The organism is Dyadobacter sp. 676 (assembly GCF_040448675.1).
Taxonomy (GTDB): Bacteria; Bacteroidota; Bacteroidia; order Cytophagales; family Spirosomataceae; genus Dyadobacter.
This window is the reverse complement of record NZ_CP159289.1, coordinates 1,669,359-1,727,029: the sequence shown is the minus strand read 5'-3', so window position 1 is coordinate 1,727,029 and position 57,671 is coordinate 1,669,359. Positions and strand designations below refer to the sequence as shown.

General features: G+C 50.2%; 52 protein-coding genes (2 of these 52 cut by a window edge). 29 read left to right on the top strand and 23 right to left on the bottom strand.

Annotated features, from left to right (window positions below; translation table 11 throughout):
• The 5 genes from ABV298_RS07880 to ABV298_RS07860 all read left to right on the top strand — a co-directional run.
• Positions 1-543 carry the 3' portion of an SMP-30/gluconolactonase/LRE family protein gene (locus ABV298_RS07880; RefSeq protein ID WP_353721606.1) on the top strand. 369 nt of this gene lie to the left of the window's left edge, so only the last 543 of its 912 coding nucleotides appear in the window; the start codon falls outside the window, past its left edge; its stop codon occupies positions 541-543.
• 91 nt (positions 544-634) lie between these two features.
• On the top strand, positions 635-1,315 hold the full coding sequence (locus ABV298_RS07875) for a DUF1361 domain-containing protein (RefSeq protein ID WP_353721605.1): 681 nt from the start codon (positions 635-637) through the stop codon (positions 1,313-1,315).
• Entirely contained in the window at positions 1,290-1,682 is a 393-nt protein-coding gene (locus ABV298_RS07870; protein ID WP_353721604.1) for a diacylglycerol kinase family protein, read from the top strand. The genes ABV298_RS07875 and ABV298_RS07870 overlap by 26 nt, the downstream gene beginning before the upstream one ends.
• Before the next feature lie 83 nt (positions 1,683-1,765).
• Positions 1,766-2,878, top strand: a complete 1,113-nt coding sequence (locus tag ABV298_RS07865; RefSeq protein WP_353721603.1) for a hypothetical protein — start codon at positions 1,766-1,768, stop codon at positions 2,876-2,878.
• Between the two features lie 56 nt (positions 2,879-2,934).
• Entirely contained in the window at positions 2,935-3,231 is a 297-nt protein-coding gene (locus ABV298_RS07860) for a transcriptional regulator (RefSeq protein ID WP_353721602.1), read from the top strand.
• Positions 3,232-3,319: 88 nt separating this feature from the next.
• Here ABV298_RS07860 and ABV298_RS07855 read toward each other — a convergent pair whose 3' ends face one another.
• A complete protein-coding gene (locus ABV298_RS07855; RefSeq protein ID WP_353721601.1) occupies positions 3,320-3,787 on the bottom strand; it encodes a DUF2911 domain-containing protein in 468 nt (155 codons plus the stop codon).
• Between the two features lie 232 nt (positions 3,788-4,019).
• Here ABV298_RS07855 and recG point away from each other — a divergent pair, with 232 nt between their 5' ends.
• Positions 4,020-6,140 (top strand): ATP-dependent DNA helicase RecG, encoded by a 2,121-nt coding sequence (recG, locus tag ABV298_RS07850; RefSeq protein WP_353721600.1) that lies wholly within the window; start codon positions 4,020-4,022, stop codon positions 6,138-6,140.
• A 3-nt stretch (positions 6,141-6,143) separates the two neighbouring features.
• Here the strand turns inward: recG and ABV298_RS07845 are convergent, their stop codons facing one another.
• From ABV298_RS07845 to ABV298_RS07805, 9 genes are all read right to left on the bottom strand, one after another.
• A complete protein-coding gene (locus ABV298_RS07845; RefSeq protein WP_353721599.1) occupies positions 6,144-7,487 on the bottom strand; it encodes an FGGY family carbohydrate kinase in 1,344 nt (447 codons plus the stop codon).
• Positions 7,488-7,615: 128 nt separating this feature from the next.
• Positions 7,616-8,311 carry a GDSL-type esterase/lipase family protein gene (locus ABV298_RS07840; RefSeq protein ID WP_353721598.1) on the bottom strand — a complete coding sequence of 232 codons (696 nt, stop codon included), beginning with the start codon at positions 8,309-8,311 and terminating at the stop codon, positions 7,616-7,618.
• An 85-nt stretch (positions 8,312-8,396) separates the two neighbouring features.
• The gene (locus tag ABV298_RS07835) at positions 8,397-9,077 is read right to left on the bottom strand and encodes a hypothetical protein (RefSeq protein WP_353721597.1); all 681 of its coding nucleotides are present in this window, start codon (positions 9,075-9,077) and stop codon (positions 8,397-8,399) included.
• A 7-nt stretch (positions 9,078-9,084) separates the two neighbouring features.
• Entirely contained in the window at positions 9,085-9,738 is a 654-nt protein-coding gene (locus tag ABV298_RS07830; RefSeq protein ID WP_353721596.1) for a hypothetical protein, read from the bottom strand.
• A 257-nt stretch (positions 9,739-9,995) separates the two neighbouring features.
• Positions 9,996-11,309, bottom strand: a complete 1,314-nt coding sequence (locus ABV298_RS07825; protein WP_353721595.1) for a TolC family protein — start codon at positions 11,307-11,309, stop codon at positions 9,996-9,998.
• A 20-nt stretch (positions 11,310-11,329) separates the two neighbouring features.
• The gene (locus ABV298_RS07820; protein WP_353721594.1) at positions 11,330-11,992 is read right to left on the bottom strand and encodes an ABC transporter ATP-binding protein; all 663 of its coding nucleotides are present in this window, start codon (positions 11,990-11,992) and stop codon (positions 11,330-11,332) included.
• Positions 11,993-12,226: 234 nt separating this feature from the next.
• Positions 12,227-14,635, bottom strand: coding sequence for an FtsX-like permease family protein (locus ABV298_RS07815; protein WP_353721593.1), 2,409 nt, complete (start codon positions 14,633-14,635; stop codon positions 12,227-12,229).
• A 5-nt stretch (positions 14,636-14,640) separates the two neighbouring features.
• The gene (locus ABV298_RS07810) at positions 14,641-15,516 is read right to left on the bottom strand and encodes a winged helix-turn-helix domain-containing protein (protein WP_353721592.1); all 876 of its coding nucleotides are present in this window, start codon (positions 15,514-15,516) and stop codon (positions 14,641-14,643) included.
• A gap of 28 nt (positions 15,517-15,544) precedes the next feature.
• Positions 15,545-16,003: a hypothetical protein gene (locus ABV298_RS07805; RefSeq protein WP_353721591.1), complete on the bottom strand. Its 459-nt coding sequence runs from the start codon at positions 16,001-16,003 to the stop codon at positions 15,545-15,547.
• 231 nt (positions 16,004-16,234) lie between these two features.
• On the opposite strand from ABV298_RS07805, the gene ABV298_RS07800 reads away from it, so the two are divergent.
• The 3 genes from ABV298_RS07800 (at position 16,235) to ABV298_RS07790 (ending at position 18,110) form a co-directional block, all read left to right on the top strand.
• Complete coding sequence (locus ABV298_RS07800) at positions 16,235-17,479, top strand: MFS transporter (RefSeq protein ID WP_353721590.1); 1,245 nt, start codon at positions 16,235-16,237, stop codon at positions 17,477-17,479.
• A gap of 62 nt (positions 17,480-17,541) precedes the next feature.
• Positions 17,542-17,772, top strand: coding sequence for a DUF433 domain-containing protein (locus tag ABV298_RS07795; protein WP_353721589.1), 231 nt, complete (start codon positions 17,542-17,544; stop codon positions 17,770-17,772).
• Complete coding sequence (locus ABV298_RS07790; protein ID WP_353721588.1) at positions 17,769-18,110, top strand: DUF5615 family PIN-like protein; 342 nt, start codon at positions 17,769-17,771, stop codon at positions 18,108-18,110. The genes ABV298_RS07795 and ABV298_RS07790 overlap by 4 nt, the downstream gene beginning before the upstream one ends.
• On the opposite strand, the gene ABV298_RS07785 is transcribed toward ABV298_RS07790, so the two are convergent.
• From ABV298_RS07785 to ABV298_RS07775, 3 genes are all read right to left on the bottom strand, one after another.
• Positions 18,111-20,513, bottom strand: a complete 2,403-nt coding sequence (locus ABV298_RS07785) for an ABC transporter permease (RefSeq protein WP_353721587.1) — start codon at positions 20,511-20,513, stop codon at positions 18,111-18,113.
• Between the two features lie 108 nt (positions 20,514-20,621).
• On the bottom strand, positions 20,622-22,697 hold the full coding sequence (locus ABV298_RS07780; protein ID WP_353721586.1) for an FtsX-like permease family protein: 2,076 nt from the start codon (positions 22,695-22,697) through the stop codon (positions 20,622-20,624).
• Complete coding sequence (locus ABV298_RS07775; protein ID WP_353721585.1) at positions 22,672-23,019, bottom strand: ABC transporter permease; 348 nt, start codon at positions 23,017-23,019, stop codon at positions 22,672-22,674. Before ABV298_RS07775 ends, ABV298_RS07780 begins: the two co-directional genes overlap by 26 nt.
• A gap of 276 nt (positions 23,020-23,295) precedes the next feature.
• On the opposite strand from ABV298_RS07775, the gene ABV298_RS07770 reads away from it, so the two are divergent.
• The 3 genes from ABV298_RS07770 (at position 23,296) to ABV298_RS07760 (ending at position 26,718) form a co-directional block, all read left to right on the top strand.
• Entirely contained in the window at positions 23,296-24,780 is a 1,485-nt protein-coding gene (locus tag ABV298_RS07770; protein WP_353721584.1) for a glycine--tRNA ligase, read from the top strand.
• A gap of 221 nt (positions 24,781-25,001) precedes the next feature.
• Positions 25,002-26,471: a nicotinate phosphoribosyltransferase gene (locus tag ABV298_RS07765; protein ID WP_353721583.1), complete on the top strand. Its 1,470-nt coding sequence runs from the start codon at positions 25,002-25,004 to the stop codon at positions 26,469-26,471.
• Between the two features lie 13 nt (positions 26,472-26,484).
• Complete coding sequence (locus ABV298_RS07760; RefSeq protein WP_353721582.1) at positions 26,485-26,718, top strand: DUF3820 family protein; 234 nt, start codon at positions 26,485-26,487, stop codon at positions 26,716-26,718.
• Between the two features lie 53 nt (positions 26,719-26,771).
• Here ABV298_RS07760 and ABV298_RS07755 read toward each other — a convergent pair whose 3' ends face one another.
• The 3 genes from ABV298_RS07755 to ABV298_RS07745 form a co-directional block, all read right to left on the bottom strand.
• Positions 26,772-29,576: an insulinase family protein gene (locus ABV298_RS07755; protein WP_353721581.1), complete on the bottom strand. Its 2,805-nt coding sequence runs from the start codon at positions 29,574-29,576 to the stop codon at positions 26,772-26,774.
• A 157-nt stretch (positions 29,577-29,733) separates the two neighbouring features.
• Entirely contained in the window at positions 29,734-30,357 is a 624-nt protein-coding gene (locus ABV298_RS07750; RefSeq protein ID WP_353721580.1) for a GyrI-like domain-containing protein, read from the bottom strand.
• Positions 30,358-30,432: 75 nt separating this feature from the next.
• Positions 30,433-30,921, bottom strand: coding sequence for a hypothetical protein (locus ABV298_RS07745; RefSeq protein WP_353721579.1), 489 nt, complete (start codon positions 30,919-30,921; stop codon positions 30,433-30,435).
• A gap of 154 nt (positions 30,922-31,075) precedes the next feature.
• Here ABV298_RS07745 and ABV298_RS07740 point away from each other — a divergent pair, with 154 nt between their 5' ends.
• Entirely contained in the window at positions 31,076-32,326 is a 1,251-nt protein-coding gene (locus ABV298_RS07740; RefSeq protein ID WP_353721578.1) for a hypothetical protein, read from the top strand.
• On the opposite strand, the gene dnaE is transcribed toward ABV298_RS07740, so the two are convergent.
• The gene (gene dnaE / locus ABV298_RS07735; RefSeq protein WP_353721577.1) at positions 32,323-35,292 is read right to left on the bottom strand and encodes a DNA polymerase III subunit alpha; all 2,970 of its coding nucleotides are present in this window, start codon (positions 35,290-35,292) and stop codon (positions 32,323-32,325) included. The genes ABV298_RS07740 and dnaE overlap by 4 nt on opposite strands.
• A 57-nt stretch (positions 35,293-35,349) precedes the next feature.
• On the opposite strand from dnaE, the gene ABV298_RS07730 reads away from it, so the two are divergent.
• A complete protein-coding gene (locus ABV298_RS07730) occupies positions 35,350-35,631 on the top strand; it encodes a type II toxin-antitoxin system RelE/ParE family toxin (protein WP_353723153.1) in 282 nt (93 codons plus the stop codon).
• A 5-nt stretch (positions 35,632-35,636) separates the two neighbouring features.
• Positions 35,637-35,936: a HigA family addiction module antitoxin gene (locus tag ABV298_RS07725; protein ID WP_353721576.1), complete on the top strand. Its 300-nt coding sequence runs from the start codon at positions 35,637-35,639 to the stop codon at positions 35,934-35,936.
• 6 nt (positions 35,937-35,942) lie between these two features.
• Here ABV298_RS07725 and dinB read toward each other — a convergent pair whose 3' ends face one another.
• Positions 35,943-37,172, bottom strand: a complete 1,230-nt coding sequence (gene dinB / locus ABV298_RS07720; RefSeq protein WP_353721575.1) for a DNA polymerase IV — start codon at positions 37,170-37,172, stop codon at positions 35,943-35,945.
• Positions 37,173-37,308: 136 nt separating this feature from the next.
• Between dinB and ABV298_RS07715 the strand changes: the two genes are divergently transcribed.
• On the top strand, positions 37,309-38,070 hold the full coding sequence (locus ABV298_RS07715) for a LexA family transcriptional regulator (RefSeq protein WP_353721574.1): 762 nt from the start codon (positions 37,309-37,311) through the stop codon (positions 38,068-38,070).
• Between the two features lie 9 nt (positions 38,071-38,079).
• Here the strand turns inward: ABV298_RS07715 and ABV298_RS07710 are convergent, their stop codons facing one another.
• Together ABV298_RS07710 and ABV298_RS07705 are read right to left on the bottom strand one after the other, a co-directional pair.
• Complete coding sequence (locus ABV298_RS07710; protein ID WP_353721573.1) at positions 38,080-38,475, bottom strand: type II toxin-antitoxin system VapC family toxin; 396 nt, start codon at positions 38,473-38,475, stop codon at positions 38,080-38,082.
• A 270-nt stretch (positions 38,476-38,745) separates the two neighbouring features.
• Positions 38,746-40,527, bottom strand: a complete 1,782-nt coding sequence (locus ABV298_RS07705) for an ABC transporter ATP-binding protein (RefSeq protein ID WP_353721572.1) — start codon at positions 40,525-40,527, stop codon at positions 38,746-38,748.
• Positions 40,528-40,759: 232 nt separating this feature from the next.
• Between ABV298_RS07705 and nusB the strand changes: the two genes are divergently transcribed.
• The 6 genes from nusB (at position 40,760) to coaE (ending at position 44,529) form a co-directional block, all read left to right on the top strand.
• Complete coding sequence (gene nusB / locus ABV298_RS07700; protein WP_353721571.1) at positions 40,760-41,926, top strand: transcription antitermination factor NusB; 1,167 nt, start codon at positions 40,760-40,762, stop codon at positions 41,924-41,926.
• Positions 41,927-42,028: 102 nt separating this feature from the next.
• Positions 42,029-42,331, top strand: coding sequence for a YtxH domain-containing protein (locus ABV298_RS07695; protein ID WP_353721570.1), 303 nt, complete (start codon positions 42,029-42,031; stop codon positions 42,329-42,331).
• A gap of 8 nt (positions 42,332-42,339) precedes the next feature.
• The gene (locus ABV298_RS07690) at positions 42,340-42,810 is read left to right on the top strand and encodes a DUF1573 domain-containing protein (protein ID WP_353721569.1); all 471 of its coding nucleotides are present in this window, start codon (positions 42,340-42,342) and stop codon (positions 42,808-42,810) included.
• A gap of 43 nt (positions 42,811-42,853) precedes the next feature.
• Positions 42,854-43,156, top strand: coding sequence for a preprotein translocase subunit YajC (yajC, locus tag ABV298_RS07685; protein WP_353721568.1), 303 nt, complete (start codon positions 42,854-42,856; stop codon positions 43,154-43,156).
• A gap of 130 nt (positions 43,157-43,286) precedes the next feature.
• Positions 43,287-43,904, top strand: coding sequence for a hypothetical protein (locus ABV298_RS07680; RefSeq protein WP_353721567.1), 618 nt, complete (start codon positions 43,287-43,289; stop codon positions 43,902-43,904).
• 16 nt (positions 43,905-43,920) lie between these two features.
• Complete coding sequence (coaE, locus tag ABV298_RS07675; RefSeq protein ID WP_353721566.1) at positions 43,921-44,529, top strand: dephospho-CoA kinase; 609 nt, start codon at positions 43,921-43,923, stop codon at positions 44,527-44,529.
• On the opposite strand, the gene ABV298_RS07670 is transcribed toward coaE, so the two are convergent.
• Positions 44,526-46,325, bottom strand: coding sequence for a DNA polymerase III subunit gamma/tau (locus ABV298_RS07670; RefSeq protein WP_353721565.1), 1,800 nt, complete (start codon positions 46,323-46,325; stop codon positions 44,526-44,528). The two genes, coaE and ABV298_RS07670, sit on opposite strands and share 4 nt — an antisense overlap.
• 38 nt (positions 46,326-46,363) lie before the next feature.
• Positions 46,364-47,227, bottom strand: coding sequence for a glycoside hydrolase family 16 protein (locus tag ABV298_RS07665; protein ID WP_353721564.1), 864 nt, complete (start codon positions 47,225-47,227; stop codon positions 46,364-46,366).
• Between the two features lie 495 nt (positions 47,228-47,722).
• Here ABV298_RS07665 and ABV298_RS07660 point away from each other — a divergent pair, with 495 nt between their 5' ends.
• From ABV298_RS07660 to ABV298_RS07635, 6 genes are all read left to right on the top strand, one after another.
• Positions 47,723-48,724: a GSCFA domain-containing protein gene (locus tag ABV298_RS07660; protein WP_353721563.1), complete on the top strand. Its 1,002-nt coding sequence runs from the start codon at positions 47,723-47,725 to the stop codon at positions 48,722-48,724.
• Between the two features lie 59 nt (positions 48,725-48,783).
• Positions 48,784-49,890, top strand: coding sequence for an iron-sulfur cluster carrier protein ApbC (gene apbC, locus ABV298_RS07655; RefSeq protein ID WP_353721562.1), 1,107 nt, complete (start codon positions 48,784-48,786; stop codon positions 49,888-49,890).
• Between the two features lie 68 nt (positions 49,891-49,958).
• On the top strand, positions 49,959-50,216 hold the full coding sequence (locus ABV298_RS07650; protein ID WP_353721561.1) for a NifU family protein: 258 nt from the start codon (positions 49,959-49,961) through the stop codon (positions 50,214-50,216).
• Positions 50,217-50,349: 133 nt separating this feature from the next.
• On the top strand, positions 50,350-52,086 hold the full coding sequence (locus tag ABV298_RS07645; protein WP_353721560.1) for a D-alanine--D-alanine ligase: 1,737 nt from the start codon (positions 50,350-50,352) through the stop codon (positions 52,084-52,086).
• Positions 52,087-52,272: 186 nt separating this feature from the next.
• Positions 52,273-54,963: a glucosidase gene (locus tag ABV298_RS07640; RefSeq protein ID WP_353721559.1), complete on the top strand. Its 2,691-nt coding sequence runs from the start codon at positions 52,273-52,275 to the stop codon at positions 54,961-54,963.
• Between the two features lie 54 nt (positions 54,964-55,017).
• Complete coding sequence (locus tag ABV298_RS07635; RefSeq protein ID WP_353721558.1) at positions 55,018-56,781, top strand: phospho-sugar mutase; 1,764 nt, start codon at positions 55,018-55,020, stop codon at positions 56,779-56,781.
• Positions 56,782-56,881: 100 nt separating this feature from the next.
• Here the strand turns inward: ABV298_RS07635 and ABV298_RS07630 are convergent, their stop codons facing one another.
• Positions 56,882-57,223: a hypothetical protein gene (locus ABV298_RS07630; protein WP_353721557.1), complete on the bottom strand. Its 342-nt coding sequence runs from the start codon at positions 57,221-57,223 to the stop codon at positions 56,882-56,884.
• Positions 57,224-57,597: 374 nt separating this feature from the next.
• On the opposite strand from ABV298_RS07630, the gene ABV298_RS07625 reads away from it, so the two are divergent.
• Positions 57,598-57,671 carry the 5' portion of a SusC/RagA family TonB-linked outer membrane protein gene (locus ABV298_RS07625; RefSeq protein ID WP_353721556.1) on the top strand. The gene runs 3,043 nt beyond the window's last position, so 74 of the gene's 3,117 nt are visible here — the first part of the coding sequence; it begins with the start codon at positions 57,598-57,600; its stop codon lies off the right edge, out of view.

Genomic DNA, 57,671 nt, shown 5'->3' with positions numbered 1-57,671 from the left:
CCGAACGATCTGGCGGTAACCGCCACCGGCCACGTTTTCGCGTCCGACCCCAACTGGAAAGACGGTACGGGGCAAATATGGCACGTCACGCCCGAAGGAAAAGTAAACCTCGCTTTTGGAAATATGGGAACAACGAATGGTATCGACGTTAGTCCCGACGAAAAGAAGCTGTATGTAAATGAAAGCGTTCAGCGGAATGTCTGGGTATTCGACCTTGCACCGGACGGTACATTATCGAACAAAAAACTGCTCCACCATTTTGAAGACGGCGGTATGGACGGCATGCGGTGCGATGCGCACGGTAACCTTTATATTACCCGTCATGGCAAGGGCGAAGTGGCCGTTCTGTCACCCGAAGGAAAGGTGATTCACACCATTCAGACAATCGGCAAGAAGGTTTCCAATATCTGCTTTGGAGGCAAAAACGGCCGAACGTGCTACATTACCTTGCAGGACCGCGGTTGCCTGGAAACATTCAAGGCCAAAGCTGCCGGGCGTGAATGGGCTATGATGAAAGCTTTTACCGAAAACAACAAAAAGTAACCATCTTTTATCGATATACATTTCCCGCTATTGCGGTTTCAAATTGTTTTATTGTAACTTTGCATTTCAAAGTACTTTAAAAACTTAAACGATGCTGAAAAACCTGGTCAACTATTTGGAGGGCAATTTGAAAGTAGCGCTCCTAGCTTTCGTATCTGCCGCTGCTATGGCATTACTGTCGGTCAGGATTGTCCTGGAAAGCTGGCATTTTATATTTCTGGTCTGGAATCTTTTTCTGGCGTGGGTGCCGTTGCTTTTTATCAAATGGGTTTGGGAAATGGAAAAACGCCAGCCCGCGCCGTTCGGTGTACTGATGATCTATCTTTCGGTGTGGCTACTGTTTTTTCCCAATGCGCCTTATATTATCACGGACCTTAAACACCTGCGTTCGGTGCCTGAAAACATGATCTGGTACGACGCACTGATGATTTTCACGTTCTCGCTGGCGGGATTTCTCACCGGACTTTACAGCATCCGCATTGTACACCGCATTATAGCCCATCGCTGGAACGACCGGCTGGCATGGCTGGCGATTACAAGTTCGATGGTACTGAGCGGCTTCGGTATATTCCTCGGCCGGTATGGCCGCTGGAACAGCTGGGACATCGTCATGCAGCCGGGCGCACTCGCGCGGGGTGTTTACCACAGCATGCACGATCCGCTGGCGATCAAACACACCATTACGTTTTCGTTCGTGCTCATGTTGTTGTACTTTGCGTTCCATATTTTTGCCGAAATGAAACAACATGAACGGACCCATCGATATTCTTAAAGCCGTCCGAAGCTTCCGTTACGCAGGTGCGGGGATTTACAGCCTGTTCCGCTATGAAAACAATGCACGCATTCACCTGATTGCCTGCGTGGTGGTAGCCATCGCGGGCGTCTTTTTCCATATATCGGCTACTGAATGGTGCATCATAGTGATCCAGATCGCGCTCGTGTGGGCAGGAGAAGCGTTCAACACCGCTATCGAAAAACTGGCCGACCTCGTCTCGGCCGATTACCATCCGGTCATTAAAGTGGTGAAAGACACCGCCGCCGCCGGGGTGCTATTGCTGGCGATTTCGGCCGTCATAGTAGGAGGAATTGTGTTTATCCCAAAAATCCTGCTGCTATTCCAGCAATATCTGTCCACCTGACCACCTGACAACACCCGACAACGCCGACCATACCCACCAATTTCTGACAATCACTGACTGTTATTTACATTTTTGACACGCTTATGAACCCGAATCAGGATTCTTTGCACACCTTGAACGAAATCCGCAGCCTGATGGAGCGGTCGTCCAAATTCCTTTCGCTCAGCGGTTTAAGCGGCGTTTTTGCGGGAATTTTTGCATTAATAGGTGCCGCTGCGGCCTATATCCGTTTCAAAACCGACTGGCTGGCGGATATTCTGGTCCCATTAGGGGCCTACCATGGGCATTCGCGCGCGGATGTAATCAGCTTTTTGCTCGTGGATGGTATTTGCGTGCTTGTTTTTTCGCTCGCCGTGTGCATTATTCTCACCGTTCGTAAAGGACGGAAAAAAGGCCTCACAGTGTGGAACGGCAGTTCGAAGCGTCTGTTGGTCAGCATGCTTATACCACTCGTTACCGGCGGCATATTCTGTCTTGCCATGCTGCATTATGGTTTTGTATGGCTGGTTTTCCCGGTGACGCTGCTGTTTTATGGCCTCGCGCTCGTGAACGCGAGCCGCTTTACTTATCCAGAGGTGTTCTATATGGGTATTTCGGAAATCGTAATAGGCTGTGTCGCACTGTTTATGACGGGCTACTCGCTGATATTCTGGGCGATAGGTTTCGGTGTTTTACATATCGTTTACGGGTTGACGATGTACAACCGGTATGAAAGAGAAAAGGCGCCAGGCGGGAAGTCGGGCATTGCCGCGGTGTTTTTGCTGCTTATTGCCTGCCCGGTGTGCTCTGCGCAGGTGCGTGTCCCTTCGGACAGTACGGCGGCGAAGGCCAGAAAATGGTACGATAAGGAAACCATTTATTTGAGAAATGGGAATAGTTTTGTCAAAAATAATGTGATTTACAGCGGGCAGAAGGCGCTGAGGAACGAATTTCTCATCTCGCCGGAAGGACTGGGCCTCTATCTTAAATCGAGAAGGACACGCAGTATCGGGTTGGTTATTTCGCTGGCAGGGTCGGCGGGATCGGTGATATCGCTGCTCACGGGTAACCGCGATAACCTGCGGACTTTCTTCTGGGTTTCGCTGGGAACAGGCCTGGTGGGCTCTGCTTTTACGGTAGCGGCCAATAATCAACGCGACCAGGCGGTGTGGCTCCGTAACCGTGACGCCATGCTGTTTCTGGAAGCCAATCAATAACGGGGCGCCCGACGCTCGGCGGCCGGTGCCCGACGTCCTCGTAACAGGAACTTGTAATGGAGTGGTTAGAAAAGTTTAATAAAGTATTTGAAAGCAAGATCAGGCTTGGGCTTATGTCCGTGCTCGTGGTAAACGATTCCCTAAGTTTTAATGAATTGAAAGAATTGCTGCAACTCACGGATGGCAATCTTGCCTCGCATCTGAAGGCATTGGAGGAGATCAAATACGTTGAATTTCAGAAACAATTCAATGGTCGCAAACCGCTAACTACCTATAAAGCCACCGAGGACGGGCATAAGGCGTTTACGGAGCATTTACAGGTGCTGGAGAATATGATCAGGCAGAATTTGTAATGAGGGGAAAAGGGAGCAGGGAGGAAGGAAAAAGGAACGGGGTGCTACTTTTGGTGGCACCCCGTTCCTTTTTATTGTAATATAACTTTCAGAACTTCACAGGCACCGAGAAGCCTACTTTATCCCATTGAAAATCCAGGGATGTGTCTTTGACGGTGAAAGTCAGTTTTTCTTCCGATGTAGGGTAGTTCTTGTTAGGGACTTTTACTTCGAGTACGTTTTTGGCTTTATGTTTTTCGTATTCGTAAGCACCCCACTGGCCCAGCTGGCTGTTCAGGATTAGCGTCCATTCATTCTCGTCGGGAATGGCTACGAGCGTATAAGTTCCTGCTTTTACAGGCTTGCCCCCGAATGTCGCGTCTTTCTTAAAAGTGATTTCGGTGGCCTGGTCAGCTCCGATGCGCCAGGGCTTGCCATAGGATTCGAGGCTACCGCTTCCTGCTTTTCCAAACAATACGCGGCCTTTTTTAGATGGTTGGCCATACGTGATGCTCATATTTTTACCGTCGGTGGTTACGTGCGGGCTCGCTGGCTTTTTTCTTGCGCGGATGCCCATGTGAACGCGATCAGCGTGAGGAAAAGCGATAATAATGTGGTTTTCATAAGGCGTGTAGATTGTTAAAAAATTGATTGGTGGTTAAAGACTATAAAGCAGCAAGTAAAGCATTCCAAAGTTGTGAATCAAGCGGTTTGTAGCCGAAACGCACTGAATAGCTACTCCATTAACAGAGATTAACATTTGAACCGGTGAAACGGTGTTTTTGATGATTTCGGTTTATATTTGAATAATGACTTCCGCAACAAACCCATCTGTTAGAACCCGTTTTTTCGATACCAAAATCGAATTCCTGAAAGGCGTGGGGCCACAAAAGGCCGCTCTGCTCAACCAGGAGCTGAATATTTTTACCTTCGGCGACCTTATTCAGCATTATCCTTTCCGTCACGAGGACCGCAGCGTTTTTCACTGCATCGGTGAACTGAAAGAACAAATGCCCGCGGCGCAAATCAAAGGGAGGCTGCGGGATTTTTCGGTGATTGGTGAAGGTAGCAAGAAAAGGCTTGTCGGTACTTTTCAGGATGGCAAGGACTCTCTCGAACTGGTCTGGTTTCAGAGTATCGCCTGGTACGAAAAGTGGTTGAAACCCGGCGGTGAATATGTTGTTTACGGCAGTCCGGTTCTCTTCGGCAAAAAATGGAGCATTACCCATCCCGAAATCGAAGTGCTGACACCGGAAAATGCGGCGGCGGGATACTGGCAGCCCATTTATCCGCTGACTGAAAAACTGCGTAAGAAGTTCGTGGACAGCAAGGCGTTGAGCAAAATGATGCGGAGCCTGCTCGAAATCGCGCATCCACATATACGTGAGACGCTTCCGACGCCGCTCATAGAAAAATATAGGCTAGTTTCTAAGGCACAGGCCCTGTGGCATTTCCATTTGCCTCAGGATGCCCGGACATTGCACCAAGCACAGCGGCGACTGAAATTCGAAGAGCTGTTTTACAACCAGTTTCGCCTTATCAAGAACAAACTGCTCCATAAGACGGAATATCCGGGTTTGATTTTTGATAAAACCATGCTGGTGAAGGAGTTCTACGACCGGCATCTGCCTTTTAAGCTGACAGGCGCGCAAATACGCGTGCTGCACGAGATCCACGAGGACCTGAAAACCGGCAGGCAAATGAACCGCCTGTTACAAGGCGATGTGGGCTCCGGAAAAACGATTGTGGCGTTCATTACGATGCTTTTTGCATTGGATAACGACGCACAGGCCTGCCTTATGGCGCCCACTGAAATCCTCACCGACCAGCATTATCAGGCCCTCAAAAAATTCGCCGATCTGCTGGGTATCAATATTGCCAAACTCACCGGCTCGACGAAGAAAAAGGAACGCGACATAATTCACCGGGATCTATTGAACGGAACTTTACACATCATCGTAGGGACCCATGCGTTGATCGAAGATGCCGTGCAATTCAAGAACCTGGGCCTTTGCATTATCGATGAACAGCACCGGTTCGGTGTGGCGCAGCGCGCGAAACTCTGGGCTAAAAACGAGCGCATTAACCCCCATATGCTGGTAATGACGGCTACGCCCATTCCGCGTACTCTCGCGATGACGTTATACGGCGACCTCGATATTTCGGCGATCAATGAACTGCCTGCCGGGCGGAAACCCATTAAAACGGTACATCGGTTCGACAAAAACCGCGCGGCGGTATTTGGTTTTCTAAAAGAGGAAATAGCGAAAGGCCGGCAGGTTTATATGGTTTACCCGCTCATCGAAGAATCCGAAAAAATGGATTTGAAAGATTTGATGGATGGCTATGAAAGTGTCGCTCGGTCGTTCCCGGGCGTGCCGCTGAGCATCGTGCACGGCAAAATGCGGTCGCAGGACAAGGACTATGAAATGGCGCGTTTCGTGCGCGGCGAGACGAAAATCATGGTTGCCACGACCGTAATCGAAGTCGGCGTCAACGTGCCGAACGCCTCGGTGATGGTGATCGAGAATGCGGAGCGGTTCGGACTGTCGCAGTTACACCAGTTGCGGGGCAGGGTAGGACGGGGCGCTGAGCAGTCGTATTGTATCCTGATGACCGATTACAAGCTCAGCAAAGACACCAGGCTGCGGATCGAAACCATGTGCCGTACCAACGACGGTTTCGAAATAGCGGAAGTGGATTTGCAGCTGCGTGGCCCGGGAGATATTTCAGGAACGCAACAAAGCGGGCTGGTGGATTTATTGGTAGCGAATCTCGCCCAGGATGGCGAAATACTGAAAGCCGCCCGCGCTTCGGCCGAAGAAATCCTCACGGCCGATCCCGATCTGCTCCAGCCGGTTCATCAGCCGATCCGCAGCCATCTCGAAAATTTGCGGCAGGAAGAAACCAACTGGAGCCGGATTAGCTGAACACTAAGGTTTTATTTCGCGGATTTCGTTCGCGAACTCGTACGTCTGCGGGCGCGTCACGTGCAAGGCGGCACCAAGCGACGTCGCATACGGCAGGTCGGATACGTAAACCCTGTGATTCGGATAATGCCTCGCGAGTAGCCTTGTGAATATTTCGTTGCGCGCGAAACCTCCGTCAACGTAAATGGCGTGCACATCATTGATATTCACGAGGTCCAGCGATACGTAAAGCAGCTCGCAAAGCCCTTTTATCAAATGGTGATAAGCCGCTTCTGCCGAAGAAAATGCGCTGATCTGCCATTCCTGCGTATTCGGTTCGGGGAACGGCCCGTTGCCGGTCATACAGGCGGTGTAGAATTTCGGTGTGTCCTGTTTTAATATCTCTTCATTGAACAACACTTGTTTATAAAAATCAGGCGCTACGTTGAAATATTCGGCAATGCGCGCCACCTGGTAATCATGTTCGCGGCCCATGAAGAGGCGTGAAGCGGTAACGCCGCTGCCTTCCGGCGTAAGGTAATTCATACAATCGCGTTCCAGCTGGTAGGAAGTCAGTGGCTTCGAGGCGAAAGAGTTGAAGTTGATACACCAGGTACCGGTCGACAACAGTACAAACGGCTTTTTAACGGCCATACGGTAGGGTATCAGCGCCGAAGAGCTGTCATGAAGCCCAAAGCCCGACTGAATGCCCTTGTCTCCATGACGGTAAATGAATGAAGACGACGCCAGTACGGGCGCGAGTTTCTTGTGAATACCTTCCTGTTTTACCCACTCGTGATAGTCCCACATTTCGAAGCTCCAAAGCGCAGTGTGGCAGCCCAATGACGTATAATCGCTCACTTTACGGCCTGTAAGCAGGTACAGGATGTATTGCGGCAGGTGGAGCGTAGTTGCTATCTGGTTATAGATTTCCGGTTTGGTATGTTTGAGCCAGTACAACTGCATTCCTGAATTGAGCATGCCCATAGCCGGAGAGCCGGTCTGGAGCGAAATGCGGGTCGGGTCGCCATAGGTGCTGTAAAACTGTTTGGAAAGTTCTTCCGGGAAAGGTTTGAGATAGGAGTATAGCGGTGTAAGCGGGCGGTTGGCGGCGTCGAGGTGGACCAGACTGGCCCCATAGCCGGCTACATTCACAGCTTTGATATCAAATTCGGGATTAGCCAGTAATTCGGCCCAGCGGTCCTGAACCCATTTGGTCAACAATTCACAATCTTCGGTAGGGAAGCCGTCTTCGTCAACTGTTTCTGGGAGGGATTCTGAAAACTCGTGAACGATGTCATACTTTTCGTCAAAAAGTACATACTTCTTATTGGTCCTGCCAATGTCAAAAACCGCTGTTACTTTCATTATTGGAATATCACTTTTTTTACCCGGAAATGTATTTTTTCGGTCAATATAGTGACTTTACGTTAAAACCAATACCCTTATCCGTTCTTTTAAAATCTTTGTAAAAAACCGCAAAGTGCAGGATACTTTTACACCGATTTTTCCAGGATCGGACGGAACAGTTTAGTCCATCTTTTGTAGCCTTCTTCATTCATGTGGAGGCTGTCGCTCACGAAGATAGCGCCGTCGGGGCGGCCGTCTTTGATCATCACCGGCCACACGTCGATGTAATGGTGGTTCCTGTCGTGTTTAATATAGTCCCGGATCAATTTGTTGGCCTTGATCACATCCTCCCGCTTTGCCCAGCGCGAGGGTGACGGTTTCAGCGACACGCCGTAAATCTGCACATCCGGCAGCTTCTCCCGTAGTTTCTTCACGAGCGTCACGTACGCATCGCGCACCTGTTCGGGCGACTTCGGTTTTTTGCCGAACATGTCATTTTCGCAATAAATCACGACTGTTTTCGGCTTGTATTTGGTGATCGTACGATCGGCATAATGGATTACTTCAGGCAGGGTGGAGCCACCGAAACCACGGTTGATAACCGGCAGCGGCGCCAGATCTTTGGCGGCGTCTTGCCATTTGGTAAATGAAGAGCTACCGGTGAAAACTATCCCGCCCGGTGCCGGCATATGTTCTGCGTCCTTTTTCTCGAATTCCAGGATGGCATTTTCCGAACGGTCCACCGGATAATCGGGCTCCCACGGACCGGCGAGGTTCGTCGTTTGTGGTTTATGGCAAGCGCTGAACGCAGCGAAGAGGACAATCAGAAGGTGTTTTTTCATTACAAACAAAAAGTGGATATGGCCTTAAAAGCCATATCCACGGGGTTTTTAATGCACTGCCGGTAACTTTTTTTGGTTCGGCGAATCAGTCTTTGAAAAAATAGCGAAGCCCCAGCGAAACGCTTGGTAATGCAAGATTGGGGGAAAGCTTGTAATTAAACGTTCTGTTTTTGTTAGTGCCGTCGTAGACCAGGCTTTCTCCATTGTCGATTGTATAGGATACATATAGCAGGTCGATGAAACCTAATGACCCGGTAAGCCACCACCTGTCATTCAGTGCATAATAGGCGCCTGCCGACAGCCCGAATTGCGGCGATATCTGGTGATTTTTGTGTTCCAGGATATCGGTGGACTGACTTTCAAGCGACTTCGCATAGCTGTAAAGCACATTGACATGGGGCCCGCCAAAAATGCCGAATTTGTCAGAAAAATGCTTGTAATACTGCCAGAAGTAGCCTATGCCGACACCGAAACCGGTAATTCCTTCGAGTGATCTGCTGGTTCCATCGCGGTATTGAACATTTTTCTCTCCTTTTAGTGAAGTGCTGATATTCCATCCCGAAGCTTTGCCGGCGGTTTTGAATTTGCCCAAGTTCACATTCAGATCATATCCATAATTGTGGGAAGACGGGATATCATCCTGGTTGTCGTTCGAGAAGTTAAGCCCTGCGGAGGCTGAAATGAATTTTCGACCTTCAAGCTGTCCGAAGGACACGGTGATCGAACATGCAGTGAAGAGCCACGAAAGTAAAATGATCTTTTTCATATTCGATTCAGTTTGATTTAGTCAGATACCAAGAAGCCCTGAGGCCAAAATAACTCTGAATGCCGGATGTAGCGCCGGCATTGAAATGAAAGTGATCCCAATCGTCCATATGATAATAATTGAGATTAAGGGAAAGCAGGTTCAGGTCGGATTCCAGCGCAAAACGGGGGGTAATCTGGTAAATAATGCCGGGAACAACATAGATTCCTCCGCCATAACCGTTGGTGAGCTCTTCGTCCTGTGACGAGGCCTTCGAACGAAGGTAAGCCAGGTTAAGGCCGGGCTGGATGAAAATCGCCCACTTTTCGCTCAGGAATTTGTAGCGACGGACAAAAGGCGAAAGGTTGACGGTCAGGGAATTATTCTTGAACTTGTTATTCGTATTCTGGGCGGTTACCTCGCTGTTAAGCAGGTTGAAACTGGGAGTGATCCGTAAGCCGAACATAGTATTGTCTCTGACGAATTTCCCGAACTGAACGGATGGACTGATCATGTGCGAGTTGTTTTTCGTCTCGATGGACTGGAAGCTTTCGAAACGGGAGATCGTACCCTCCGAACTAATCGTCGCGCCCCAATGAACGGTCCCTTTCTGAAACTGCGCCTCCGCGCGTCCTGCCAGCAGCAAAATGACGGGCAGAAACAATAGAAGAAGTCTTTTCATGGATAGTAAATTTTAGTTTGCAACCCAATTTACTCACCAAAATGTAACCACCTAAAAATTTAGGTTTATTTAACAGAAAAAGAGGCAGCCAATGTGTCTGACTGCCTCTAAGAATTACCGATACCAAATTTAACCTAACAATCTTTGGGGCTTTAAGCTGTAAGCCTTAGGCTATAAGCTGATCCCTGTATAGTTTCTTGACTGATATCTCCTGTCTATTGCTTAAAGCTTATGGCCTATTGCTTATGGCCTATCGCCTAAAACACCCCCTGCCAGTTCCCCTGGCGGTAATATTGTAATAATCTCTGCTGCATCAGGTAATCATATTTTGCCTGAATGGCCGTGCCTTGTGCCTGTGCGAGTTTTGCTTTGGAAAGCGTGTATTCGAAAATGCTCGCTACCCCTGCATTGAACTTACTTTCCACCACCGTGAATGCTGCTCCCAGCGATTCTACCTGACCTTCGGCGGCGGCATATTTGTCGGCCATGGTGTTCAGATTCAGCACGGCGGCTTCGATGGACTGCCGGAGTTGCTGGTTGGCGATATCGAGCGTGTTTTGTGCCTGGCGTTCCTGGACCTTGGCGAGCTCGACTCGCGGCCGTGTTACCCACCGGCCCATAATGGGAATGTTGAGACCGAGGTTGATATAGCCGTTACGCGTAGCATTCAACTGTTTGAAATAGTCGAGGTTATCGTTGGTGGACGCGTAGAAAGCCCGAACATTTGTGCTCAGGTTCAGCGACGGATAGTTTAATGCCTTGATCGATTTGACGAGGTATTTGTAGCTCTGGCGGCTAAGTTCGGCGCTGCGGATTTCCGGAAATGTTTTGATCGCGTTTTCATACAGTTCCGTCGCGCCGGACGCCGCGGGTACAAGGTTCTCTTTGGGCAGTAGCGGTTCGAATTCTACATTGTCGTCCGGCGTGATATTCATCCGTTGAAATAATGCGAGGCGCGCCGTACGATAATTGCTCAGCGCGGTTACCTGCAAATATTTGTCGTTCGCAAGCTGTGCTTTAATTTCTGCCAGAAGGTTGTTTCCCGCGGTTCCGGCGTCCACCTGCTTCTGTACTTTGTCGACCTGCTGCTGGGATGATGCCACCTGCTGGTCGGCGGCTTCCAGCAACGCCTTGGTGGCGAGCACATTCACGTATCCCTGCATAAGGAGAATGGTTTGCTGGTTCAGTACGGCTGTCCGGTTTTCCATGGCCGATTCTTTCAGCAATGTGCCCTGGCGCGTTTGGTTTGCCAGTTTTCCTCCCTGAAATACCGGCATTTGAAAACCGGTACTGAGCGCGTTATAGGTGTAAAACTGGTCTATATACGTGTTTGTGTACTGGTCGATGCTACGGCCGAGATTCAGGCTTTGGTCGGCGGAAATATAGATTTGCGGGAAAATCTGTGACCTTGTCTGCCGTAATTGTGCCTGTGCGGCTTCTGCCTGTAACGTACCTTGCTGATAAATGAGGTTATTTTTGGCCAGCAGGTCGACGCAGTCGGCGAGGCTCAGTTTCGTTTGCGCCTGCCCAAGCAGAGGAAGTAAGCAGAAAAGTAAAATAAAGCGTTTCATGGCTAATAGATTGAGTTAGGTCACGCCAGCCATCCGTCCTTCAACCGCACGATCCGGTTGCCGTAAGCCGCATTGGTTTCCGAATGGGTTACCTGGACGATGGTGACTTTGTCTTCCTGGTTAAGTTTCTGAAATAATTCCATGATCTCGATCGCCTGCTCCGAATGCAGGTTGCCGGTCGGTTCGTCGGCGAAAATCACTTTGGGATTGTGAACAATTGCCCGCGCCACACCTACGAGTTGCTGCTGGCCGCCCGAAAGCTGGTGCGGGAACAGGTCCTTTTTGGCAACCATATTGAAGCGGTCGAGCAGCTCGGCAACACGGCTCTTACGTTCCGACGACGAGGTGCCTTTGTACAAAAGCGGCGTTTCGATGTTTTCGTAAACCGTCAGCTCGTCGATCAGGTGATAGGCCTGGAACACAAAACCGATGTGATGGCGGTGCAATTCGGTGCGTTTCTTTTCGGACAGTTTCTGAACCGGCTCGTCGAGGAAAAGGTATTCGCCTTCCGATGGTTCTTCGAGCAATCCGAGTATATGTAACAGGGTGGATTTGCCGGAGCCCGACGGGCCCATGATCGACACGAATTCACCTTCTTTAATGTTCAAATCAATGTGGCGTAACACGTATGTTTTGCCAAAACCTGCCGGGTAAAATTTGGATATCTTTTCTAACTGGATCATAAAAATTGGAAGTTTGAGATTTGGAATGTAATTACGGATAAGCTGGTCTAAAAACAAATCCGTACAGCCGCCTCTCTTATGCCAGTCCTATTTTAAAAAGCCTTGCCAAAAATGTAAGTAATTGATTTACATATGTGTTTTAAATGAATTGGATATGTTCGCGTCCGATACCGCACAAAATGTGTACGCATTCGGACGCGCCGGACGGGATGTCCCGACAGCTCAGACGCATGCTTATTCCGATCGCAAAACCGTGACCGGATTTACCGCGGCCGCCTGCATTGCCTGGGCCGCGACGGTAAGCAACGCCAGTCCGAACGCCCCTGTGCCGGGACATGCGAATGCCCACCAGGGAATGTCGGTATGGTAGGCGAACTCACCGAGCCACATACGCATCAGGGAGTTCCCGGCGATAGTGGCTATCAGGGCAGCCAGGACGATGATCGGGATAAATTTGCGGAAAAAAACAAAGGCAATATCATAGCCGGTAGCCCCGAGTATGATCCTGATGCCCGTTTCGCGCCTGCGTTGCGCAATAGCCAGGTGTGCCAGGCCGAATAGCCCCAGGCTACAAATAATTACCGAAACCAGGGTAATCCGCGTGATAATTTGCTGCCAGCGCAGCTCGGTTGCATAGGCGCTGGCATTGGAATCGTGGAGAAATGTGTAGCTGAACACCGCGTCCGGTAATATGCTTTTGAAGGTTTTTTCCAGTTTTTCAATGGCATAGCTTTCCCTGTTTTGCGCGATTTTAATCCATAAAGCACCACCGCCGTAATAGGTGCTCATCGGCATGATCATAGGTCCGATGCGTTCTTTCAGCGAGTTGAAATGAAAATCCCCGACCACTCCTACAATGGTGAGTCCTTTTTTACCGAAATGATCGTCGGGTATTATTGTTTTGCCAACCGGTTGGTAAATACCCGCCTCCTTGACAAAAGCCTGGTTAACCAATACACCGAATTCTTCATCGGAAGTAAAGGCCGGCGAAAAGTTGCGGCCCTGAATCAACTTCATTTCCAGCATCGGCAGGTAACAGGTATCAATCGTCCGAACATTCGTGAGGACTTTCCGGCCGTTCACCGCCACATCGCGGTTGCCGAATTCCCCCGTTAGCGAAATCGTCCGGAATGCGGGATCGCCTGCCAGTTCATTTACAAACCGGTTGTGGACCAGATTGGCATCCCTGTTGCCGGCAATGTCGATTTTGACGATTTGATCAGGGTTATAACCAAGGTTTTTGGACCGGATAAAATGCATTTGTCGGTAATATACCAGGGTCGAAATGCCGAGCAGGATAGCCGTGGCGAACTGGAATACCATCAGGAAATTGCCCACCGGGTTTTTACCTGCCAGCGGGGCGTTGCTATTTAATGTTTCCACCGGGTTCAGCCTGGATAGCAGCCATGCAGGGTAGAACGCGGCGCAGAGGATGTTGCCCGGAAATATGCATAATGTCCAGCCGAGCAGTGCAGGGTCCCAAATCCGGTGAAATGGTATTTGTTTCTGGGCCAGGTAATTGAACGATGGTAAGAGGGCGAACACCAACAGGAATGCAACAGCCATCGCCAGCCCGATCACCAATGCCGATTCTCCCAGCAACTGTACAAGAATGGTTTTGGCTCCGCTTCCCGTGGCCTTGCGGATACCGATTTCCCTGGCCCTTTTCATGGACAGGGCTACCTGCAAGTTGACAAAGTTGATGCTGGCTATTAGTAAAATGAACCCGGCCATCGATGTGAAAATGTAGGAGTAAGCCAGCTTGCCGGTATTCACTATTCCCGATTCCCCATGCTGGTCGGGGATTTCATGACCATTCAGGTGAATGTCGGTCATTTTCTGAAGACTATAGGTAATGGGGGAGGCTTGGGGATGGTCTTTTCGCTGCTTTTGCGACAGTGATGAAGCAATCTGGTTGAACTTTCGGATCACGAGCCCGGGATCGGCGTCGGGCCGCAACACGACGAACGTCCCGAGATAGGCATTCAGCCAGCTGGCGTCGTCGAACGACAGCTTCATGAAACCGAACGGGAAGAGGATATCGAATTGAATGGAAGAATTGGCCGGCGGGTCTTCCGTTACGCCGGCGATGACCAGCGGCTTTCCCAGGCGCATAGCCGACGGGTCGGCATCTATGTGCAGCATTTCGCCGAGTACATCGGTGCGGTTGAAGAATTTAAGGGCGGTGCGTTTGGTAATCACCACCGAGCCGACGTCCTGCAACGCATTTCGAGCGCTGCCATGGAGCATTTTGAAAGAAAAGACATTGAAAAAGGAGCTGTCGACGAACAGTAGCTGCAATCTGAAAGCGCGGTGTCCGTAACGAACGTCGCCGTAAATTTCCCCGCCCATAACGCGTGTATAATGCATGAGTTCGGGTATTTGAGCCTTAAAAGCCGGGCCTTGTACCTGCCCCGTCCCGCCGCTGGTGGTGGTCTCGCCGTGGTCGTGGTAGGTGCTGGTAATGCGATAGAGATAAGGGTTGGTTTGATGGAAGCGGTCGAAACCTCGCTCATCGATGGTGTAAAGTAGTGCAAAAAGCATGCAGCACGTTCCGATGGCCATTCCGGCGACGTTGATACATGCATACAGCCTGCCCTGCCAGAGCCGACGCGCTGCGATTCTAAGAAAGAATTTAAACATGATTTTCAGGAAGAGACCTCCATTTTGTACCCTATGCCATGAACGGCGGTAATTTTGACAAGCGGGTCGGGTGCCAACAGTTTTCGGAGCCGCGAAACGAATACATCGACGCTCCGGCCGACGGTTACTCCTTCATCTTCCCAAACCGATTTGAGAATAAAATCCCTTTCGAGCACCTGATTCACATTCCGGGCAAACAGAGCCAGCAATTTGGCTTCACGAAAAGTGAGTGCCTGGGTTGCTTCGGTATTATAAAGCAATTGGTTGCCGGTGTCGAGCCACGAATGGCCGAATGCGAGACGCGCACCGGAAACCGGTTGAACCGGCGTCTGGATATTTTTATGCCGCGACCGGTTCCATGCGATAAAACCCAGTGCTGCGAGCGTCCCGCCGAACGAAATCAGCAACCAGGTGTTACTGGTCGGTCGGGGAGCTTCGGGCACAAACCGGATTTGCAAGGTATAACAACTTTTATCCTTCGCGCGGCCCGCACATGGAACGCCGCCCGGCCGCCCGAGGTCAAAAAACTGGTACCCGAGGCGAAGCGTGCCCGTTTCGCAATCCAGTAGGGCTACGTTATACGGACGTTCGATGCGATAGGCTTCCAGCGATTGTTGCAATAACGGAGGAAGCTTGTCATAATCGAGGGCGTGATTTATCCGCACGGAAAACGTGCCGGCATCCGACTGGCTCACTGGCTCGATCTTCGATGTCGAGTCGCTATTCGCCAGCAGCAACAGGTGTACGGTCCGCCGGAGTGCGAGGTTGACGTTCTCGGAAAACCGAACGGCATCGCTGTTTGCCCTGGCGGCGATGGAAATCATTCCCGACAAGCCGATCATCAGCAATAACCTTTGGAATCCCATTTTTAAATCCCCCATAAACAGTCCGGATCAAATTTAACGAATTTCAACAATTGTCCTTTTTTCCGTTCAGCACATAAAACCATTTGAATTGCGGGACTATTTGTGTGCTTTTGATCATAATGATCTTGCGCCCGGCCGCATTGCCTGGTTCCGCAGGATCGATAATGAGCTGGTCACCGGCTTGTGCCATTTTCAGGATTTCGGCGATTTCATAGCGCATGACGCTGTGATTATGCGCATAGGCATTAGCGTCCACGATCTTGCCGCCGCGTTTCAGGTAAATGTAGAACGGCATCAGCGACCTGCACTGCGAGCCGGGGGGCCTTCCGGCCAGGGCAATGACCCCGCGGGTAACCCGGGCGAATTGATCGGTCGACACTATGCTGCCGTTCAGCAGGAGTGCATTTTCCAGTGTGACGGGTGTTTGCGGCAGGGCTTCGGACGGTTGCAGGGTGCAGAGCAGGAGCCATAGCGGCACGATCCGGATGATCTGGTTTTTCATGTCGGCATTGTTTCAGGTGATAATTTCGAACTTGTCCAAAAGTACCCGGACGCCGCGAGCCAATCCGCTCCGACCGTGTAAAACATTGTAAACGAAATGTAAAAGATTGATTTTGGGATTTTAAAGTCATTTTGTAGCATGGAAAAAGTAATTCCGATTAATTTTCGGTTAAAGCAGAACATTATCACGGATTACGGTTGTTAAGATTTATGTAACACCACAGACAGTAGCTTGAAGAAAATAGCTTCTAACGACCCGTACGCAGCACTTCGCTATGCCGATTTCCGGTTTTTCGTATCCAATTCCTTCCTTTTTTCCGCCACGATCCGTATTCAGGAAGTGATCGTCGGTTATGAACTGTACAAAACCACGCACGATCCGCTGGCATTGGGACTCGTTGGTCTGGCGGAGGCTATTCCCTTCATTATCACCTCGCTTTTCGGGGGCTATGTCGCGGATCAGAAGAACAAGATATCGATCATGCATGTCAGTCTGGTCGTGATTCTGCTCGGCTCGGGTATCCTTTATACGGCCTTTCAGCCCTCGGTATACAACCGACTGGCCGACTGGCAGCATTTGGCCGTGATTTATTCGGTTTTCGGGTTGATTGGTTTCGCAAAGGGTTTTTATTCTCCTGCGGCGAGTTCGTTGAAACCGTTCCTGGTGCCGCGGACGATTTACCATAACTCGTCTACGTGGAGTAGTTCGTTTTCGCAAGCCGGTGCTATTATCGGGCCTGCGGCGGCGGGTTTTTTGTATGCTTACCTGGGCCTTACCCACACTTTGATGATCGTCATAGGCAATTTCCTGATCTGCTGGTTTTTGTTGGGCCTGATCAAAACGCGGCCGGAGTTTCCCAAGATCGTTACGCCCATTATGGAAAGCCTCAAAGAGGGCTTCAAATTTGTATTTAAAACGCGTATAGTGCTATATGCTATGACGTTGGATCTGTTTTCAGTCCTCTTTGGCGGTGTGATCGCCCTGCTTCCGATTTTTGCCGAGGATATACTGAAAGTCGGTCCCGAGGGGCTCGGGTTGCTACGTGCTGCACCGTCTATCGGCTCGATGCTGACAATGTTTGCAATGGCCTATTTCCCGCCTACGCACAACGCCTGGCGGAATATGCTGGTAGCAGTGGCCGGTTTCGGCGTGTTTACGCTGGTGTTCGCGGTTTCTACGAATTTTATGCTTTCCTGCGCAGCGTTGTTCGCGACGGGCGTTTTCGATAGTGTGAGTGTAATCATCCGCCAAACCATTCTCCAGATTTATCCGCCCGATGAAATGCGGGGCCGCGTAGCTGCCGTTAACGGAATTTTCGTCAGTTCTTCCAATGAGTTGGGGGCATTCGAATCGGGTGTCATGGCGAAAGCATTCGGCACCGTGCCGTCCGTTATGATGGGCGGAATACTCACGCTTCTGGTAGTGACCTGGGTGTATTTGCGTTCGAGGGACTTGCTGGCGGTGAAGTTGAGTTAGCAAGCGATTGGCTTGTGCTTGGATAAATAGTTATTTTTGTAATACAACCGATCGACTCACCCATGTATATCTACAAAAATATCATCACTTTGGAAGTCGGAAAACGTGGTGGCAAGCCGTGTATCAGGGGAATACGTATTACCGTCGAAGATATTCTTCGTTGGCTGGCTTCTGGAATGTCGTTTGAAGATATTCTATTTGACTTTCCGGAATTGACGCGGGAAGACATTATAACCGCGCTGGAATTTTCTGCGGATCAACAGAAACGGACGCTTTTCGATGTAGCGGCATGAAAATTCTGATAGATCAGAATATTTCGCAGCGGATTTTACCTTTACAGCAGCCTTATTTTGACAATCTGGATCACCTTAAGTATGTTGGCCTTACGGATGCGGCAGACTATGACATTTTTATGTTTGCGAGAGCTAAGGGCTATCAGGCCATTATTACACTCCATGACGATTTCATGAAACTGATTAACCAGTTTCATGAACCCCCGAAAATCATCTGGGTCAGAACCGGGAATATTTCCACAAGAGTACTTTCAAACATTCTCGCGAATAAAATAGAGACAATTAGAGAATTCATTCAGGATACAGACTTCGATATTTATGAGGTTTTCAGGCCTTAATCAGTCACTTTTCAAACTCTTCACCGGATTCATTATCGCAGCCTTGTACGTTTGTATGCAGACCGACAGGGTGATCAACATGCCGAAGAGCACAGCGATAATCCCGAATATTTCCCAGCCGATCCGGATGCGGTAGGCATAACTTTCTAACCACTGATTTCCCAGGAGGGCGGCCAACGGGAATGCCAACAGAATGGCCCCTGACAGAATTGCCAGAAACTCTTTGAGAAAAAGCACGACCACTTGTATGCCCGTGGCGCCCAGCACCTTTCGGATACCGACTTCCCGCGTACGCCTGGCGACATTGAGTGAAACCATGCCCATTATGCCCAAGAGGACGATAATCAGGGAAAGCAATGTAGCAACCCGCGAGGCTTTTTTGAGCTGAATTTCGGTTTGATACAACTTTTGTAGCGTACTATCCATAAAGGTGTATTCGAATGGGGCGTCCGGCATGAGTTCGCGCCACTTGTCCTGAACAGCAGCCATAGTCTCTCCGATATTGCCGGGATTCAGACGGAGGCTGAGATACCGGTATGTATTGGTGCCGCGGACGTCAGCGAAAACGAGCGGTTTAATGGGCTGGTGCATCGATTCGAAATGGAAGTCCCGGACAACACCGGTGATAGCCAATGGCTTGCTATAAAAATGCACTCGTACCTGCTCCCCGATTGCCGCTTGCGCATTCGCGTACCCGAGGGATTTGATGGCAGTTTCGTTCATTACTACGCGATCGGGCTGGTAGGCGGTATGCGGGGCTTGAAGAAATTCTCCTGCGATAAGGCTGATGCCGTAAGTCCTGGCATAGGAAACATCCGTACGCAAAACAGTAGCAAGAGCGGCGTTTGTCGAATCCTGGCCGGGTTTGTAAAACCCAAAATAACTGCCGTTGCCATTAGGGATCTCGTATGAAAGCGTGATGTCTTTAACTTCTTTAAGCCTTCCGAGCCCGTCGCGTACCTGTTCCATTCTGACCAGACCGGCGGGCGTCCAGTCGCGGGGGACGCCGATGGTTACAAGCGATTCCTTCTCGTAACCGAGATTTTTACGGAAGAAATAATCGACCTGTCGTGCGACAATACCTGCTCCGGCAAACACGAGCAATGCGATTATAAATTGCAGGGCGATAAGAGACCGCCTGAAAACGATATTGTCCCTGACGGATTTCAATTTACCCTTCATCGATTCGACGGACGGTAGTCGCGAGAGTACTAATGCCGGGTAAAGTCCCGCGAGCGCCCCGATGACCGCCGAACCGACGACGGGGATCAAGAGCGAATAGGGCATCAGCGAGCGCAGCGACGCTATTTCTTTTCCCAGGATATCGCCGAAAAGCGGCCGGAGAAGTTCATAAAGACCAAGCGAAAAGCACATTGCGATGAGTGAGAGCAGGATGGACTCGGCGAGAAACTGTCCGATAAGTTGTCGTTTGAGGCTTCCGAGGACTTTTCGTACGCCTATTTCTTTTAAGCGGGATGACGAATTGCCGATGGAGATATTGACAAAATTCACAATCGCCATTACCAGGATGAAGACCGTAATGCCGGAAAGCGTAAAGATCATCCGGTCGACGATTCCATTGTTCGCTTCGCGGTAGTATTCGTTGAGCGGGGTCAGATATACTTCGAGGTTAGTTCTGATCGCTTCTGATGCGTGCGTTGCGAGTTCCTGGGCTATCGGTTTGGCGAGGTCGGCGGGAGTAACGCCTTCCTTCAATTCAATGTAATTAACCATGAAGGCAAAACCCCAGTTGTCTTCCGAGCCTTTGCGGCCTTCGAGACTGCTGAACGGGAAGAAAATCTCCGCCCCGCTGGCAAGCAAATGCGTCACCGAATTGATAGGTGGGTTTTTCATGACCGCAGTGACCTGGTATTCCTGTTTGCCGCCAAGGAAATTGTGCAAAGTAAGCGACTCGCCCACGACGTCCGTCCTGCCGAAGTATTTCAATGCCTTGTTTTCGGTAATCACAACCGAATTAGGTGCGTTCAGCGCAGTACGTGCGTTGCCATGCAGGAGTGAGAAACCGTACATGCCGAGCAGGGTGGAATCGCCGGTTTGCACGTCCTCTCTGAAATGCTTGTCACCGTGCGAGACCGCTACCGTAATGGCGTCGTAACGGTAATAGTTTGCAACAAGACCCGGATAATCCGTTTTGAGGGCTTTCCCCAGCGGGCCCAGGGTGGTTATATCCATTCCCATATTCGGGTCGGTCCAGCGGCTGCGGATGATGTATTGGTTTTCGGCATTGCGAAGGTTGCGGTTGACCTGCCATTCGCCCCGGATGTAACTTATCATCAGGAGCGAGAAGGTCATCCCGACGGTAAGGCCGAGAACGGTTACCAGTGTATAAAAACGGCGTTTCAGCAAATTGCGCCAGGCGGTTTTGAAGTAGTTTTTTAGCATATTTCAAAACTATGCAGATTATCAAAATGCTGATTATCAGTAGTGGTTAGTTTAACTTTTTTTAACAGCGAAGGATGGAGGAAGGAAAGGTTTCCATTTCTTCCTCCTCTACTCCGTTCTCAAAGCTTTAACAGGGTTCGTCAGCGCCGATTTCAATGCTTGTGAGCTTACCGTCGCCAGTGCGATTACGATGGCGATAATGCCGGACAGCGCGAATACCCACCAGGACAGCGTTTCGCGGTACTCGAAGTTCTGAAGCCATTTGTCCATTGCATACGCGGCCACGGGAGTCCCTATGACGATGGCGATCAGTACGAGTTTTACAAAATCAAGGGAAAGCATAAGTACGACGTCCTGCACACTGGCGCCGAGCACTTTGCGTACGCCTATCTCCTTCGTGCGCGCTTCGGCCGCGAATGCCGCAAGCCCGAACAGTCCCAGGCAGGCGATGCTCACCGCCAGCACGGCAAAGGCCAGTAATACATTACCTTGCCGTTGCTCGGCCCGGTATTGTTTAGCAAAATTCTCGTCCAGGAAATGAAATTCCGGAGTAGCTTCGGGATCGAATGTCTTATAAATCCGCCGAATGTAGGCCAGTGCCTCGGCCGTTTTTGCAGGGTTAATACGGACATACATATTATCCTGCTCCGACGGTGGGGCGAACCGGATCACCAGCGGCTCGATTTTGTGTTGCAGGGAATAAATGTGAAAGTCGTTTGTTACGCCCGCGACGGTCAGCTCGGATGTATTACCGCCGCTATCGGCCGGGAATCGCATTCTTTTCCCGATCGGATTTGTCCAGCCCTGTTTCCTTACCAGCGCTTCGTTCACGAGTACCGCACCGGAGAGGTCTGCGGGGGAATTTTTGCTAAAATCGCGGCCGTTCAGGAGCTTGATCTCCATCGTGCGCAGGTAGTCCGCATCGGCCATGAACCGTTGCGTAATCTGCGGGGTAGAAGGTATTTCGCCGCTATTGGTTTCGATAAACAATGCAGTAGACCCAATGCTGTTGTTGCCGATGGGGTTACTGGCAGCCGCGGCGCTTTCGATCGCCGGATTTTGTTCCAACTTTTCCTTCAATGCGCCCACCTGGCTCCGCACTTCGTTTTTGTCGATATGGAAAGTCAACACCTGCTTTTTGTTAAAACCCAAATCTTTATGGTTCACATACCTGATTTGTTTGTACACAATTCCCGAACAGGCGATCATCGCTACCGTAGCCGCAAACTGGAACACCACCAGCGATTGCCTGAAACCAACTCCGCCCGATTGCTCTCCCGGTTGTCCCTTCAAGGCAATCACCGGTCGGTAGCCGGAGAGCATCAATGCGGGGTACAGCCCGCTAAGCAGGCCGATCAGAAGCAGAAAAACGCCTGCAACGCCCCATGTTAATAATTCATTGTTTTGAAAGTCGATGCTCAATGTTTTTTCTGCCAGTTGATTGAAAAGCGGCAATGCAGATTTGGCCAAAAGAAAACCCGCCAACCCGGCCAGACCGGTCATCAGGATCGATTCTGTCAAAAACTGTCCCACGAGCTGGAATCGCCGGGAGCCGATTGCCTTGCGCACGCCGACCTCGCGCACGCGTTTGAGCGAGCGGGCGGTGTACAGGTTCATATAATTGATACAGGCGATGATCAGGATAAGCAGGGCAATGGCCGAGAAAATATAAACCGTATGGATATTCCCGTTCGCACTGATTTCATAGTCCAGATGCGAGTGCAGATGAATGGAAGTCAGCGGCTGCAATCCCATATGGTAATCGGCATTTCCCATTTGTTTTTGCAGGTATTTGGCATAAAATGCCGGGAATTTGGCTTCGAGTTTCCTTGCGTCCGCCCCTTTTCTCAAAAGCAGATAGGTGTAAATATCCCCGTCCTGCCAACCGCCGGCGTAACCGGCCGGTAACGAGCGCAATGCGCTGAAATTCAAGTGAGAGTTGGCCGGGGCGTCTTCCATGACGCCCGTTACGGTGTTGGGGAAATTGTTGGAAAAAAATACGGTTTGACCCATTGCCTTCGACGCATCGCCGAAAATCCGGATGGCGAGTGTTTTGGTTAAAACGATTTTTTGTGGTTCGCGGAGCGCGGTAGCAGGGTTCCCGTAAATAAATGGGTAGGAGAATATGTCAAAAACGGATGCGTCCGCGAAGTAAATGTCATTCGCGTCGATCTGTTTTTTCACCGAACCGGATCCTGCCGCCACCTTCGGCGCTGATCCGGACGGTCTTTTCGATTTCAGGATATTCATTCCGCAATGCCTGCGCAAACGGTGCCGACGTCGGGGCAAGTTTGAAACTGCCGGTAGCCCATCGTGCTTCCTGCGTAACCCGGAAAATACGGTCCGCTTTGGCGTGGAAGCCGTCGTAACTGACCTCGTCGGCCACGTAGAGCAACATGAGCCACACGGCGGCGATGCCGATCCCGAGCCCCAGGATGTTGAGTCCGCTGAACAACCGTTGTTTACGGAAGTTTCGGATGGATATTTTGAGGTAGTTAAGTAGCATGGGGGAAGCCGGTTTGTTAGTCAGCACCATTAAACGAGTAAATTATATGCCAGTGCTATTATGGGCTGATTAGTAGTGTATTATGAAGGTTTATACGGGTAGGATTGTTCACTACCGGACATCCCTGTTCAGCGACGTACGCCGGTTTACAAAAAATTAAGACGGGATTTCGGCCGGCGGATGGATAGGCAATGCCGTCAAAATCCCTAATTTTGCCAAATTCATGATTTTGATGGATTTAATAGTCTTTTTTCTTATTGATTTTAAACAAATAGAATGAGCCAGGCACCTGCTACCTCTCTGCAAGACATTGTTGGGCACGCGAAGGAATACGGTTTCGTGTTCCCTTCTTCCGAAATATATGATGGATTACAAGCCGTTTACGATTATGGCCAGAACGGCGTCGAATTGAAAAACAACCTCAAAACCGCCTGGTGGAAGGCCATGACGCAACTGCACGACAATATCGTCGGTATCGACGCGGCGATTTTCATGCATCCGCTCACCTGGAAGGCATCGGGCCACGTCGATGGGTTCAACGACCCGATGATCGACAACAAAGACTCGAAAAAACGTTACCGCGCCGACCAGCTGCTGGAAGGCAAAGCGGAACAATATGAAAAAGAAGGCCATCCCGAAAAAGCCAAAGCGTTGCTGGCTGAAATGGGCCGTTTGCTCAGTGCGGAAGATTTGAACGGCGTTCGCGAACTGATCATTGCGGAAGATATCAAATGCCCGGTGTCGGGTACAGCCAACTGGACCGAGGTCCGTCAGTTCAACCTGATGTTCAGCACACAGGTGGGATCGGTAGCTGAGGAAGCCAATATGATCTACCTCCGACCGGAAACCGCGCAGGGTATTTTTGTGAACTTTTTGAATGTGCAGAAAAGCGGCCGTATGAAGGTGCCTTTCGGCATCGCACAGATCGGCAAGGCGTTTCGTAACGAAATCGTGGCACGTCAGTTTACATTCCGTATGCGTGAGTTTGAGCAAATGGAAATGCAGTTTTTCGTACGCCCTGGCACCGAAATGGATTGGTATGCCAAATGGAAGGAAGCCCGGATGAAGTTTCACAAGGCGATCGGTTTGCCGGCTGAGAAGCTGAAATTCCACGATCATGAAAAACTAGCGCATTATGCCAATGCTGCTGTCGACATCGAGTTCGAATTTCCATTCGGTTTCCGCGAGATCGAAGGTATCCACTCGCGCACCGATTTCGACCTGCGCAACCACCAGGAGCTTTCGAAGAAGAAGCAACAGTATTTCGATGCGGATCTGGACGAGAATGGCAAGCCTTATGGTAATTACATTCCTTACGTGGTAGAAACATCCGTAGGCGCCGACCGGTTGTTCCTGGCCGCATTTTGCAATGCCTACACTGTAGAAACGGCTGGGGAAGGGGAGAATGCCAAAGAGCGCACTTTGCTGAAACTGCACCCCGCATTGGCGCCATTCAAAGCGGCGGTATTGCCCTTGGTGAAAAAGGATGGTTTGGCAGAAAAAGCGCAGGCGCTGGCGAACTCGCTGAAATCCTCTTTCCGCACGGTTTATGACGACAATGCGGCGATCGGCAAGCGGTATACCCGCCAGGACCTGATCGGAACGCCGTTCTGCATCGCGGTGGATTACCAGACAATGGAAGACGACACCGTCACGATCCGCCACCGCGACTCGATGGAACAGGAACGCGTCCATATCAGCGAATTGAAAGATAAAATTGGTTATCAGGTAGCGATCGAGCGCATTCTCGAAGCGATTTAACCGACCGGCTAATATATTGAACGGGGGCTGTTCTTCTCAAAGCAGCCCCCGTTTTGTTGGTATGAACGGCTGTTAGTCAGCACAATGCAGCAGGGCCATAGCGGGAGGCGGCCAAAATGCATTCGCCATTGGGTCAATGATTATGCTGCAAAATCGGTATTGGTAGCTAAAATGCCCATTATTTAGTAACTAGACGGCTTTAAGACACCAATCGAAGCGAAATGATCAACCAGCTTTACGATACTTCAATGAGCCTTCTTACCGATCTTTACCAGCTTACCATGGCTTACGGCTATTGGAAATCGGGCAAAGCGGAGCAGGAAGCGGTTTTTAACCTTTATTTCAGAAAACATCCTTTCGCGGGTGGGTTTACGGTCGCGGCCGGGCTTTGCAGCGTCATCGAATATTTGCAGGATTACCGTTTCAATGAGGAAGACCTGGCCTATATCGGCTCGCTCACGGGCAGCGATGGTAACAAGCTTTTCGATGACGGTTTTCTCGAATATTTGAGGAAGCTGGAACTGCATTGCAGTATCGACGCCATTCCGGAAGGTACTGTTGTTTTTCCCAATGAACCGCTTCTCCGTATTCAGGGGCCGATTTTGCAATGCCAGCTGCTGGAAACGCCATTGCTCAACCTGATCAACTTTCAATCGCTAATTGCCACCAAAGCGGCGCGGATGAGGCTCGTCGCAAAAGATGATGTATTGCTAGAATTCGGCCTGCGTCGCGCACAGGGACCCGATGGTGGTGTAACAGCCAGCCGGGCAGCCTATATCGGCGGGTTCGACGCTACTTCCAATGTCCTTGCGGGGAAATTTTACGATATTCCGGTGAAAGGTACCCATGCCCACAGCTGGGTAATGTCGTTCGACAGCGAACTGGAGGCTTTCGAAACTTACGCGAAGCACATGCCTAACAATGTGACTTTGCTGGTGGATACCTACGACTCCCTGAATGGCGTCCGGCACGCGGTGGAGGTAGGAAAACAGCTGCGCGCCGGCGGTCACGACCTGGGCGGTATCCGTCTCGACTCCGGCGATTTGGCCTACCTGAGTATCGAAGCGAGGAAAATATTGGACGAAGCGGGCTTCGAAAAAACGAATATCGTGGCCAGTAACGACCTCGATGAGTACATTATGGACAGCTTGAAAATTCAGGGCGCGAAAATAAATGTATGGGGGATCGGTACCAAACTCGTTACGGCCTATGACCAGCCTGCGTTGGGTGGGGTTTTCAAGCTGGCCGCAATCCGCACCGAGTCCGGGGAATGGGACTACAAACTGAAGTTGTCGGAACAGGCGATCAAGGTTTCGACACCAGGCATTCAACAGGTGAGAAGGTTCAGGGATTCAAATGGTTTCGTTTCGGATATGATATTTAATACCGAAACGCCGCTGATCGGGAAAGCCACGATGGTAGACCCATACGACTTTACTAAAAATCGTTCGTTCGACGAGTCGGTGCCTTACGAGGATTTGCTCGTCCCCGTTTTTGCGAAGGGTCAGTTGATCTACAAATTGCCTTCCGTACATGAGACGCGGCAGCGCGTGCAGGATCAGCTGGCACATTTTTATAAGGGAATAAAACGATTTGTAAACCCGCATACCTATCCGGTAGGCCTTGAAAAAGATTTGTTTGATTTAAAAACCAACCTGATTTTTAAACTTCGCGCCGGCAACGAGGCGTGAAAAGCAATTGAGTATGCAAGAGTTAACACATCCGAACAGCGAGATCCTCAAAGATCTGATCAACTACAAAATGCCTTTCGGCAAATACAAGGACCATGTCATAGCAGACTTGCCCGTTTCCTACCTCGAGTGGTTCTACCGCGAAGGGTTTCCATCCGGCAAGCTGGGTATGCTGCTGGGTACCATGCTGGAAATCAAGATGAACGGCCTCGAATTCCTGATTCAGGGGTTACGGAAGGTGGCCTAAAACAAAAATGCCGGTTCCGGGGTACGGAGCCGGCATTTTTGTGCCCGGAGCAGCTATTTTTTCTCAGGCATCAGCACCACTTTGATGAAATTGTCGTCATTGAAGTATTTCTGTGCCGCAGCTTTGGTGCTCGCTACAGTCACCGATTTGAGTAACCGGTCCTGTTCGAATATTTCATTCAGATCGTCGCCGAGGAATGTGTTGTCGTCCAGGTAGTCGAGCCAAAAACCGTTCGTTTTGAGTGCGGTTTCCGTTTTGCGCTGCGTTTCCGCTACAAATTTCTCGATATCCTTGGGGTCCGCTCCGTTAGTTTTGATCTTGTTGATTTCTTCCTGCGCCCTTTTCACCAGTTTGTCCACATTCTCGGGAGCACAGCCGAAGCCAATGGAGAACCGGTAATGGCCGGTCGGGAATTTATCGGTGCCCTCGGAAACGCTTACACCGTACACGCCACTCTCTTCCTCACGCAGCGATTCGATTAGTTTGATTTGCAAAATCTCCTGCAATGCCTCGATCTGGATATTGTTTTCCGGGTTGTAGTCGTATTCCCCGCTCGAAACCAACGTTACCCTGCTTTTGGGTTCGAGGCCTTTATAAACCACCTTTTCGATACGCCCCTTTGGCGGGAAAATATTCGGATGGTTAAAAGTATCGTCGCGGTCTGTCGACGGCAGGCTGCCGAGGTATTTTTCGATCAATGGCTTAATCGCCTCCGGCTTGAACGCGCCCACGATCGTGAAAACGAAATCCGAAGCATCGGCAAAGCGGTTTTTGTAAATTTCAAATGCACGGTCGAGGCTTACTTTATCAATGCTCTCCGGTTTCAGCGGTTGGCGTTTCGGATTGTGGCTCGTAAGCACGGCATTCAGCGAGTCGGAAAACACTTTCTCCGGAGTCAGGGTTTTTTGCATATTTTCAAGGTAGGCCCTCTGGTTGGCGAGAATGCCCGCCACCACATCGGCATCTTTGCGGGGCTCCGTGAAATAAGCGTATATAAGCTGCAATGTCGTTTCGAGATCCTTAGGGTTGGTGTTTCCCCCAACTCCCTCAGTAAGTTCGCTCAAATATGGGCCGGCACTGGCTGTTTTACCCGCCAGGTACTTTTGCAGCTGCGTCTGGTTGTAAGGCCCCACACCGCCCGACTGAACGAGATAACTCGTGAAAATGCCTGTTTCGCGTTCACCTGGAAAGAGGGAATAGCCACCTTTCGCCGTTGCCTTGATCAGGATTTCATCGTTTTTGAAATCCGTAGGTTTTAAAAGCACTTTTACGCCGTTCGAAAGGGTCAATTCCGTCACCCCAAGTTTTTCCAGCGTTTTTTCGGCTGTGATTTTCCCGGGAGTCGGCTCTGCTTTGAGCAGGGGAGCGTCCACCACGTCGTCGACATAGGCGGTTACGTCCTTACCCGCTTCGTTCAGTAACGTGCGGATTTCCGCCTCGGTGGGCAATGCGTCCTTGCTTTTTTCAGGACCCATAATCACCACAGCCCTGTTTTTGTCGCTAATGTATTTTTTAGCCAGGCCATTCACTTCCGCCAGGGTCACGCCATCGAGGTGTTTTTTCACGAATTCAAAATAAGCCTCGGCACCCATAAATGGCTTGTCGTGAAGGAAATGGTTGAGGTATTCCTGCACATGGTTCGCCGATTTGGTCTTGTCCCTCTCTTTGTAATACTCTTCGATGCCATTATAAAAATCCTTCTTCGCGCGGTCGAGTTCAGGCTGTGTGAATCCGAATTTCTGAACCCGCGCATTCTCTTCCAGCAAAGTGGTCAAGGCCCTTTTCATGGAAGCAGCGTCTTTCGCCAGGGCCATCGAAGTGTAGGAATCCAGGTTTCCCAGGAAATCGCCATACTCGGTCACGCCGTAAAGGAACGGCGGGTCGGCCTTTTGGGTAAGCTCCTGAATCCGCTGTCCCATCATCGCATTGTAAAGTTCCTGCGCAAAATTATCCCGCACATCCTGCAAGGTTTTCTCCTGGCTGTCGGGTAGTTTGTAAATGAGCTGGATCAGGTTCTGGGGGTATTCGGGATCGGTAACAATCGCCACTTTGGTGGAGCCATCCAGTGGAATTTCGTAGCGGGTACGTTTTTTAGGGTTAACGGGCGGTTTAATGGAGCCAAATTTCTGGGAAATAAGGCTTTCCACCTTCGCTACGTCGAAATCGCCTACGGCAATTACGGCCATCAGGTCCGGGCGGTACCAATCCTGATAAAAAGCTTTGATAGTTTCGGGTTTGAAACTTTTCAGAATGCTGTCTTTTCCGATCGGCAACCTTTCCGCATAACGCGAGTTGTTCAGGATCACTTTCAGAAATTTGTCGCGCATGCGTTGTTGCGCGCCACGCCCCATACGCGACTCTTCCAGCACCACGCCACGCTCTTTTTCAATTTCCGACGGATCGAGCAATGCGCCGTGCGCCCAGTCTTCCAAAACCTGGATGCCTTTCTCAAGCAGCCCCGCCGAGTCTGTAGGTATCGGCAGCATGTAAACGGTCTCGTCAAAACCGGTATAGGCATTCAGATCGGCGCCGAAGCGCACACCGGTCTTTTGCAGGAAATTGACGAGTTCATTTTTGGGAAAATGCGTCGTGCCGTTGAAATTCATGTGCTCCATGAAATGCGCCAGCCCCTGCTGGGCATCCGTTTCCAATACCGAACCCGCTTTTACGGCCAGCCGGAGCTCGGCCCGGTTCTTCGGTTCCGCATTTTTCCTGATGTAGTAAGTGATTCCGTTTTTTAGTTTTCCGGTCTTTACACCGGGATCGAGAGGGATTTTTTGAGAGCTCAAATTCTGCGCTGCTGCAACGGAAATGAAACCCCATCCGGCCAAGCAAAATGCTATGAACGCCTTTTTCATTTTTCTGATTTTAATTTGATATTATTCAGGAGAGGCGAAAGATATTGTTAAAGATTGCGATTGCAAAGTGAGCGCGGTAAATGTTTTGGAAAAACAAGGCCGGCACGCAAAAGAACGTGCCGGCCGCGTATTTCTTGTAAATTTTGTAACTATTTGTCTATTTAATGGGCTCCCGCAGAATGGTTTTCAACTTCTCCGGCGCCGTTTTCCGGAAGTCCGAAAGGTAAATTTCATGGTGCAGCCCGTTTTTTGAAAGCCCACGTTCGGACATGAATGCGCCGAGTTTTTCGAGCGTTTTCACTTCGGTATCGAATGGGCCGGTGTGTAACATCTGGGCCACTTTTCCTTCCGTCATTTCAAAAAACGAAACCTCTCCGACCGCCGGCAGGCCCTTCGTGGCAAAAGTGGCTGCGACCGCGGATTCGACGTCGTTTTCCGTCACATAATCCGGAATGCGGATCAGCAGGCGGTATTCCCACTCGCTGCGCGGGATCGTGGTGGGCGAGTCGGCGATAGACACCCCCGTGAAACGGCTTTCGTCGTACCACCATAAACCTTCGAGTTTAGCGACGACGAAATCCCTGTTTTTGGCTTTGAATGCAAATTTCAAAGCGTAGGCAACCGGATACAATGCCTGTATTTTTTGCATAAACTCCTCGCCCGACGGATCGCCCTTTCCCTGAATGGACAGATAGCGCGCCTTTTCGATATACTGCAATTCCGGTTTGCTTTTTGCGGTGTAATAACTTTTGAAATGTTTGGTGAGATCCAGTTTCTCCATGGCGGTTTCAGATTGATAACGCATGCAAGAAATGGTGGCCCGCTGACAGCTGTATGGCAGCAGGACCGTAAAAAATCAATGTGTCGCGGAAGGGCATTCAACCGGTTCGAAATGCAGGCCCTTCTCGAAATCCAGCTTGGAGCGGTTGCTGAAAACCATCGTTCCGGCGGAGTCCTGCATATTCCCGAATCCCTCGATCCAGGCCGGGCCCTTTTTCAAAAGCGCTATTTCGCGCACTGATGCTATTCCCTCCGAAGTAAATGTATACTTAGCCCAAATCGTATCTCCGTGGATTTTCCCCGCGAAACTTCCCCGATTACGGTCTTTTTCAAAAAGGGAATAGGATAGCTCGCCAGTGGCCGTGCCGTTTTCGCCGATGTGGAGACGGAAGAACGCCGAATCTTTGCCGACCCGGTACGCGAAGCAATGGGAGGTTGTGTCCATTGCCTGAATATTGGCCCGGGACGAGGTATCGGCAGCCATGTTGTCGGAAGCGCCGGGCTTTCCGGAGCAGGAAACGAGGCATGAAATGGCGAGCAGCGAAAAGAATTGTCGTATTGTCATGGTGGTGAGCGATGCGTGTTCGAATTATCAATATGAAGCTGGTTTTACGTCACTTCTTCGGAGACAGAATGAAAACGGAAATGTGTCAGGAGAATTATCCGGGGCCGGTATCATTACATCTGCGACCTGTTTTTAACCTATATCCATTTCGATCATGCCTGAATTCAAGGTTTCCGGCTGGCTGCCGGCCAGCGGCAATACCACGCTTCGGAAGCGCCTTTTCCCGCCCCGGTTCATGTACCTGTTAATCGTTTTTTACCTTGTGCTGGAAGGTTATTACCTGATTTTTCGCTTCAATGCGCATATTCAGGATCTGACGCTTTACCGGGACACGGCCGTGAAAATGCTCGGCGGGCAGGTTCCGTTTCGCGATTTTAAGCTGGAATACCCCTTATTATCGTTGCTACCGATTCTGATACCCGGCATTTTGAGTAATCTGGCTGACGGGTCCTTTCACAGCTATGTTGCCTGGTTTATGGCGCAAAACTTGTTGCTGGGGCTGCTAATGGCCCGGATAATCGGTAAAATGGACCCGGCCGGGAAAGCACTGCCGCGGTATATGGCCGCCCTGCTGCTGTCATTGCCGGTATTTCTTTTCCGTTTTGATTCTTTTCCTGCATTGCTGACAATCCTGGCCATTGGTTATGCTATGCGAAGGCCATTTTTATCGGGGATGTCATGGGCGACCGCCACCGCCGCCAAATTATACCCGATCGTGTTAATACCGGTTTTCGGATTATATTATTTGTCTGAAAAAAGCTGGTACAAACTGGCGCGGCAAGCTGGCGGATGCGTGGTCATTACGGGAGTTGTAGCAGGTTTTAGTGTGCTGGCCGGTATGGGCGGGGTCTCGGATTTTATGCATTATCACATGCTGAGGGGCATTCAGGTGGAGAGCGTCGCGGGAGGGGTTATGCTGTTACTGGAAAGCACGGGCATTGTCAAACTCGACATTGCACACAGCTTCGGAGCAATGCATCTGGTTACTCCGCTGGCGGCCTCCGTATTGCAGGTGATCGATGTCGTTATTCCGGCCTGTTTCCTCGCCATGCTCGCGTATGTGGCGTGGGCGTTTCGGGCGGGTACGAGAGCGGGTCGTGCCGCGCGACTCATTCCCGCAGCCGCCGCACAGATACTGCTTTTTATATTGCTCAACAAAGTGCTGTCACCTCAATACCTGATCTGGCTGTTACCATTGATATCGTTTTGCAGGCTAAGGACATACCTTATTTTCGGTGCCGCACTGATGCTGACGATCGTTATATTTCCGGGACACTATTACAATCTGATCTCGAAACAATTGACGATGATCGCCCTCCTGAACATTCGCAATGCGCTTCTGATATGGCTGTTTATTGCATTGATTAGGGAAATAAACCCTATGCACACAAGCCGGCGGGTTTAACGCGCCGCAGATTCCACGCGGGTAATTTCGGACACTTCCACAGTGAGAAAGCCGAACTCTTCCGTTACTATACCCCGGATTTTGTAAACTCCCTTGACCGACGCATTCACTCTCGCGGCTGCCGTGGGAAAGTGAACGGTATCGATAAATTGCCCCTCGTAATCCAGAAACGTGCCGAACTGCATCGATTCGCCCCGGGCTGTGCGGGTATTTTTTAGCGCTACCAAATAGCCGTATTGCACCACCTCCTGATTCACATAATGGTGCAGATCGCGTGACATGACGCTTTTGGGGAGCGGGTTTTTCAGGAGGTTAAAAGGGCTGCAAAGCGGAAAGCCGAGCAGCTCGATCTGGTCATAGGCGTCGTCGAGAATGGAGGAATGGAATTCGGGCAGTTCGAAATCCTTGATCTCCGTGTGGAACAATTGCTTTTGCGGGACCTTTACCGGTGTGGTGCTTAGCCGAAAATGCGCTTTCCAAAGTAGCGTTTTCTTGCCAATCCCGGTAAAACGGAACGCGTCGATCCGGATCAGGATGGTAAGTTGTTCAATGGAAATCGGTACGCGGTCGAGAAAATCATTCAACGACGTAAACGGGCCGTCCTGCCTGCGCGCGGAGAGGATCCGCTCGATCGTTCTGGCTTCGAGGTCATTCAGGAATTGCATACCGAGATATATCTCGTTGCCTTCGATTGTCGCGTGCGCGTCGCTGTGGTTCACGCAGGGCGCGTGTACGAGGGCGCCAAGCATACGGGCCTCATGAATGTACAGTTCGGGGGCGTAAAAACCGCCGCCGTTATTAAGCACGGCTACTAAAAATTCCAGCGGAAAATACGCTTTAAGGAACAAGGTCTGGTAACTTTCCACGGCATAGGAAGCCGAATGTCCTTTGGCGAACGCGAAGCCCGCGAAACTGGCGATCTGGTTCCAGACTTCCATGGTCATCGTCTCGTCGTAACCTTTGCTCCGGCAGTTTTTGAAATACTTTTTCTTCACACGCTCGAATTCCTCCCGTCCCCGGAATTTTCCGCTCATGCCCCGCCGGATCACATCGGCTTCGCCTAACGTCAGGCCCGCAAAATAATGCGCAACCTTGATTACGTCTTCCTGGTAAACCATGATGCCATACGTTTCTTCCATCAGTTCGAGCAGGCGCGGATGGGCTTCGTTACGTCTTTCGGGATGCCGGTGGCGGAGAATGTATTCGCGCATCATACCACTTTTGGCGACTCCCGGCCGTATAATCGAACTGGCGGCGACCAGTCCCAGGTAATTGTCCACTTCCAGCTTTTTCAAAAGCATCCGCATGGCCGGTGATTCCACATAGAAACAGCCGATGCATTGCGCCTGTCTGATCAGATCGTTGATTTTCGGGTCCGTTTTGAATTTTTTTACGTCGTTAATATCGAAATCAGCCGCTTCCGGACGGTTATAACGGATGATTTCGAGTGTTTCTTTGATTTTCGCAAGACCGCGCTGGCCCAGGATATCGTATTTGTTCAACCCCACATCCTCCGCAATCACCATGTCGAACTGAGTGGTAGGAAAGCCTTTCGGCGGGACGTCCGTGGCCGTGAAATAATGCATGGGCCGCTCCGAGATCAGGATACCGCCGGCATGGATACTCAGATGGTTCGGCTGATTGTTGGTTTGCAGGTAATCGGCATATTTAATTACAAGTCCCGCAAGCTGATCCAGCTTTTTGGGATCGTACTTTCCGTTCGCCAGCGCTTCGATTTCGTAGGGAGGTAAGCCAAACACCTTGCCGAGTTCGCGCACGGCGGCATTATGCTGAAACGTGCTGTAAGTTGCCAGCAATGCGGCCTGGCCGTTTTTACCGTAGGTGTCGAAGATGTAACGGGTAACGTCCTCACGGTCGCGCCAGGAAAAATCGATATCGAAATCGGGCGGATTTTTACGGTGAAGGTTGATAAACCGTTCGAAATACAAGTCCAGCTCGATCGGGTCGACGTTAGTGATATTGAGCAAATAGGCGATGATGCTGTTTGCGCCGCTGCCCCGGCCGACGTAATAATAGCCTTTGCGACGTGCGTAGCTTACGATATCATGGTTTACCAGGAAAAACGGCACAAAATTCTGTTGCCGGATCATTTCCAATTCTTTGGCGATGCGGTCAAAAATCTCGTCGGTAATGTTGTCGCCGTAACGGTAACCAAGTGCCTCGTAGCTCATCGAGCGGAGCCTTTTGAAATCGTCTTCTTCGTTTTTGCCGAACACTTTCAGGTTCTGGTGCCCCCGTTCGCTACCGAAAGTGAAATGGATATTGCATTCATCCATCAGTTTTCGGGTGTTTTCCAGTATTATGTGAAAGTCCTTTTGTTCGAAATGGTATTCGAGGACCTTCGCTTGCACGATCTGCTCGTCTTCGCGACCGGTTTGCGAAGCGGCCAGTTTGCTCAATAATGTATTTTCGTCAATGGCACGCAGTAACCGGTGCGCATTGAAATCCTTCCTGTTCCGGAAAGTTAACGGCTGCTGAATCACCATTCTGCTCATAAAGCGTTGCAAGGGAGAGTAATGCAGCTTTCCAAGCTCCTGCATCGAAATACCGATATACTCGTCCGGCCCGAATTGTTCGCGTCGTTCCTTGTTGAGTTTTTCAAAAGGATAAATGACCGCCACGTGCTCCATTTCCGGTGCACGGTCAGGGAAGGGGGCGCCTGCCATTTTCCGGGCCGATAAATACGCATTCATCGCCTGAAAACCGCTGTTGTTCTTTGCCAGCGCCACAAACTGCTGTGTTACGCCATTCCGGAAGTCGATCCCGACAATGGGTTTGATGTCGAATCTGGGAGCCATCCGTATAAAGTTGAGGCATCCCGATGTGTTGTTTATATCGGTGAGTGCGACGCAGTCATAACCGTTTTCCCTGCAAAGCGCAAGCAGGTCGTCCTCGGGGATAGTCCCGAACCGGAGGCTGAAATATGAGTGACAGTTGAGTAACATGAGTATTTGAAAAACGGAACTGAGTACTTACTTTTGGCGTTACTAATGGTGCCTGAAATGATCGTAAGCTTTTCTTCGAAGGAAACCGAAAAAATATGGCTCGGCGAGCGGGTTGCTAAGTTGCCGTTGGAAATCCAGCAGGTTGGGAGACGGAAGCTAAGAATGCTTCATAACTCACAAAACCTTGCGGATTTACGTATTCCTCCATCAAACCGGCTGGAAAAGCTCTCCGGAAATCTGAGAGAATTTTACAGCATTCGTATCAATGATCAGTGGCGGATTGTGTTTAAATGGTCAGATGGTAATGCTGTTGAGGTTAAAATTGTTGATTATCATTAATTTCAATGGAAACACTAAACAATATTCATCCCGGTGAGGTCCTGCTGAAGGAATTTCTAGAACCAATGGGTATTTCTGCTTATCGATTGGCCAGGGAGACTGGTATTCCCCAGACCCGCATTAGCGAGATCGTCAAAGGGCGAAGACGTATTACGGCTGATACAGCATTGCGTTTCAGCAAATACTTCGGCACGACGCCCAAATTCTGGCTTGGCTTGCAGGATGATTATGATATCGAAGAAGGACAGCATTTGATTTCCGAGGAATTGAATGAAATAAAAACTTTGCAGTCGGGCGTTGCCTGATCAACATCAGGCATTCCTGTGTGCCGGGATAATGGGCGGTTCCCCGTTGAACGGGTTTCCCATAGCCCCGATGTCGGAAATTCCCATGGTACTGGCCCAGGTCAGTATCTGGTCGCCGTCTTTATTGTAGGCGTATTTGGTTTTGATGTAATCCATGGCCTGGTAAAGGTTCAGGCGTTCTTCGGTATCATCGAACAGGTTGATCTGGTAATTTCCCGTCACCAGGTCGCTGAAATTCACCCCCACGAGCCGTACCATCATCCGCCGGTTATAGAGCTGGTCGAAAAGCCTTTCTACATGCGGGATCAGGACGTGGTCTGCTGAGGTATAGGCTATTTTCAATTGTTTTGAAAATGTGTTAAAATCGGAATAGCGGATCTTTACCGAAACACAGGAGGTGAGTTTATTGCCGGTCCGGAGCTGGAATGCCAGCGTTTCCGCCATTGCCCGCACCATTTCCCGCATTTTACGTACATCACCGGTATCGCGCCCGAACGTCCGCTCGCTGGAAATGGATTTGCGTTCGTGAAAAGGAACAATGGGAGAGTCGTCGCGCCCGTTGGCGCGGTTCCACAAGGCAATACCGTTTTTACCGAAAACCTGCCCCATTACCTCCATAGGCATTTCCTGGATCGTTTTGACGTACCGTATGCCCAGATTGTTGAGCGTCTGGCCCATTTTTTCGCCCACCATCGGGATTTTTTGCACTTTCATAGGCGCCAGGAACGGTTTTTCCTGTCCGGCGTCCACTTTCAGCTGGTTATTGGGTTTCGCTTCGCCGGTGGCTACCTTGGAAACCAGCTTGTTCGTTGCCAGACCGAATGAAATGGGCAAGCCGGTTTCGCGGATAATGCGCTGGCGGAGGTCGCTTGCCAGGCCATAACAGTCATGGTATTTGTCCATCCCCGACAAATCCGCGTAAAACTCATCGATACTTGCTTTCTCGAACACCGGCACACTCTGGCTAATGATTTCGCTAACTTCTTTGGAATGCTTCGAATACGTTTCCCCGTTTCCACGTATTACCGTCGCCTCGGGGCATAGCATTCGCGCCATTTTCATCGGCATGCCCGAATGCACACCGAATCGCCTCGTTTCGTAGCTGCACGCCGCTACAACGCCCCTGTCGCCCGTTCCGCCGACAAGGATCGGCCTGTTTTCCAGCCGTTTATCCTGCTTGCGCTCCACCGAGACGAAGAAGGTATCCAGATCGAAATGTAATATCGCACGGTCCACTGCTGGTTGGAATTTTTACTAATTAATGGATTTATTCCAAATATATGGACTATATCCATTTTATAAAAGGAAATATTCCAATATTTTTGTATGTTTGAAAATCAGGACAATCAACCAGTAATCATCAAGCATGCCTATGGCTATCGATGAAGAATTCAGGCGTTTCAAGCAGGTCAGGGAAGAGCTTAATCTGACGCAGGCGGCATTTGCCGAAGAACTCGGCATCGGTGCCACCACTGCCGACATCGAGCGCGGGCGTACGCGCATACCCGGGCAGGTCGTGAAGGAACTGCTCAAAAAATACCACATTAACCCACTATGGCTGTTCGGGGAAAGTTCGCAAAAGTACCTTTATACGGATAAGGTCTTCGTCAATCCGAAAGTGGTGACGGTTGACCGGACGGGCAAGGACAACATCGTGCTGGTAAGTGCGAAAGCGGCCGCCGGTTATCCCAACAACATCGGCGACGCGCAATGGTTTGAAGCGCTGCCGGCCTTCACGATTCCGCTGCCGGAGTATCGTAATGCTACATTTAGGGGGTTTCAGGTGGATGGCGACAGTATGACACCGGTGTTGCAATCCGGGGAATGGATTTGGGCCCGGGCGGTGGATGATTGGGATGGGCTGAGTGACAAGAATATGTACGTAGTGGTGACTGTCGACAGTGTGCTGGTCAAGAAAATCAGGAAGGAAAAGGATTCGGCTTTTGTAAACCTTATATCCCTTAACCCGGATTATGCGCCCATCCGCGTTGACCACAACGATATCCGCGAAATTTGGCAAGTCAACAGCAAACTGTCTTTCGACCTTGAACCGGATAATCAGCAGGTAAGCCTGCAAAGCCTGCACCATGAAATGCGGGAGCTGCGGGAAGAAGTAAAGAAGCTGGCGAAATAAGGGCGCCGACTACTGCGGGTCGAATGGATTGAGCAGGCGCAGGTTTTCGATTCTGGCGAAATCTACCGTATTGTTTGTAATCAGCGTGAGGCCATGCACTACCGCCGTTGCGGCAATAATGGCATCGGGTAATTCCAAATTGTGTTGCCTCCGTAGCTCCGCTGCTTTTTTTCTGATTTCCTTTTCGACTTCAAATAAAAACGACAGATCTACAAAGAGATTGACGAAATCAAAGTCAAACGGGGTACCTGTTTTCCAGCTGAATAATTCGATTTCGGTGATTACCGAGAAGCAGATTCGCGTATTTTCGGCAATCTCATCCATTATCTTCTCCACATAGGGAGGAAGATGCTGTTGGAGATAATAAACAGCAATGCTGGTATCCCAGAGATAAGCCTGGTTCATTTGCCACGCAATTCCCTGAGTTGACGCTCCACCTCCTCAATTGGCTGCTTCGTCATTTTGCCTTTCAGGAAACGTATGGCGCTTGTATCCTTAATACGTAGCGTGCTCTCGTGTAGACGAATAATATGTAGATTTTCAAGGCTCCTTAAAAGAGCGAGTGCATTATCGTCGAGAATGTCGATGGTGACCGTGTGTTGCATAGCGTGCCTGGTGTTTGTGATTATTCAAAGATAACCAATAAATATCGGGCAATCCAAGCACGGTTGTATTTTACACCTCTTCCGAAATCAACTGTTTTTCATACAGCTCTTTATAGGCGCCATTCAGCGCCATAAGCTCGCCATGTGTGCCCTGCTCCACAATGCGGCCTTCGTCGAGGACAACGATTTTATCGGCCAGCTTGGCGGAGGAGACGCGGTGGGAGATGATCACGGAAGTGCGCTGATCCATGATCCGCTTCATATTGTTGAGGATGATGTTCTCGGTGTTGGTGTCCACTGCGGAAAGGCAATCGTCGAGAACGAGGATCTTCGGGTCGCGGGCGATGGCGCGGGCGATGGAGAGGCGCTGTTTTTGTCCGCCGGAAAGCGTAATGCCCCTTTCGCCGAGCATGGTTTCGTAACCTTGCGGAAAATCCCTGATATTGTTGTACAAATCGGCATCTTTCACTGCCTGTTCGATCCTCTCAAAAGGCATGTCCTCGGTGCCGAAGCGCACGTTATTCTGGATGGTGTCGGAAAATAGGAATACATCTTGTGGAACATAGCCGATCTGACGACGGTAACCGTGAACGTCGTAGTCTTTCATCGGAATATCGTCGATCAGGATTTCGCCTTCGGTCGGGTCGTAGAGCCGGCATAGCAAATGGGCCAGGGTGCTCTTTCCTGAACCGGTCGTTCCCAGGATCGCCACCGCTTCGCCCGCTTCCACCGTCAAATCGAAATCATGCAACGCTTTAATGCCTGAATCCGGGTAGACAAAGCCCACATGCCGGAAGGTTACTTTACCATTGACAGGTTTGCTGAGATTTTTCTCGGAAACCAGCGTTGTTTTTTCATTCAAAAACTCATTGATCCGAAGCTGCGACGATGCGGCACGTTGGATCTGGCTCGTTGTCCATCCCAGCGCCATCACCGGCCAGGTAAGCATATTCACGTATAATATGAACTCCGTAATATTTCCGGGGGTGAGACGGCCGTTGATAATTTCCTGTCCGCCGATATAAATGACCAGGATGTTGCTCAGGCCTATCAGAAGGACAATCATAGGGTAGAAGAACGCGTCTACTTTGGTGAGGCCCAGTGATTTGGTTTTGAAAACTTCCGCTTCTTTTTGAAAATTAACAAACGACCGGTCTTCCTGAACAAAGGATTTGATTACGCGTATCCCTGAAAACGCCTCCTGCACGTAAGTCGAAAGCGCCGAAAGTTGCTTCTGGATTTCCTGCGAGCGCTTCATGATCATGCTGTTGACCACATAAACACTTACGGAGAGTACCGGGAGGGGTAACAAAACGTAAAAAGTCAGTTTCGGGCTTACCGAAATCATGTAGGAAATCACGAGGAAAAACAGCACGATGAGGTTAATACCGTACATCAGTGCCGGGCCGACGTAAATCCGGACGTTACTGACATCTTCCGAAATGCGCGCCATGAGGTCGCCGGTGCTGTGACGGCGGAAAAAGGCGGCAGGTAGTGTCTGGTAGTGCTGATAAATGTCGTTTTTAAGCTCGAACTCGATGTGCCGCGACATGACGATGATCGTTTGCCGGACCAGAAAGAGAAATATCCCTTTGAGCAGTGCCATCAGCAGGATCAGGAAGCCGTAGAGCAAAATGCTGAACGCGAAAATGTCATACATGTCGGTTTGGAGCGACACGCCATTGAAGAGGTAATAAATATCGAGCGTTTCGATCACCAGGTCGAGTGCGTAACGTACGAGCTGGGCCGGGATAATGCCGAAAAGATTGGATATAATCGTGAAAATGATACCGAGGATGAGGTACCACTTATATTTCCACAAATACTTATTAAGGGATTTCAGTGCTTTCACCTGTTCAGATTTTTGTCGATGGCGCAGGATGCTTTCTAGCCAACATCCTATTTTACCAAAACGTTGCAAAATTAAAACGTCGCGCGCCAATTTTCCGATTGTGAACAAAATAGTATAATTTTGCGGTCGATTTTCAAAACAATAAATGCGGGGTACAAGCAGAATGCCTTGCAAAACATGCAGACACGTTCTTTGATTTACTGTACCTTTTATCCAAATAGTATTCCGGCTTATGCTGAATAGAAGATTACTAAGAACCAAGGCCGTGCAGGCGCTTTATGCGCGGCAGCTCACCGCCGATGCAAACCGCCTGCTGGCACTCGATCATATTGAAGAAGCCTTTGCCCCGGACCTTAACTCGATGGAGTTTCAGGACAAGAAAAAGCTCTCGGGAATGAAGCGCCTCGCGAGCATGACACTCGACGAACTGATCAAAAACGGCAGGCCCAACGAAGACGAGGAGCTCCCGGCACAGGTATTGAAGGTAGCACAAAGTGCCTATGAAGCTTATAACCGGCAGACTAATTCGGATGGAGAGAAACTCGTTAGAAGGGTTTTGAATGAGACCGAGACGATTTACGTCGACTTTATCAGAATCCTGTCGATGCTGATCGAACTTTCGCACCAGGCAAAAATCGACCGCGAGCGCAGGTACGAAGATCCCGAGGCGCCATTTCCGAAAGATTCGGGACTCGACACCAACCGGGTGATCAAGGTGTTGCAGGGAGATAAAGCGCTGGAAGAGGAAATTATCCGCAGCGGTATCAACTGGTCCGACGAAATGAACCTCATCCGGAAAATCTACCGGGAGGCGTTGCGGAAAGACGAAATCTATGAAACATATTGTAAATCGGCGTCCCACACGCCGGAGGAAGATCAGGAGCTGATCCAGCACGTGCTTCGGCAGATCATTCTCAAGCACGAAATTTCGGTAGAATATCTTGAACAGCGCGACCTCTATTGGGCCGACCACAGCGAGCTGATCCGCAGTCTGGCGATTAAAACCCTCCGTACGGCCGATCATGCGCACACGTTCCAGCTCGCCCCGCTGACCAGGGATTGGGAAGAGGACCGTGCCTTTGTGGAAGAGCTTTGCAAAATTGTGATCAGGGAAAGCGATCAATATGACATTTACCTTGAAGATCATCTGAAAAACTGGGAGCTCGAAAGGGTCGCGTTGGTAGACCTGATCATTCTTAAAACAGCTCTCGCCGAGCTGATCCATTTTCCCGGTATCCCCGTGAAAGTCACCATCAATGAGTTTATCGAAATCGCGAAAAGGTACAGTACTCCAAAAAGTGGTAAGTTTGTAAATGGCGTCCTCGACGTGCTTTCCGTGAAACTTGCCCGGGAAGGCGTGATCAGAAAAAGCGGACGCGGATTGATTGATAATAAGTAAAAGCTGCCGAAATTGGGGCCGGGTATAATGGAACAGTTTTTGGAAACCATTATAAGTAATTAAGCTGAGCCCCGTTCAGCAGCCAGAAAACTACCAGAAATCATGAGTAAAACCAGTAATACACTAATCGCATTCCTGACGGGCTGTGCTACCGGCGCAGCATTGGGTATCCTTTACGCTCCGGATAAAGGAGAAGTACTACGTACCCAACTGACATACCGGCTGTCCAAATACCGTGAAAAACTGCAAGAGGTCATTCAGGATCTGGTCGACAAGAAAGACCAGCCCGACAGCTATGCCAGAACGGAAGGTGAGCGCGTAGTGAACGATGCCCGCGAAAAAGCCGAGAAGCTTCTGGAAGATGTTGACCGCCTGATGGCGCAGATCAAGGGGCAGGCCAGCTGATATTCCCTATGAAAAAAATAGCCCTTTTCGCGTTTCTGGGATTGACGATAGCCTTTTCCGGATGCTCCCGGGATGAAAAGAAAGGTGGGCAAAAACAGGCAAACTCCAAACTGCCTGTTTTTGCTTTGGTCGACAGTGCAGCCTACGATTTCGGGACCATCCAGGAAGGCGCTATCGTGGAACATGAATTCAAGTTCCGTAATGACGGGGAATATCCGCTGATTCTCAACAATATCAGCTCCTCATGCGGATGTACTACGCCCGAATGGCCGAAAGACCCCATTGAGCCCAATCAGACTTCCAGCATTAAAGTCCGGTTTGACAGTAAGCACAAGGTCGGGCCTCAGGTAAAGACCATCACGGTATACGCGAATACAGAGCCCGCCTACACCGAATTGAGGCTGAAAGGTATTGTGAATGCAGCTCCTCAGCCAGCGGTGGCCGATTCGGCGGCTGAGAAACAAACGGCGGAGAAGTAATCGGCGGGACTTCGTAAAACATTTATACAACCCATTTACTACAATGAATTTTTCAATTTTAGCACAGGCAGCGGCCGGCGGCTCGCAGGGCATGATTTACCAGGTCGTGATGTGGGTCGGTATTATCGGGGTATTTTACTTCTTTATGATCCGCCCGCAGCAAAAGAAACAGAAGGAGCAGAAAGAACTGCTTAATAACCTTAAAAAGGGCGATCAGGTCGTGACTATCGGCGGAATCCACGCACGGGTTTATACAGTGGAGGAAGCGACGGTGACACTGGAGTTGGATAAAGGTGTCAAGTTAACGGTCGAGAAATCAGCTATTTCGCGTACCATCGCAGGGTAACTAATTAGGAACAGCACGCATTTCCGGTAATGCGTGCAATTTCAGAATTGTTGTGAGTCAAGTCCAACCCAATCAAAACAAAATCAAAACGTTTATAGGATGCTTGCTTGCAGCATCCTTTTTTTGGTTAATGAATGTCCTCAACAAGGACAACTATTCTCTTAAACTGAATTATCCGCTGTCGATCGAGTACGATAATTCGGCTTACGTGCCTATGCAGCCGCTTCCCAAACGGATTTCGGTGAATGTCACAGGCGACGGCTGGACTTTGCTGCAAAAGTCATGGCTGAATTTCAATGCACACCCGGTGGTTTACCGTGTTCAAAACCCGAATGTGTCCAGTTTTATCAATTCTACTACACTTACCGATCAAATCACGGAGATGTTCCCGAACCTGCATGTGAACTATGTGGTGGCCGATACATTCGAACTCAAATTCGAACCCAAAATCAGAAAGATCATACCGATCCGGGTGGATAGCGCCGGAATCGATATCCGCGACGGTTATGTCATTTCCAGCTTTATCAATGTGTCGCCGTCCCTGATTTCGGTGGATGGGCCTGTTTCGCAGATCAAGACCTACCCGGACACGATCAAAGTGCGTGTGCCGACGCCGAAAATCCAGAACAATTACGACGAAAGCCTGCCCATTCCGTTGCCCGTTTCCCCGCTTGTGGAAGTGAGCCATCGGGATGTCTACGTCAGTTTTGAAGTTGCGCAGTTCCTGGGTGCCTCACCGCAGGAATAGCTTAAACCGAAAATTTATGGACCTTCCACTTCTGATAGGCATCACCGGAGGTATCGGGTCCGGTAAAAGCATGGTATGCAGGCTGTTCGAATGCCTGGACATTCCGGTTTATTATGCCGACAGCCGCGCCAAGTGGCTCACCAATTATGATCCGGAAATTCGCGAAAAGGTGACTGCGTTGCTGGGGCAGGATGCTTACAACGCACAGGGTTTTTACGATACGAAGTTTGTAGCCTCGCGTGTTTTCAATAACGAGCCGTTGCTTAAAGAGTTGAATGCAATTATTCACCCGGTTGTGCGCAGGGATACCGTTGAATGGGTCGGGCGGCATGCCGGACTGCCGTATGTCTTGAAGGAAGCAGCCATTATGGGCAAGGCAGGACAATCCAATGCGGTGGACTACGTGGTGGTGGTGGAAGCGCCCGTTGAATTGCGCATTCAAAGAATACTAAGCAGGGACAACCGGACGGAACAGGAGATCCGGGCCATTATCGAACGGCAGATTTCGGACGAATCCCGTCGTGAAATAGCCGATTTTATCGTACACAATGACGAAGCTTCGGCATTGATCCCGCAAGTGCTGCATTTGCACGAAATTTTTCGGAAGGGCAGGGCTAATGCTTAAAAATCCACATCCAATCCCAAAGCCTGCTTTAAGTCGAGCAAATAGGGATTTTTTTCAGCCATGTAATTGAATTTCTCCGCAGGGGTGTAGGGTAGCCTGTTCACTTCCTGCGGCGCAACGCGGGGGTTGATATCCAGTTTGGGAGCGTCGAGCCTCGCTTTCAGAAAGCCTAATAACTCATATCGCACGTTTGCAACCGCATCCAGCTGATGATCATTGTCCAATGCGATTTCGATTGTCGTTCCATTCAACTGGAACTCCCTGTTAAGCGTAATTTGCTCGGTCGTTGAATTGCCCTCTTGCAGACGCTTCTGAGCGAATTCATACCAAAGCCTTTGCAGGTTTGCGAGCGTCAATTCCTCTTTTTTTATACCATTCGAAACTGCCGCGGAATCAACCGGGGGCTGTGTGCCTGCCGGCTTTGTAGCCTGCTGTGCGGGCGGCGTGAGCACGGGTGTGAGCGAGACGGTGCTTTTAAGCCGGGAAGGTGTGGTCTGTGGAGGGACTGTCTGCTGGGCGGGCGCTTGCTGGTGTACACCCACGGGTTGGACCGGAACAGCGGCATAAGCGTTTCCGTTCGACGGGTGGCCATTAGCAGGTGCGGCGGGCTGCGGTGCCGCTCCGTTATTCAGAGGTTGCTGTGGCTCAACTTTTTTTTTTGCCGTTTCATCAACGGCGGCGAGCGTATGAAGTTGAAGAACCTGCGGTAAATTGGCGAGTTTCATCAGGCAGAGTTCCACATGCAGCCGCTGGTTTTTCGCCGATTTATAATTGATATCGCATTGCCCGGTAATGCTCAGAGCCGAAAGCAGAAAACCCATATCAGCCATGAGCGATTGTTCGAGGTATTTTCGCTCCGCCGACTCCGAGACCTGCAATAAGGTAACCGTCGCCGGGTCCTTGCACACCAGCAGGTTCCGGAAATGTTCCAGCAGGCCGACTACAAAGAGGTGGCCGTCGAAGCCCTTGCGGAGAATTTCATCGAAAAGCACCAGCGAGCGTGCAATGCTGCCCGCAGTGAGCGCATCGGTAATTTTGAAATAATAGTCGTAATCAAGGATATGCAGGTTTTCCAGTACAGCCGCGTAGGTGAGGTGATTGTTCGTGGAAAACGTCACATTCAGGTCGAACATCGACAGGGCGTCCCGTAAACCGCCATCGGCTTTCTGGCCGATCAGTTCGAGTGCCTCGTGTTCCGCATTGATCCCCTCCTTTTTGGCGATATCCGCAAGGTGATGCGCAATGTCTTTGGATTGAATGCGGTTAAAGTCAAAAATCTGGCAACGGGAGAGGATTGTCGGAAGTATTTTATGCTTCTCCGTAGTTGCGAGGATAAAAATCGCATAGGAGGGCGGTTCTTCCAATGTTTTCAGGAATGCATTGAAAGCTGCCTGCGAAAGCATATGCACCTCATCGATGATGTAGATTTTGTATTTCCCCGTTTGCGGCGGATAACGCACCTGATCGATCAGGTTACGGATGTCTTCGACCGAGTTGTTGGAAGCGGCATCGAGCTCGTGGATGTTAAAGGAAGCGTTGTTCTGGAAACTCACACAAGACTCGCATTCACCGCAGGCCTCTACATCGTCGCCAAGGTTCTGGCAGTTGATAGTTTTCGCCAGAATGCGTGCGCAGGTCGTTTTTCCTACACCGCGGGGACCGCAGAAAAGGAAAGCTTGCGCAAGGTGATTGGTGCGAATGGCATTCTTTAATGTGGTAGTGATGTGTGATTGACCCACCACCGAATCAAAGGTGACGGGACGATACTTTCTGGCCGAAACAACGAAATGATCCATGGTGCAAGATACTTCCGTGCACTGGATTTTCAAAGCCGTTATTTCGTCACGAGCGGGTATACCCGGACATAATCGACTATCATTTTTTGTGGGAAAATGCTGTCATCCACGCCCTTTTGTCCACCCCAGTTGCCTCCGACGGCAATGTTTAAAATTAAGTGAAACGGCTTGTCGAACGGCCATTCGGGCCATTGGTACGAAGCTTCTTTTTTGAAGGTGAAATAGGCGTTGTTATCAACCAGGATAGTGATGCTTTCGGGCGTCCACTCGCAGGTGTATACATGAAAATCTTCCGAAAGGCCCTTTACCACCACATTGTTGCCTTTATTGGTTTTGATAGCATGGTTAAACGCCTTCGTATGGATATTTCCATGGACGCGGTCCTGATCAAACCCGACGTGCTCCATGATATCTATTTCCCCGTTGTCCGGCCAGCCTTTATTGCCATAATCGTTTTCGCTCGCCAGCATCCAGATCGCGGGCCACGTCCCACGCCCTTTGGGCAACTTCGCCCGGATCTCGAACTTTCCATATAAAAAATCTCCCTTGCCCTTCGAAACCAGCCTTGCCGAACTGTATTGCTGCTTTCCTGATGGCTCCTTAATGGCCGCAATCACCAGGTTACCATTCTCTACCCTGGCGTTTTCGACCTTGTCCGTGTAGTTTTCCAGCTCATTATTCCCCCAGCCATGGTCGCCGAGGTCGTAGCTCCATTTGGTGGCGTCGGGCTTGCCGGTGTAATTGAATTCATCCTGCCAGGATGGGGTAGGGGCGAATTTGTATTGATGTGTGGCTGTCCTGGGTTTTTCCGAGGGCTGAGCGCAGCCAGCTGAAACAGAAATTGTGATGATACAAATTGCCGCTCCCACTCTTCGGAATAGCACATTAGCTTGCGAGATCATTCTGGACGTCATTTAATTCACTGAGCTTTTTCCGCACGTTTTTGCTTTGCTGTCAATGCGTGCTCCTTTCGCTTCGGTAGATTGTCAAAATCGACGTGAATATATTTTTCGAGGGATGTTACTTTTTCCTCGATAAATTTCTCCTGGGCGGGAGTGAGTTGGATTCCTGGATTACGGTCCATGGTCATATTCTACGGCGTCTAACAACGCCAGGTTATGTAGTGTCGGGCTTCCCGTTACCCTCGAAATTACAACAGCTTTTTTATTGTTTTGTTTGCGCTAACACTCTCAAAGCGATAGAAAGTCCTTTCACGAACAAGTTTAAACGGGTAGCCAGTTTCCTCCATATCAAATTGCTTATAGTGTGGTAAATATTCTCCCTCAAACATATAAAAAATCCCCATAACCCGAATTATAAATTCCTAAACCTCAGCATTCAGTGAAATCCTGTGGTTTTCATGCTTAATTTTGTGGCCCGCTTGTCGTTTTTATGTAATGAAGGAAATAAAGCTGCGTACCGAGGTTGCCCTGGATCCCCCCGACTGGAAGATTGACCATCAGACCAAAATACTGACCATCGGCTCCTGTTTTGCCGAAGTGCTGGGTGGCCAGCTGGCTGGTTATAAGTTCGATGTGCTCAATAATTCGTTAGGGACGGTGTTTAACCCGCTGACGATCTGTAAAATACTGGATAGCGCGGTAGAGGAGAAAAGGCCGAACCCCGCATTGTTCCTCCAAAATCCGGATCACATCTGGCTGCATCACGATTTTCATTCGTCGCAATGGGCTAATGGACAGGGGGCGCTGGATGCGCAGCTTTCGGACAGGCTGGACGAAATCCGGGAATTTTTGAGCGAAACCGGTTTACTGGTGATCACATTGGGCACGGCTTACGCCTATCGGCACCGGAAAACGAACCTGATCGTCGGTAACTGCCATAAAATGCCCGCCGATCGGTTCATTAAAGAGCTCCTGCATCCCGACCAGATTGCCATCGCATTTGAACAGCTCATCCAGAAGCTAATCCCGTTCAACCGCAAGCTACGCATTATGCTTACGGTAAGCCCGGTGCGCCACACGCGCGATACACTGTCGCTTAACCAGGTAAGCAAGTCGACGTTGCGCCTCGTATGCCACCGGCTTTCCGAGAAATACAAGCATGTGGATTACTTTCCGTCGTACGAGATCATGGTTGACGAGCTCCGCGACTACCGGTTTTATAAAGAAGACCTGATCCATCCGGGTGCGACGGCGGAGGAATATATTTTCAATGTTTTTGCGGAAAACTATATCGATGCCGGTTCGGTGAAGCTCATGAAAGAATGGGCGCCCATCCGGGACAGCCTGGCGCACCGGCCATTGCACGGCCTCACACAGGGGCATCTGAAAATGTTGAAATCGCTGTGGAGCAAGCTTAATGCGCTTTCGCGAAATCTGGACGTTTCCGCGGAAATGGAGGAAGTGGAGCGGAGGATCGGAGAATTTCCCGGAATGTGACAAACTCATTGGCCATATTTCGTGTTGCATAGTATTGAGTCAATGTACCAGCCATCATAATGGGAGAATTTACAATTAATAAGGAAAAAGTATTACAGGCATTGAGTACTGTGGAAGAGCCTGATCTGAAAAAAGATCTGGTGACGCTCGGTATGATCCAGGATATAGAAATAGGTGTAAACCAGGTGCGGTTTACGGTAGTGCTTACAACACCCGCTTGCCCTCTTAAAGAACTGATCAGAAAGAATTGCGAGAACGCAATCCACGAACACCTGAGCCCCGATGTCGAGGTGATCATCAAGCTTACCGCGAATGTAACTACGACCCGCCATACAGGCCCGCTAATCCCCGGCGTGAAAAACGTGATCGCGATCTCGTCCGGTAAAGGAGGGGTAGGGAAGTCTACGGTAACAGCCAACCTCGCAATGGCATTGCACCGCTCCGGCGCGAAGGTGGGTATTATCGACGCCGATATTTTCGGCCCCTCGATTCCGGTGATGTTTGGTGCGGAGAATATGCAGCCCACGATTACGCCGAAGGACGGAAAGAATTTTATCAACCCGATCCGTCAGTACGGTATCAAAATGATGTCGATCGGTTTCCTGACGCCGCCCGACAGCGCGGTTGTGTGGCGGGGCCCGATGGCGAGCCAGGCATTGCGCCAGTTCTTCGGCGATACCGACTGGGGCGAGCTCGATTACCTGCTCATCGACCTGCCGCCCGGCACCAGCGACATTCACCTGACGCTCGTGCAGACCGTTCCGGTAACGGGCGCCGTGGTGGTTACGACACCCCAGAAAGTGGCGTTGGCCGATGCCGTGAAAGGATTGTCGATGTTCAAACAGCCACAGATTAACGTGCCTGTTCTGGGTATAATTGAAAATATGGCGTGGTTTACGCCCGAAGAATTGCCCGGTCACCAATATCATATTTTCGGAAAAGGCGGCGGACAATCGCTGGCCGATAAATTCGAGGTGCCTTTGCTTGGACAAATCCCATTGGTACAGGGCATTCGCGAGGCGGGCGACGATGGCCGGCCGGCCGTAATGGACACCAACCCGATCGTGAACGAGGCATTCATGAATGCGGCGGAGGCGTTGGCGCAGCAGGTGGCGATCCGGAATGCGTCGCGTGAGAAGACAAAAGCTGTTGAAATCCAGGTTTGACAGTTAGCAGTCGAATGATTTGATTTTTTGGATATAATCTTGCATCTTAGCAGACAGACTTTTTAACAATGGATTCAAAAGAAAAAACCATAGAACTAATCGAGCAGGCGCTCGAAACGGTGCGTCCTTATCTGCATGCGGATGGAGGCGATGTGAAATTTGTGGAGCTGACGGACGATATGATTGTAAAGCTGGAACTGCAAGGGTCCTGCCAAAGCTGTCCGATGAGTGCAATGACTTTCAGGGCCGGCCTGGAAGAATCGATCCGAAGGGCGGTGCCTCACATTACCAAAGTTGTTTCTTCGAATGTGCCCGAGCTGGCATAAGCACGGAAAATTCATATCAAACATTGATCAAAAGCAGTTTCCTGAGACGGGAACTGCTTTTTGCGTTTTAATCGGTGCGGTAAATAGTCCGTAATTGATTCCTCCCGATTAGTCGCTTATATTGCGGGCATCATTGGAATGCATTAATCAGATTATCAGACATGCGTATCGGAATTTTTTTTGGGGGGGGCCCTCCCGCGAAAGGGAGATATCATTTGCAGGTGGCAAAACGGCATTTGAATACCTCGACAAGTCACTTTTTGAGCCGGTACCGGTTTTTGTGGACAGTTTCGGCGGGTTTATCCTCCTGCAAAAGGAATTGATGTATTCGTCCGAAATCCGCGAGTTCTATCCAGCGCCCGGCGTACAAAAAGATGGCTTTAAAGCTTATATAGAATCCTTTCCCGAACTGGCCGCGGCGGAAGTTCCCGGAGAGGCGGGAAGGTTAATCGCGCCCGCGGAATTCAAAAACCATTTCGACTTCGCATTTCTGGCAATGCATGGTCCGGACTGCGAAGACGGAGCCATTCAGGGGCTGCTTGAATGGTATAAAATTCCTTACAGCGGACCGGGTTTGATGGGTTCTGCCGTGGGAATCGATAAAATATTACAAAACGAGATGATCGCCCTGGTGAATGGCCAGGAAAAAAAGAGCTGGACGCTTAAATACAGCCAGTGGGTCCCGAAGGATTACCCGTTGTTGTTCCAGGTTTTGAGAAAGCACCTGGGGCTGCCTCTGGTGATCAAAGCGCCCCACCAGGGTTCTTCTATCGGTGTAGCCATTGTGAAAGGGGATTCGCTGGAAGAGTTCGTTTCTGCTGTAAACCAATGCTTTTTCCAGACCGAGCTCGATGCTGAAACGTGGAAAGCGCTGGATGAAGCGGAAAAACTGGCCTGGGCGCAGAAAATCGCGAACCTGGACGAGGGCATCGGCTTTCCGGTTATTCTGGGCGACAAAACGATTTACCACCCTACAACATTGATCAGTGAACTGGAAATCCATTTCTCGGGCGGCAATTCACATGCGTTACTGAGCAGTTCCAATGCGGAGGACCAGGTATTGATCGAAGAATTTGTGAACGGTCAGGAGTTTTCCTGCGGGTGCATCCAGTTCGACGACGGTTCGCCGCTCGCATTACCGCCGAGCGAGGTGATTAAAATGGTGGAGGTTTTTGATTTTAATACAAAATATAAGCCCGGCGCAAGTCGCAAGCGCACTCCAGTGGATACTACGCTCGAAAAGAACCGGGAAATCCAACAAATGATCGCGGCCACGTTCCAGCAGTTGGGGATCAACTCATGCGTGCGGATTGACGGCTTCCTAACCGAAAACGGCACTATCCTGCTCCACGACCCGAACACCATTCCGGGAATGTCGCCGACCTCATTCATTTTCAAACAAATGGCCGAAATTGGCCTGAATGTGACCCAGGCGCTGACTTACCTGATCCGCCAATCGCTGCGCGAGCGCATACGCACCGGCAAGCAAACGTGGGCACTCCGCGCGTTGCTCGAAAAGCTCGATCATCGTATTGCCGCCCATGTTGCGGCTGCCAAACCGGAAGAATACATTGTTTTCGATTCTACCGACGAAGCTTACACGGAAGCCCGCCGCCGTTACGGCCTGCTGAATGCCGAAGGAAAGGTAAGGCCGGTCCCTGTTCTCAAAGCCGCGGACGGACATTTCTATAAGCTACCGAACCCGTTGATGTTCAAGGAATATGTCTCGGATGTAGAGGCGTTGCTGCATGCGGAACGGCATCCGTTGCTGGTTGAAACCTCGCAGAAAGCGGCTCCCCTTACCGCCTTTTTTGCAGGTCAGGTCTCCTACGATATTACCCGAATAGACGACCCTGCATTGTTATCGTAAAGTGCTCGCTGGTTACTTATTGTAGCTCATTATGAGTTAATTACAAGTGTTTGTGAAGCTGCGTGCAACCGGAAACCGCCGTATTAATTTTTTTCAATTTTCTTCCGGTTTCTGGTGTTTTTGAAAACCGGTTTTCTAAATTGGGTAATTATTGAAATTCATTCCTTTCGAAAAATTGACGGATTAATGGCACAAGGAGCTGAAAAAGTTAGGTTAAGTCTTCAAAAAGAAAATAAGGGATGGAAAAAATGGGGACCTTATCTGTCGGAGCGCCAATGGGGTACAGTACGGGAGGATTATAGCGGCAATGGCGACGCCTGGAACTACATTACCCATGAAATGGCCCTTTCCAAAGCGTACCGGTGGGGCGAGGACGGAATCGGTGGTTTTTCTGACAACAAGCAACATATATGTCTTTCGTTCGCTTTCTGGAACCATAAAGACAAAATACTGAAAGAGCGGATTTTCGGTCTAACCAACCGGGAGTCGAATCATGGGGAAGATGTGAAGGAGATGTATTATTATCTGGATAGCACGCCCACGCATTCCTACACCAAAATGCTTTATAAATACCCGCAGCAGCCATTTCCGTATGACAAGCTGCGTCAGGAAAACGGGCGCCGGGGCAAGCAGGACCCGGAGTATGAAATCATGGACACCGGCGTGTTCGATAACGACGAGTATTTCGATATTTTCATCGAGCACGCCAAGGCCGATGAAGAAGATATCCTGATGAAGGTGACGGTTTTTAACCGGGGTGCGAACGAAGCGCCGATTACGGTGCTGCCGCAAATCCTGTTCCGCAATACCTGGTCGTGGGGCTACGAGGCATTCAACTACAAGCCGATCATGAACGGTATTTCCAACCGCCTCATCGAAGTAACGCATCGGAAACACGGAAAATACAATCTCTACCTCGACGGTGCGGACGAATTGCTGTTCTGCGAGAACGAGACGAACTTCAAAAAACTTTACGGCACGGCTAACAATACCGCTTACCCGAAGGATGGCATTAACGACTACATCGTCAGCGGCCAGAAAACCAATACCGTCAATCCGAACAACATCGGCACGAAAGCGGCTGCGCGTTTTACGAGGACCGTCAAGGGTGGCGAAAGCGCCACTTTCCGGCTGCGTTTTGTAAACCATTCGATTTCCGAACCATTCGGAGGCTTTGAGGACCTGTTTAATAAAAGAATCCGCGAAGCCGACGAGTTTTACGACGATTTGCAGCGCGATGTGGCGGATGGCGACCTGCGTTCGATCCAGCGGCAATCGTACGCCGGGATGCTCTGGAGCAAGCAGTTTTACTATTATAATGTATACGAATGGCTGAAAGGCGATCCCGCGCAACCGGGGCCTAATCAGGGCCGGAAATGGGGCCGTAACTCGGGCTGGAAGCATCTTTATGCCGCCAATATCATCTCAATGCCCGATAAATGGGAGTACCCGTGGTTCGCGGCCTGGGATTTGGCCTTTCATTGCGTACCGCTGGCAAGGGTAGACGCCGATTTTGCGAAAAGGCAACTCGAAATCCTACTGCGCGAGTACTATATGCACCCGAACGGGCAAATACCCGCGTATGAATGGAACTTCTCCGATGTGAACCCGCCTGTACACGGCTGGGCAACCTGGAAAGTTTATGAAATAGACCGCGAGCAAAACAACGGAGTAGGAGATATCGAATTTTTGGAAAAAATATTCCATAAATTGCTCCTGAACTTTACGTGGTGGGTCAACCAGAAAGACGACACGGGCAACAACATTTTCAGCGGAGGCTTCCTCGGACTCGATAATATCGGCGTATTCGACCGCTCGACTCCCATGCCTTTCGGCGGAAAACTGCAACAAGCCGACGCCACGGGCTGGATGGCTATGTATACGCTGAATATGCTGCGTATTTCGGTGGAGATCGCGCTCGTGCACGGAGTTTACCAGGACATGGCTTCCAAGTTCTTCGAGCACTTCCTGCACATTGCGGGCGCCATGGAGTCGATCGGCGGGAAAAACCAGTCGATCAGCCTCTGGGACGAGGAGGACCAGTTCTATTACGACGTGATCCACATCCCCAACGGTCAGAGCATTTTGTTGAAGGTGCGGTCTATTGTAGGACTGATCCCGCTTTTTGCGGTCGAAATCCTCGATCCCCAGAACCTGGACAAGCTGCCTGTCTTTAAACGCCGCGTCGAATGGGTGCTGGCGAACCGCCCGGACCTGGCACGCTTGATTTCGAGGTGGTTCGAATCCGGCAAAGGAGAAAACAGGCTGCTGTCGATCCTGCGGGGGCACCGGATGAAGATGATCATGAAGCGGATGCTGGACGAAAGCGAGTTCCTCTCGGATTACGGCGTTCGCGCATTGTCCAAATACCACGAGGAAAACCCATACAAATTTTACATCAACGGGGAGGTTTTGCAGGTAGATTACACTCCTGCGGAAGCCCTGACCGACATTATGGGTGGAAATTCGAACTGGCGGGGCCCGATCTGGTTCCCGCTGAACTACCTGATTTTCGATTCGTTGATGAAATTTCATACCTATTACGGGGAGGATTTCATGATCGAGTACCCTACGAATTCCGGTAACCTCACGACGATCAAGGATGCCGCGCTCGCCATTGCCTGTCGCCTGATCGACATTTTCAAGAAGGACTCGGAAGGCAAGCGTGCGGTTTACGGGCACGATGAGAAAATGCAGAAGGACCCTCACTTTAACGAGCACGTGCTTTTTTACGAATATTTCCACGGCGACAACGGTCGTGGCTGTGGTGCCAGCCATCAGACGGGCTGGACTGGCCTTGTTGCGGAGCTTATTCACAAAACCGCCAGGGAACAATTCTCGACCGTAGAGAAGGAACCGGTAGAGATCGGTAAGTAAGAATGACGGTACATACATTAAAAATTCTCTTAATTAATTCTATTTAACTTGATTATGACTGCAAAATTGGAACCGAATGTGATGACCAAAGTGAGCAGCTGGCTCAATGGTGATTATGATATCGATACAAAACAATCCATTCAACAGCTGATCGATGAGGGCAACGACACTGAACTGACTGACGCATTTTACAAAGACCTCGAATTCGGAACAGGTGGACTCAGGGGGCTTATAGGCATCGGTTCCAACCGTATGAACCGCTATACGGTAGGCTCTGCGACGCAGGGTTTGGCGAATTATCTCAACAAAGCATTCCCCAACGAAGAGAAAAGCGTGGCCGTAGCTTACGACAGCCGTATCAAGTCGGATGAGTTTGCGAAGATCATAGCGGATATTTTCTCGGCCAACGGCATTTCGGTATACCTTTTCGAAGGCCTGCGCCCGACACCGGAGCTTTCGTTCGCGATCCGTTTGCTCGGTTGCAAAAGCGGGGTGGTAGTGACCGCATCCCATAACCCGAAGGAATACAATGGCTACAAAGCTTACTGGACCGACGGTTCTCAGGTAGTTGCGCCGCACGATAAGAATATTATCGAGGAAGTGAATGCGATCACATCCATCGATCAGGTGAAATTCGACGGTGACGCCTCTAAAATTACCAAAATCGGCGCCGAGGTCGACGAGAAATATATCAACCACATTCTTTCGCTCTCGATCTCGAAAGGTGCTTTGGAACGCCAGAAAGACCTGAAAATCGTTTACACGCCGTTGCACGGAACGGGTGTCACCCTGGTACCGCAATTGCTGGCCAGGATGGGTTTCGAAGCGGTAACCGTGATCGAGGAGCAGGCCGAACCAAAAGGCAACGGGCAATTCCCGACGGTCGTTTATCCTAACCCGGAAGAAAGCGAAGCGATGTCCAAAGCCGTTGAAAAGGCGAAGGAAATAGATGCGGACCTGGTAATGGGCACCGACCCCGACTCGGACCGCGTTGGTATCGCGGTAAAGAACCACCACGGAGAAATCCAGCTCCTGAACGGCAACCAGACGGCCAGCGTCCTTATTTACTATCTTCTGAATGCATGGAAAGACGCCGGCAAACTTACGGGAACCCAGTTCGTATGTAAAACCATCGTTACCACCGACCTGATCGACAAAATGGCGGCGGCTTACGATGTGAAGTGCTATAACACGCTCACCGGTTTTAAATATATCGCACAGGTAATTCGTGAGAAAGAAGGCAAGGAACAATTTATCGGTGGCGGCGAAGAGAGCTACGGCTACCTCATTGGCGATGCCGTGCGCGACAAGGATGCGATCGCTTCCTGCGCTATGATCGCCGAGCTGACGGCCTATGCCAAAGACAAGGGGTTGAGTCTCTTCGATATGCTGATGGAAATCTATAAACAGTTTGGTTTCTATTATGAAGGGTTGATCTCACTCACTAAAAAAGGCAAATCGGGTGCGGACGAAATCCAGCAAATGATGGCCGATTTCCGGGCTAACCCGCCTAAAACTATCGCGGGGTCGCCTGTCGTAAGAATGGACGATTACAAAGCGCTGACCACGACCGATTTCAAATCGGGCAATACCGATTCCATTCCATCGGGTGAAATGGGCATCGAATCATCGAACGTGTTGCAGTTTTTCACCGAAGACGGTACAAAATTCACCTGCCGCCCGTCGGGTACCGAGCCGAAGATCAAGTTTTACGTAGGCGTACGTGCTGCGTTGGAAAAGAATGAGGATTTCGATAGCGTATATGCTTCGCTGAAAGAGAAAGTGAAGGCGATCGGGGAAGAGTTGAATTTAAAATAGGTGCAGTCACTAATACCTGTGAATGCGAAGGCGGCCCGAACGGGCCGCCTTCTGTTGTTATTCCGTATACACTACGATATGCTTTCGACGCGCGGAATCTTCAACGCGTACGATGGAAATGCCGTCGAGGCATTTTTCGGTGCGATTTTTTTCTTACCAGAATACACAGGCGCCCGGTCCGATAGAGAAAGCGGGCCGCCAGAATTACCACTCCCGCCAGATATATTGCCATTATCCAGCCGGCTACCGACATGGGTGGAACAGCCGCGGTTGCCGCTTCGAATCGTTCCGGCTGAATGGTCACGATCGGGTGGCCGGGTTGCGGCAGCTTGTCGATCACTTTCGGAATGCTTCGATCGAATTTGCTCTGCACTTCCACCGGTCCCCAGCCAGGCAGGCTGATCAACGGTAACGTCCACGCGGCGGCCGCATTCAGCCACAACAGAGCCCGGTTGAGCGTCGAAAATGTCTCGAACCGGAGAGCAGAGCCAGCACCAGGCTGACTTTCATAAGGTAGGGGATCAGCATAAGTCGGCAGGTTAATTGGTCACAGGTCCTTGTAAGATCCTTGCTGGTGAGCTCTTCAGGTTCAATGATGTAAATATTAAACTATTTTTATAGTTAACAAACTATTTTTATAGTAATAAGTTTTTTCTGCCCGGAATTGTACAAGCAGGAGAAATTAAACGATGTGGATTGCGCCGCAGGCTAACCGATATCGGGTGGTTATTCTCTTAACTGCACCAGGGATGATATTTTTTAAAGATCGGATTGTAAATTACATGTAACATATAAGTGACACCTAACTAACATATGATGAAAAAACTACTTGACGGCAACTCGATGTTGCTTAGCCTGGTAATGGCGTTTTGCTGGAATGTCGTGTGGGG

Excerpts from the sequence above, each read along its gene's own strand:
- ABV298_RS07695 (WP_353721570.1), top strand. The coding sequence starts at position 42,029 with ATGAGTAAAACCAGTAATACACTAATCGCATTCCTGACGGGCTGTGCT.
- ABV298_RS07715 (WP_353721574.1), top strand. The coding sequence starts at position 37,309 with ATGGCTATCGATGAAGAATTCAGGCGTTTCAAGCAGGTCAGGGAAGAG.
- ABV298_RS07755 (WP_353721581.1), bottom strand. The coding sequence starts at position 29,576 with ATGAAAAAGGCGTTCATAGCATTTTGCTTGGCCGGATGGGGTTTCATT.
- dnaE (WP_353721577.1), bottom strand. The coding sequence starts at position 35,292 with ATGTTACTCAACTGTCACTCATATTTCAGCCTCCGGTTCGGGACTATC.
- ABV298_RS07745 (WP_353721579.1), bottom strand. The coding sequence starts at position 30,921 with ATGACAATACGACAATTCTTTTCGCTGCTCGCCATTTCATGCCTCGTT.
- ABV298_RS07855 (WP_353721601.1), bottom strand. The coding sequence starts at position 3,787 with ATGGGCATCCGCGCAAGAAAAAAGCCAGCGAGCCCGCACGTAACCACC.
- ABV298_RS07815 (WP_353721593.1), bottom strand. The coding sequence starts at position 14,635 with ATGTTTAAATTCTTTCTTAGAATCGCAGCGCGTCGGCTCTGGCAGGGC.
- ABV298_RS07740 (WP_353721578.1), top strand. The coding sequence starts at position 31,076 with ATGCCTGAATTCAAGGTTTCCGGCTGGCTGCCGGCCAGCGGCAATACC.
- ABV298_RS07825 (WP_353721595.1), bottom strand. The coding sequence starts at position 11,309 with ATGAAACGCTTTATTTTACTTTTCTGCTTACTTCCTCTGCTTGGGCAG.
- ABV298_RS07860 (WP_353721602.1), top strand. The coding sequence starts at position 2,935 with ATGGAGTGGTTAGAAAAGTTTAATAAAGTATTTGAAAGCAAGATCAGG.
- recG (WP_353721600.1), top strand. The coding sequence starts at position 4,020 with ATGACTTCCGCAACAAACCCATCTGTTAGAACCCGTTTTTTCGATACC.
- ABV298_RS07835 (WP_353721597.1), bottom strand. The coding sequence starts at position 9,077 with ATGAAAAAGATCATTTTACTTTCGTGGCTCTTCACTGCATGTTCGATC.
- ABV298_RS07670 (WP_353721565.1), bottom strand. The coding sequence starts at position 46,325 with ATGGATCATTTCGTTGTTTCGGCCAGAAAGTATCGTCCCGTCACCTTT.
- ABV298_RS07775 (WP_353721585.1), bottom strand. The coding sequence starts at position 23,019 with ATGCTACTTAACTACCTCAAAATATCCATCCGAAACTTCCGTAAACAA.
- ABV298_RS07725 (WP_353721576.1), top strand. The coding sequence starts at position 35,637 with ATGGAAACACTAAACAATATTCATCCCGGTGAGGTCCTGCTGAAGGAA.
- ABV298_RS07660 (WP_353721563.1), top strand. The coding sequence starts at position 47,723 with ATGAAGGAAATAAAGCTGCGTACCGAGGTTGCCCTGGATCCCCCCGAC.
- ABV298_RS07865 (WP_353721603.1), top strand. The coding sequence starts at position 1,766 with ATGAACCCGAATCAGGATTCTTTGCACACCTTGAACGAAATCCGCAGC.
- ABV298_RS07785 (WP_353721587.1), bottom strand. The coding sequence starts at position 20,513 with ATGCTAAAAAACTACTTCAAAACCGCCTGGCGCAATTTGCTGAAACGC.
- ABV298_RS07840 (WP_353721598.1), bottom strand. The coding sequence starts at position 8,311 with ATGAAAAAACACCTTCTGATTGTCCTCTTCGCTGCGTTCAGCGCTTGC.
- ABV298_RS07875 (WP_353721605.1), top strand. The coding sequence starts at position 635 with ATGCTGAAAAACCTGGTCAACTATTTGGAGGGCAATTTGAAAGTAGCG.
- ABV298_RS07795 (WP_353721589.1), top strand. The coding sequence starts at position 17,542 with ATGTATATCTACAAAAATATCATCACTTTGGAAGTCGGAAAACGTGGT.
- ABV298_RS07805 (WP_353721591.1), bottom strand. The coding sequence starts at position 16,003 with ATGAAAAACCAGATCATCCGGATCGTGCCGCTATGGCTCCTGCTCTGC.
- nusB (WP_353721571.1), top strand. The coding sequence starts at position 40,760 with ATGCTGAATAGAAGATTACTAAGAACCAAGGCCGTGCAGGCGCTTTAT.
- ABV298_RS07845 (WP_353721599.1), bottom strand. The coding sequence starts at position 7,487 with ATGAAAGTAACAGCGGTTTTTGACATTGGCAGGACCAATAAGAAGTAT.
- ABV298_RS07760 (WP_353721582.1), top strand. The coding sequence starts at position 26,485 with ATGCAAGAGTTAACACATCCGAACAGCGAGATCCTCAAAGATCTGATC.
- ABV298_RS07730 (WP_353723153.1), top strand. The coding sequence starts at position 35,350 with ATGATCGTAAGCTTTTCTTCGAAGGAAACCGAAAAAATATGGCTCGGC.
- yajC (WP_353721568.1), top strand. The coding sequence starts at position 42,854 with ATGAATTTTTCAATTTTAGCACAGGCAGCGGCCGGCGGCTCGCAGGGC.
- ABV298_RS07680 (WP_353721567.1), top strand. The coding sequence starts at position 43,287 with ATGAATGTCCTCAACAAGGACAACTATTCTCTTAAACTGAATTATCCG.
- ABV298_RS07635 (WP_353721558.1), top strand. The coding sequence starts at position 55,018 with ATGACTGCAAAATTGGAACCGAATGTGATGACCAAAGTGAGCAGCTGG.
- ABV298_RS07665 (WP_353721564.1), bottom strand. The coding sequence starts at position 47,227 with ATGATCTCGCAAGCTAATGTGCTATTCCGAAGAGTGGGAGCGGCAATT.
- ABV298_RS07770 (WP_353721584.1), top strand. The coding sequence starts at position 23,296 with ATGAGCCAGGCACCTGCTACCTCTCTGCAAGACATTGTTGGGCACGCG.
- ABV298_RS07790 (WP_353721588.1), top strand. The coding sequence starts at position 17,769 with ATGAAAATTCTGATAGATCAGAATATTTCGCAGCGGATTTTACCTTTA.
- ABV298_RS07765 (WP_353721583.1), top strand. The coding sequence starts at position 25,002 with ATGATCAACCAGCTTTACGATACTTCAATGAGCCTTCTTACCGATCTT.
- ABV298_RS07870 (WP_353721604.1), top strand. The coding sequence starts at position 1,290 with ATGAACGGACCCATCGATATTCTTAAAGCCGTCCGAAGCTTCCGTTAC.
- ABV298_RS07710 (WP_353721573.1), bottom strand. The coding sequence starts at position 38,475 with ATGAACCAGGCTTATCTCTGGGATACCAGCATTGCTGTTTATTATCTC.
- ABV298_RS07650 (WP_353721561.1), top strand. The coding sequence starts at position 49,959 with ATGGATTCAAAAGAAAAAACCATAGAACTAATCGAGCAGGCGCTCGAA.
- apbC (WP_353721562.1), top strand. The coding sequence starts at position 48,784 with ATGGGAGAATTTACAATTAATAAGGAAAAAGTATTACAGGCATTGAGT.
- ABV298_RS07690 (WP_353721569.1), top strand. The coding sequence starts at position 42,340 with ATGAAAAAAATAGCCCTTTTCGCGTTTCTGGGATTGACGATAGCCTTT.
- ABV298_RS07830 (WP_353721596.1), bottom strand. The coding sequence starts at position 9,738 with ATGAAAAGACTTCTTCTATTGTTTCTGCCCGTCATTTTGCTGCTGGCA.
- ABV298_RS07640 (WP_353721559.1), top strand. The coding sequence starts at position 52,273 with ATGGCACAAGGAGCTGAAAAAGTTAGGTTAAGTCTTCAAAAAGAAAAT.
- ABV298_RS07750 (WP_353721580.1), bottom strand. The coding sequence starts at position 30,357 with ATGGAGAAACTGGATCTCACCAAACATTTCAAAAGTTATTACACCGCA.
- coaE (WP_353721566.1), top strand. The coding sequence starts at position 43,921 with ATGGACCTTCCACTTCTGATAGGCATCACCGGAGGTATCGGGTCCGGT.
- ABV298_RS07810 (WP_353721592.1), bottom strand. The coding sequence starts at position 15,516 with ATGGGGGATTTAAAAATGGGATTCCAAAGGTTATTGCTGATGATCGGC.
- ABV298_RS07820 (WP_353721594.1), bottom strand. The coding sequence starts at position 11,992 with ATGATCCAGTTAGAAAAGATATCCAAATTTTACCCGGCAGGTTTTGGC.